45 protein-coding genes, 1 tRNA gene, 1 pseudogene and 1 other annotated feature are annotated in these 48,466 nt (G+C 42.9%); of the genes and pseudogenes, 26 read left to right on the top strand and 21 right to left on the bottom strand.

Annotation, left to right across the window (positions count from 1 at the left end; genetic code table 11):
* The first annotated feature begins 48 nt into the window (after positions 1-48).
* Genes mlaC through murA form a run of 4 tightly spaced genes read left to right on the top strand, consistent with a single transcriptional unit; the run spans position 49 to position 2,604 of the window.
* Positions 49-687: a phospholipid-binding protein MlaC gene (mlaC, locus tag CVP04_RS08375; RefSeq protein WP_100297062.1), complete on the top strand. Its 639-nt coding sequence runs from the start codon at positions 49-51 to the stop codon at positions 685-687.
* Positions 688-701: 14 nt separating this feature from the next.
* Complete coding sequence (locus CVP04_RS08380) at positions 702-1,040, top strand: STAS domain-containing protein (protein WP_100297063.1); 339 nt, start codon at positions 702-704, stop codon at positions 1,038-1,040.
* Between the two features lie 13 nt (positions 1,041-1,053).
* Positions 1,054-1,311 (top strand): BolA family protein, encoded by a 258-nt coding sequence (locus tag CVP04_RS08385; RefSeq protein ID WP_100297064.1) that lies wholly within the window; start codon positions 1,054-1,056, stop codon positions 1,309-1,311.
* Between the two features lie 18 nt (positions 1,312-1,329).
* On the top strand, positions 1,330-2,604 hold the full coding sequence (gene murA, locus CVP04_RS08390; RefSeq protein WP_100297065.1) for a UDP-N-acetylglucosamine 1-carboxyvinyltransferase: 1,275 nt from the start codon (positions 1,330-1,332) through the stop codon (positions 2,602-2,604).
* A 54-nt stretch (positions 2,605-2,658) separates the two neighbouring features.
* Here the strand turns inward: murA and fbp are convergent, their stop codons facing one another.
* A complete protein-coding gene (fbp, locus tag CVP04_RS08395) occupies positions 2,659-3,660 on the bottom strand; it encodes a class 1 fructose-bisphosphatase (protein WP_100297066.1) in 1,002 nt (333 codons plus the stop codon).
* A gap of 145 nt (positions 3,661-3,805) precedes the next feature.
* Here fbp and mpl point away from each other — a divergent pair, with 145 nt between their 5' ends.
* Entirely contained in the window at positions 3,806-5,173 is a 1,368-nt protein-coding gene (gene mpl, locus CVP04_RS08400) for a UDP-N-acetylmuramate:L-alanyl-gamma-D-glutamyl-meso-diaminopimelate ligase (RefSeq protein WP_100297067.1), read from the top strand.
* A 273-nt stretch (positions 5,174-5,446) separates the two neighbouring features.
* A complete protein-coding gene (locus CVP04_RS08405; protein ID WP_100297068.1) occupies positions 5,447-5,656 on the top strand; it encodes a cold-shock protein in 210 nt (69 codons plus the stop codon).
* 149 nt (positions 5,657-5,805) lie between these two features.
* Here the strand turns inward: CVP04_RS08405 and CVP04_RS08410 are convergent.
* A tRNA-Met gene (locus CVP04_RS08410) sits at positions 5,806-5,882 on the bottom strand.
* A gap of 199 nt (positions 5,883-6,081) precedes the next feature.
* Here CVP04_RS08410 and mltA point away from each other — a divergent pair.
* From mltA to rlmKL, 4 genes are all read left to right on the top strand, one after another.
* Positions 6,082-7,179, top strand: a complete 1,098-nt coding sequence (gene mltA, locus CVP04_RS08415; protein WP_100297069.1) for a murein transglycosylase A — start codon at positions 6,082-6,084, stop codon at positions 7,177-7,179.
* Positions 7,179-7,952 (top strand): tRNA cyclic N6-threonylcarbamoyladenosine(37) synthase TcdA, encoded by a 774-nt coding sequence (gene tcdA, locus CVP04_RS08420; RefSeq protein ID WP_165772788.1) that lies wholly within the window; start codon positions 7,179-7,181, stop codon positions 7,950-7,952. The genes mltA and tcdA overlap by 1 nt, the downstream gene beginning before the upstream one ends.
* Before the next feature lie 95 nt (positions 7,953-8,047).
* Positions 8,048-9,058 (top strand): zinc ABC transporter substrate-binding protein ZnuA, encoded by a 1,011-nt coding sequence (gene znuA, locus CVP04_RS08425; RefSeq protein ID WP_100297071.1) that lies wholly within the window; start codon positions 8,048-8,050, stop codon positions 9,056-9,058.
* A gap of 137 nt (positions 9,059-9,195) precedes the next feature.
* Positions 9,196-11,349, top strand: coding sequence for a bifunctional 23S rRNA (guanine(2069)-N(7))-methyltransferase RlmK/23S rRNA (guanine(2445)-N(2))-methyltransferase RlmL (gene rlmKL, locus CVP04_RS08430; RefSeq protein WP_100297072.1), 2,154 nt, complete (start codon positions 9,196-9,198; stop codon positions 11,347-11,349).
* 89 nt (positions 11,350-11,438) lie between these two features.
* On the opposite strand, the gene frdD is transcribed toward rlmKL, so the two are convergent.
* Genes frdD through frdA form a run of 4 tightly spaced genes read right to left on the bottom strand, consistent with a single transcriptional unit; the run spans position 11,439 to position 14,763 of the window.
* Positions 11,439-11,783 (bottom strand): fumarate reductase subunit FrdD, encoded by a 345-nt coding sequence (gene frdD / locus CVP04_RS08435; RefSeq protein ID WP_100297073.1) that lies wholly within the window; start codon positions 11,781-11,783, stop codon positions 11,439-11,441.
* Positions 11,784-11,795: 12 nt separating this feature from the next.
* Positions 11,796-12,188 (bottom strand): fumarate reductase subunit FrdC, encoded by a 393-nt coding sequence (gene frdC, locus CVP04_RS08440; protein WP_100297074.1) that lies wholly within the window; start codon positions 12,186-12,188, stop codon positions 11,796-11,798.
* Between the two features lie 12 nt (positions 12,189-12,200).
* Positions 12,201-12,971, bottom strand: coding sequence for a succinate dehydrogenase/fumarate reductase iron-sulfur subunit (locus CVP04_RS08445; protein ID WP_100297075.1), 771 nt, complete (start codon positions 12,969-12,971; stop codon positions 12,201-12,203).
* Positions 12,964-14,763 (bottom strand): fumarate reductase (quinol) flavoprotein subunit, encoded by a 1,800-nt coding sequence (gene frdA / locus CVP04_RS08450; protein ID WP_100297076.1) that lies wholly within the window; start codon positions 14,761-14,763, stop codon positions 12,964-12,966. The genes CVP04_RS08445 and frdA overlap by 8 nt, the downstream gene beginning before the upstream one ends.
* Positions 14,764-15,077: 314 nt before the next feature.
* Here frdA and epmA point away from each other — a divergent pair, with 314 nt between their 5' ends.
* The 3 genes from epmA (at position 15,078) to CVP04_RS08465 (ending at position 19,050) form a co-directional block, all read left to right on the top strand.
* On the top strand, positions 15,078-16,049 hold the full coding sequence (gene epmA / locus CVP04_RS08455; protein ID WP_100297077.1) for an elongation factor P--(R)-beta-lysine ligase: 972 nt from the start codon (positions 15,078-15,080) through the stop codon (positions 16,047-16,049).
* A 503-nt stretch (positions 16,050-16,552) separates the two neighbouring features.
* Entirely contained in the window at positions 16,553-17,614 is a 1,062-nt protein-coding gene (locus CVP04_RS08460) for a porin (RefSeq protein ID WP_100297078.1), read from the top strand.
* Between the two features lie 395 nt (positions 17,615-18,009).
* On the top strand, positions 18,010-19,050 hold the full coding sequence (locus CVP04_RS08465) for a porin (RefSeq protein WP_100297079.1): 1,041 nt from the start codon (positions 18,010-18,012) through the stop codon (positions 19,048-19,050).
* Positions 19,051-19,199: 149 nt separating this feature from the next.
* Here CVP04_RS08465 and CVP04_RS08470 read toward each other — a convergent pair whose 3' ends face one another.
* Positions 19,200-19,898, bottom strand: coding sequence for a YggS family pyridoxal phosphate-dependent enzyme (locus CVP04_RS08470; RefSeq protein ID WP_100297105.1), 699 nt, complete (start codon positions 19,896-19,898; stop codon positions 19,200-19,202).
* 166 nt (positions 19,899-20,064) lie between these two features.
* Positions 20,065-20,179, top strand: a sequence feature (Thr leader region).
* Between the two features lie 37 nt (positions 20,180-20,216).
* Here CVP04_RS08470 and thrA point away from each other — a divergent pair.
* The 6 genes and pseudogenes from thrA (at position 20,217) to CVP04_RS08500 (ending at position 27,802) form a co-directional block, all read left to right on the top strand.
* Entirely contained in the window at positions 20,217-22,664 is a 2,448-nt protein-coding gene (gene thrA, locus CVP04_RS08475) for a bifunctional aspartate kinase/homoserine dehydrogenase I (protein WP_100297080.1), read from the top strand.
* A 12-nt stretch (positions 22,665-22,676) separates the two neighbouring features.
* On the top strand, positions 22,677-23,624 hold the full coding sequence (gene thrB, locus CVP04_RS08480; protein ID WP_100297081.1) for a homoserine kinase: 948 nt from the start codon (positions 22,677-22,679) through the stop codon (positions 23,622-23,624).
* Complete coding sequence (locus CVP04_RS08485; RefSeq protein WP_100297082.1) at positions 23,621-24,118, top strand: hypothetical protein; 498 nt, start codon at positions 23,621-23,623, stop codon at positions 24,116-24,118. Before thrB ends, CVP04_RS08485 begins: the two co-directional genes overlap by 4 nt.
* Before the next feature lie 2 nt (positions 24,119-24,120).
* The gene (gene thrC, locus CVP04_RS08490) at positions 24,121-25,398 is read left to right on the top strand and encodes a threonine synthase (protein WP_100297083.1); all 1,278 of its coding nucleotides are present in this window, start codon (positions 24,121-24,123) and stop codon (positions 25,396-25,398) included.
* A 151-nt stretch (positions 25,399-25,549) separates the two neighbouring features.
* Positions 25,550-27,442 (top strand): bifunctional glutathionylspermidine amidase/synthase, encoded by a 1,893-nt coding sequence (gene gss, locus CVP04_RS08495; protein WP_100297084.1) that lies wholly within the window; start codon positions 25,550-25,552, stop codon positions 27,440-27,442.
* A gap of 1 nt (position 27,443) precedes the next feature.
* A pseudogene (locus CVP04_RS08500) lies at positions 27,444-27,802 on the top strand (Spx/MgsR family RNA polymerase-binding regulatory protein).
* A 72-nt stretch (positions 27,803-27,874) separates the two neighbouring features.
* Here the strand turns inward: CVP04_RS08500 and dhaM are convergent.
* Genes dhaM through dhaK form a run of 3 tightly spaced genes read right to left on the bottom strand, consistent with a single transcriptional unit; the run spans position 27,875 to position 30,004 of the window.
* Entirely contained in the window at positions 27,875-28,282 is a 408-nt protein-coding gene (gene dhaM / locus CVP04_RS08505) for a dihydroxyacetone kinase phosphoryl donor subunit DhaM (protein ID WP_100297085.1), read from the bottom strand.
* Positions 28,283-28,290: 8 nt separating this feature from the next.
* Positions 28,291-28,917, bottom strand: a complete 627-nt coding sequence (dhaL, locus tag CVP04_RS08510; RefSeq protein ID WP_100297086.1) for a dihydroxyacetone kinase subunit DhaL — start codon at positions 28,915-28,917, stop codon at positions 28,291-28,293.
* A gap of 16 nt (positions 28,918-28,933) precedes the next feature.
* A complete protein-coding gene (gene dhaK, locus CVP04_RS08515) occupies positions 28,934-30,004 on the bottom strand; it encodes a dihydroxyacetone kinase subunit DhaK (protein ID WP_100297087.1) in 1,071 nt (356 codons plus the stop codon).
* Between the two features lie 235 nt (positions 30,005-30,239).
* Here dhaK and dapE point away from each other — a divergent pair, with 235 nt between their 5' ends.
* From dapE to cpdA, 5 genes are all read left to right on the top strand, one after another.
* A complete protein-coding gene (dapE, locus tag CVP04_RS08520) occupies positions 30,240-31,373 on the top strand; it encodes a succinyl-diaminopimelate desuccinylase (RefSeq protein WP_100297088.1) in 1,134 nt (377 codons plus the stop codon).
* An 11-nt stretch (positions 31,374-31,384) separates the two neighbouring features.
* Positions 31,385-32,065: a M15 family metallopeptidase gene (locus tag CVP04_RS08525; RefSeq protein ID WP_100297089.1), complete on the top strand. Its 681-nt coding sequence runs from the start codon at positions 31,385-31,387 to the stop codon at positions 32,063-32,065.
* A gap of 6 nt (positions 32,066-32,071) precedes the next feature.
* Positions 32,072-32,497, top strand: a complete 426-nt coding sequence (gene psiE, locus CVP04_RS08530; RefSeq protein WP_100297090.1) for a phosphate-starvation-inducible protein PsiE — start codon at positions 32,072-32,074, stop codon at positions 32,495-32,497.
* A gap of 195 nt (positions 32,498-32,692) precedes the next feature.
* Entirely contained in the window at positions 32,693-33,316 is a 624-nt protein-coding gene (nudF, locus tag CVP04_RS08535; RefSeq protein ID WP_100297091.1) for an ADP-ribose diphosphatase, read from the top strand.
* A gap of 138 nt (positions 33,317-33,454) precedes the next feature.
* On the top strand, positions 33,455-34,285 hold the full coding sequence (gene cpdA / locus CVP04_RS08540) for a 3',5'-cyclic-AMP phosphodiesterase (protein WP_100297092.1): 831 nt from the start codon (positions 33,455-33,457) through the stop codon (positions 34,283-34,285).
* 44 nt (positions 34,286-34,329) lie between these two features.
* On the opposite strand, the gene CVP04_RS08545 is transcribed toward cpdA, so the two are convergent.
* The 5 genes from CVP04_RS08545 to CVP04_RS08565 all read right to left on the bottom strand — a co-directional run bounded on the left by CVP04_RS08545 (position 34,330) and on the right by CVP04_RS08565 (position 40,713).
* Entirely contained in the window at positions 34,330-35,505 is a 1,176-nt protein-coding gene (locus CVP04_RS08545; RefSeq protein ID WP_100297093.1) for an FAD-dependent monooxygenase, read from the bottom strand.
* A gap of 265 nt (positions 35,506-35,770) precedes the next feature.
* Positions 35,771-37,069 (bottom strand): adenylosuccinate synthase, encoded by a 1,299-nt coding sequence (gene purA / locus CVP04_RS08550; RefSeq protein ID WP_100297094.1) that lies wholly within the window; start codon positions 37,067-37,069, stop codon positions 35,771-35,773.
* A gap of 158 nt (positions 37,070-37,227) precedes the next feature.
* Positions 37,228-38,580: a lysine-sensitive aspartokinase 3 gene (gene lysC, locus CVP04_RS08555; RefSeq protein ID WP_100297095.1), complete on the bottom strand. Its 1,353-nt coding sequence runs from the start codon at positions 38,578-38,580 to the stop codon at positions 37,228-37,230.
* Between the two features lie 196 nt (positions 38,581-38,776).
* Complete coding sequence (gene proA, locus CVP04_RS08560; protein WP_100297096.1) at positions 38,777-40,033, bottom strand: glutamate-5-semialdehyde dehydrogenase; 1,257 nt, start codon at positions 40,031-40,033, stop codon at positions 38,777-38,779.
* Positions 40,034-40,041: 8 nt separating this feature from the next.
* A complete protein-coding gene (locus CVP04_RS08565) occupies positions 40,042-40,713 on the bottom strand; it encodes a trimeric intracellular cation channel family protein (RefSeq protein ID WP_100297097.1) in 672 nt (223 codons plus the stop codon).
* 177 nt (positions 40,714-40,890) lie between these two features.
* Here CVP04_RS08565 and CVP04_RS08570 point away from each other — a divergent pair, with 177 nt between their 5' ends.
* The gene (locus CVP04_RS08570; protein WP_100297098.1) at positions 40,891-41,691 is read left to right on the top strand and encodes a hypothetical protein; all 801 of its coding nucleotides are present in this window, start codon (positions 40,891-40,893) and stop codon (positions 41,689-41,691) included.
* Positions 41,692-41,744: 53 nt separating this feature from the next.
* On the opposite strand, the gene CVP04_RS08575 is transcribed toward CVP04_RS08570, so the two are convergent.
* Positions 41,745-42,308: a hypothetical protein gene (locus tag CVP04_RS08575; RefSeq protein ID WP_100297099.1), complete on the bottom strand. Its 564-nt coding sequence runs from the start codon at positions 42,306-42,308 to the stop codon at positions 41,745-41,747.
* 743 nt (positions 42,309-43,051) lie between these two features.
* On the opposite strand from CVP04_RS08575, the gene CVP04_RS08580 reads away from it, so the two are divergent.
* The gene (locus CVP04_RS08580) at positions 43,052-43,537 is read left to right on the top strand and encodes a hypothetical protein (protein ID WP_100297100.1); all 486 of its coding nucleotides are present in this window, start codon (positions 43,052-43,054) and stop codon (positions 43,535-43,537) included.
* A gap of 244 nt (positions 43,538-43,781) precedes the next feature.
* Here CVP04_RS08580 and CVP04_RS08585 read toward each other — a convergent pair whose 3' ends face one another.
* From CVP04_RS08585 to CVP04_RS08605, 5 genes are all read right to left on the bottom strand, one after another.
* Complete coding sequence (locus CVP04_RS08585; protein ID WP_100297106.1) at positions 43,782-44,546, bottom strand: tyrosine-type recombinase/integrase; 765 nt, start codon at positions 44,544-44,546, stop codon at positions 43,782-43,784.
* Positions 44,547-44,701: 155 nt separating this feature from the next.
* Positions 44,702-46,630, bottom strand: a complete 1,929-nt coding sequence (mobH, locus tag CVP04_RS08590) for a MobH family relaxase (RefSeq protein ID WP_100297101.1) — start codon at positions 46,628-46,630, stop codon at positions 44,702-44,704.
* A gap of 96 nt (positions 46,631-46,726) precedes the next feature.
* Positions 46,727-47,329, bottom strand: a complete 603-nt coding sequence (locus CVP04_RS08595; RefSeq protein ID WP_100297102.1) for a recombinase family protein — start codon at positions 47,327-47,329, stop codon at positions 46,727-46,729.
* On the bottom strand, positions 47,329-47,619 hold the full coding sequence (locus CVP04_RS08600; RefSeq protein WP_100297103.1) for a hypothetical protein: 291 nt from the start codon (positions 47,617-47,619) through the stop codon (positions 47,329-47,331). Before CVP04_RS08600 ends, CVP04_RS08595 begins: the two co-directional genes overlap by 1 nt.
* Before the next feature lie 42 nt (positions 47,620-47,661).
* Positions 47,662-48,036, bottom strand: a complete 375-nt coding sequence (locus tag CVP04_RS08605) for a hypothetical protein (RefSeq protein ID WP_100297104.1) — start codon at positions 48,034-48,036, stop codon at positions 47,662-47,664.
* Between the last annotated feature and the right edge of the window lie 430 nt (positions 48,037-48,466).

Genomic DNA, 48,466 nt, shown 5'->3' on the forward strand with positions numbered 1-48,466 from the left:
GCTAATCTAATACAGCCCCAATATTTTTTATTTATATCGGAGAACATAATGTTAAAAATGAAATTAAACCGTTGGTTATCAAAAATCGTCGTAATTGCGACCGCACTTTTTGCCGTGCAAGCCTTTGCCGACGATAATCCTTATGTGTTGATGCAGCAAGCGTCGGATAAATTATTCGGTGATATTTCCGCCAACCAAAGCAAAATCAAACAAGATCCGAACTATTTAAAAACGATCGTTCGTCAAGATTTAATGCCGTATGTACACGTTAACTATGCGGGTTCGTTGGTATTAGGGCAATATTTTAAATCCACCACGCCGGAACAACGGGAAAAATTCTTTGCGGCATTTGATAAATTTATCGAACAATCTTATGCGCAAGCTTTAACCCTTTATACCAACCAAAAAATTCAGATTGAAAATCCGAAAGACGTGGCGGAAAACCAAGTCAGCATTCGAGTGAAAGTGCTACAAGGCGGAAATGCCGCGCCGGTGAATTTGAATTTCTTCTGGCGTAAAAACAGCAAAACCGGCAAATGGCAGGTTTATGATATGGCTGCCGAAGGCGTGAGTATGGTGGATACCAAAAAACAAGAGTGGAGCGGTATTTTACGCAAAGACGGTATTGATGCATTGACGGCGCAAGTTCAAAAAGCTGCAAGCGTACCCGTTAAATTAAGTAAATAATCGGACGATTTCTAATGCAAAACCGGAAAAGTTTAGATTGGGCATTAGTGCAAAATGATGATAAGATAACTCTCCGTTTGAGCGGGGAGTTGTCAAGAGATACGTTGTTGCCTTTATGGCGACAGCGTTCTTCTTTTTTGTCGGCTGAAAAAATTGAAAATCGGGACGTTATTTGGGATCTTGCCGAAATAAGTCGCATCGATAGTGCGGGATTCGCATTATTATGCGATTTTATTCATTATTGCCAAACCTTAAACGTCCGTTCTCAGCGGATGAAAGACGTTCCCGTTCAACTGGAAACCTTAGCGGATCTTTTCGGTTTGACCGATTGGGTTAAGTCGTTTTATCTTTAATGGAAAAGAGTGAATGGAAATTCAAGAAATCGAACGAATTTTAAAAGAAAATCTGAATCTTGACGAAGTGTATGTGCAAGGCGAAAACGCACATTTCGGAGTGATTGTAGTGAGTGATGAAATTGCTCGACTTTCCAGATTAAAACAACAACAAACTATTTATGCGCCGTTAATGGACTATTTTTCCACAGGTGAAATTCACGCCTTGACGATCAAAACTTTTAGCGTTGAAAAGTGGAAACGCGAACGTTTATTGAATCCTTTAAATTAAATCGTAGGAAAACTGATTATGCAAAAATTTCGTGTTTACGGGCAATCCCGTTTAAGCGGTACCGTAAATATTTCCGGTGCGAAAAATGCGGCGTTGCCGATTCTGTTCGCAGCTATTTTGGCGGAAGAACCCGTTACTTTAACTAATGTTCCCGAATTAAAGGACATTGATACAACGTTAAAAATTTTACGTCAGCTAGGCGTAACCGTTGAACGTGACGAGCAGGGTGCGGTGCGTTTGGATGCATCGAAAATCGATCATTTTATTGCGCCTTACGAATTGGTGAAAACAATGCGCGCCTCTATTTGGGCGTTGGCGCCGTTGGTGGCGCGGTTTAATCAAGGACAAGTTTCCTTACCCGGCGGTTGTTCGATCGGCGCCAGACCGGTGGATTTGCATATTAGCGGATTAGAGCGTTTAGGCGCCAAAATCGTGTTAGAAGACGGTTATGTCAAAGCTTATGTGGATAGTCGTTTAGTAGGTACGCGCATTGTAATGGAAAAAGTCAGTGTGGGTGCAACCTTATCCATTATGATCGCGGCGACCTTGGCGAAAGGTACGACCGTAATTGAAAATGCGGCGCGTGAACCGGAAATTACCGATACCGCACTTTTCTTAAATAAAATGGGCGCAAAAATTTCGGGTGCCGGCTCCGATACTATTACGATTGAAGGCGTGGCGCGCTTAGGCGGTTGCGAACACAGCGTGGTTGCCGATCGTATCGAAACCGGTACGTTCTTGGTGGCGGGCGCGATTTCCGGCGGACGTATCGTTTGTAAAAACACCAAAGCGGATACTTTGGATGCGGTGATTGATAAATTACGCGAAGCCGGTGCACAAGTTGATGTGACGGATGACAGCATTACCTTGGATATGTTGGGCAACCGTCCGAAAGCGGTAAATATTCGCACCGCACCTTATCCGGGTTTCCCGACTGATATGCAAGCGCAATTCACTTTATTGAATATGGTCGCCAACGGAACTAGCATTATAACCGAAACCATTTTCGAAAACCGTTTTATGCACATTCCGGAATTAATTCGTATGGGCGGTAAAGCGGAAATCGAAGGCAATACCGCGATTTGTCACGGTGTGGAACATCTTTCCGGTGCGGAAGTAATGGCGACGGATTTACGCGCTTCCATCAGTTTGGTGCTAGCGGGTTGTATCGCAACCGGCGAAACCATCGTGGATCGTATTTATCATATTGATCGCGGCTATGAGCATATCGAAGAAAAACTTCGCGGTTTAGGTGCGCGAATCGAACGTTTTTCCCAAAATGATGGTGAATAACGGATAAAAAAACGGCAACTTCGGTTGCCGTTTTGCTATGTAAAAATGGCGGAATTAACCGAATTCCCGCATAAAATCTTGCGCTTTTTTCACCATTTCTTTTGAACCGATAAATAACGGAATTCGTTGATGCAATTCGCTCGGTTGAATATCCAAAATGCGTTGATAGCCGTCGCTGGCGATACCGCCCGCTTGTTCGGCTAAAAATGCCATTGGGTTGCCTTCATAAAGCAAACGTAATTTACCTTTCGGGTAATTTGTTGCGCTCGGATAAATATAAATACCGCCTTTTAGCATATTGCGATGAAAATCAGATACTAAAGAACCGATATAGCGCGAAGTATAAGGGCGATTGGTTTGTTTATCTTCTTCTTGGCAATATTTAATATATTTTTTCACCCCCATTGGGAATTTCAAATATTGTCCTTCGTTAATCGAATAAATTTTGCCGTCGGTCGGAATTTGGATATTTTCGTGCGATAAGCAGAATACGCCCAAAGACGGATCATAAGTAAAACCGTTTACGCCGTTGCCGGTGGTGTACACCAACATTGTTGAAGAACCATAGACAATATAGCCTGCGGCGACTTGACGATTACCCGGTTGCAAGAAATCTTCCAATGTCACCGGTGTACCGATAGGCGAAACGCGACGATAAATGGAGAAAATCGTTCCTACCGCCACATTCACGTCGATATTGGAAGAACCGTCCAAAGGATCAGTTAAAATGACATATTTCGCATTGCGTCCGCGCTCCGTATCAAAAGCGACGAAATGTTCTTCTTCCTCGGAGGCGAATCCCGCCACTTCTTCACGAGCAATCAAGGCTTGTTTCATCGTATTATGGGCGAATAAATCCAGTTTCATTTGCGCTTCGCCTTGCACGTTTTCCACACCTGAATTGCCGATAATATTATTAGTGAGTCCGGCTTTATTTATGTCGCGGTGGATCACTTTGGCGACCAATCGAATAGAGGATAAAATACCCGACAATTCGCCTTTGGCGTTCGGGTATTCCGCTTGTTTTTCTATTATAAACTGTCCTAATGTCTTCATATTTTTATCCTATTTGATTAATAAATTTACTCGAAGAACGAGTTGATTTATTATAACAATCCTATTTTTTATGCATAAAAACAGATTTTCAACTATGTGATCTCTGACACATTTTTATTGCAATTTTTTAACAAAGAGATAAACAATGACAACAAAACATATTCACATATTAGGCATTTGCGGAACCTTTATGGGCGGCGTCGCCATCATCGCGAAACAACTGGGTTATAAAGTGACGGGATCGGATACGAACGTTTATCCGCCGATGAGCACTTTTCTACAAGAGAGCGGCATTGAAATTATTCCGCATTATGAAGTCTCCCAGTTGCAACCGGCGCCGGATTTGGTGGTGATCGGCAATGCGATGAAACGCGGAAATCCTTGCGTGGAATATGTGTTGGAAAATAATTTACCTTATACCTCCGGCCCGCAATGGTTGCACGATCATTTATTGCGTGATCGTTGGGTGCTGGCGGTGTCGGGCACGCACGGCAAAACCACGACGACCGGAATGTTAAGCTGGATTTTAGAACAAAACGGTTTGGAGCCGGGTTTTTTAATCGGTGGTATCGCGGGCAATTTCGGTACATCGGCGCGTTTGGGCAACAGCCGTTATTTCGTGATTGAAGCGGACGAATACGACACGGCATTTTTTGATAAACGCTCGAAATTCGTGCATTACAACCCGAAAACTTTAATTATTAATAACATCGGATTCGATCACGCCGATATTTTTGATGATTTGAAAGCGATTCAACGCCAATTCCATCATATGATTCGAACCATTCCGGCAAGCGGACGCATTCTTTCCGTGGCGTCCGAGCAAAGTGCAAAAGAGACGTTAGAAATGGGTTGTTGGTCGGAAAAACAATTTATCGGTCAAGATCAAGAATGGTTTGCACAGCGTCTCACCAATGATTGCACGCATTTCGAAGTTTATCACCAAGGTCAAAAAGCCGGCGAAGTGAAATGGAACATTGTTGGTCAGCACAATATGCATAACGCTTTAATGGCGATTGCCGCTGCACACCACGCCGGCGTGAGTATTGAAAACGCTTGCGCGGCGCTTGGCGGATTCGTTAATGCGAAGCGTCGTTTAGAAGTGAAAGGAAAGGTTAACGATATTACGGTTTATGACGATTTTGCGCATCATCCGGCAGAAATTTTGGCAACTTTGACCGCACTTCGCGATAGTGTGGGCGGTGGTGTGCGCATTTTAGCCGTACTCGAACCGCGCTCCAACACAATGAAAATGGGCGTACATAAAGATGAAATCGCACCGGCGTTAGCGCGCGCGGATCACGTCTTTTTATTACAACCGGAAAGTATTCCTTGGGATGTAGTGGAAATCGCGAATCAATGCGTTCAACCGGCGAGTTGGTCGGGAAATTTGGATAAATTGGTGGATATGATTGCGGCGGAAGCAAAACCGACGGATCACATTCTTGTAATGTCAAACGGCAGTTTCGGCGGTATTCACCGCAAATTATTGGATAAATTGGCGCAAGGTTAGGTTTTAAGCATAGAAAGCGTTTTCTGTCTCTGAGTCGGGCTAGGCTTGACTCAGGATAAGCGCTTTAAGGCGGAACCGATCCTGAGGTCGGATCGCTATCGGAAAAGCCGAAATAAAACGTGCTATTTGTAATGGATACTGTTAGTATAGATTCCGCGTTTTCAAGCGCAAACGGATAAATCGATAATTGACTGGCTATATTTAAACTTGTATTTTCATATCATCACAATGTTATTGAATTATCTCAGTATTTTTACAAATTAGGATTATTTAATGTCTCAAAATAAAGGAACCGTAAAGTGGTTCAATGAAACAAAAGGTTTTGGTTTTTTACAAGTTGAAGGCGGAGAAGATGTATTCGTACATTTTTCTGCAATCCAGTCGAACGGATTCCGCACTTTAAAAGAAGGTCAAGCCGTTGCCTTTGATATTGTTGATGATAAACGCGGAAAAAAAGCGGAAAACGTCACTGTTTTAGCTTAATTTCATAGCCAAGAGAAAAGCCATTACATTTTCGATGTAGTGGCTTTTTTGCATTATCGGGTTGAAAAACGTTGACTATCGAGTGCAATAATTCGGTGAGATATTACAAAAAAAGAAAAAGCCGCTGAAAAATCAACGGCTTGAGAAACTGGTTGCGGGGGCCGGATTTGAACCGACGGCCTTCGGGTTATGAGCCCGACGAGCTACCAAGCTGCTCCACCCCGCGTCTTAGACTGCGTAATATACGCTTTTAAAAATTTTATGCAAGTAAAAAAATCTTTACATTTATTCGTTTGATATAAAAATAAACGATTAGCCGGTTTTTTCTGCGAATAAAGCTAATTAAATCTATATATTTTGCGGATTTTTTGATACTTTATGCAATCTTAATTTGCTCGGTTTTTTTTCATTAACTAGGAATCAATATGTCTTTACCAAAAAAATTTACGGCGACAGCCGCTGTGGCGTTATGCGCATTATTACTAGCCGCTTGCGGCTCCAAAGCGCCGACGACCAAAAATCAAACGGCGACCAATCTTGAATTATTCGGCGCGAAATATCAAGGCAGAACCTATCAACAAGCCTTATTATCACCTGTCGCCGGCATAGAAAACAAAAGTGCGGTAGTAAATCAAGGCGATTTTTTAACGCAACTTTCTAACGTGCGCTCTTATTCCGCGCGCTTAACCAATAATTTTTCCGCCACTTACGGCAAATTGACCAACTGGGTACTCGCGGGTGCGAATGTCAACGAATTGAGCAATTACGGCATTCAACCGATGATTATGAAAGGACAGGACGGCTATCAAAACGTCTTAATGACCGGTTATTATTCACCGGTTATTCACGCTCGTCGCACGCCGCAAGGCAAATACAATCAACCGATTTACGCTTTGCCGGCTCAAAAACGTTTTAGCCGCGCGCAAATTTATGCGGGCGCATTAAAAGGAAAAGGTTTGGAATTGGCGTACAGCGACTCAATGATCGATAATTTCTTATTGGGAGTGCAAGGCAGCGGCTATGTGGATTTCGGCAACGGCGATTTGAATTATTTCGCTTATGCGGGACAAAACGGGTTCGAATATACGGCGGTAGGGCGCTTGTTAGTGGAAGACGGTGAAATCCCGAAAGAAAAAATGTCGATTCAAGCCATTCGTGACTGGGCGAACGCCAATCCTTCGCGCTTGCAAGGATTATTGGAACGCAATCCGTCTTATGTCTTCTTTAAAAATGATCCGACCGGTAAAGTGAAAGGTTCCGCCGGCGTACCTTTGGTGCCGATGGCATCGGTGGCTTCCGATCGCAATTTAATTCCGTCCGGCTCGGTATTGTTGGTGGAAGTGCCGCAAATCGACAACAACGGAAATTGGACGGGCGAACACAAATTACATTTAATGGTAGCACTTGATGTTGGCGGTGCGGTGAAAGGTCATCACTTCGATTTATATCGCGGTATCGGCGATCAGGCGGGGCATATCGCCGGCTTATCGAAACACTACGGTCGAGTTTGGTTGTTACAATAATGACGGAACGCATTGATAATTACGCACAACGTTTTGGCGGCATCGGCCGCCTTTACGGCGCGGCGGCGTTAGAACGTTTGCAGCGCGCGCATATTTGCGTGATCGGCATCGGCGGTGTCGGTTCGTGGGTTGCAGAAGCTTTGGCGCGCAGTGGAATCGGCAAGATCACGATGATCGATATGGATGATATTTGCGTGACGAATATCAATCGCCAGCTTCACGCATTAAGCGGCAATATCGGCAAATTAAAAACGGAAGTAATGGCGGAGCGCATTCTGCTGATTAATCCGGATTGTCAGGTGAACGTGATTGACGATTTTATCAGTGCGGACAATTTATCCGATTACATCACGACGGATTACGATTACGTCATTGACGCTATTGATAATGTGAAAACCAAAGCGGCGCTAATTGCCTATTGTAAGCGCCGAAAAATCAAAATTATTACCGTCGGCGGCGCCGGCGGGCAAACGGATCCGACACAAATTCAAATCGGTGATTTAAGCAAAACCATTCAAGATCCGCTATTGGCAAAAGTGCGGTCGCTTTTACGCAAAGAATATCACTTCAGCCAAAACCCGAAGCGGAAATTCGGCATTGACGCCGTGTTTTCCACTCAGCCGTTAATTTTTCCGCAAGCGGAAGGAAATTGTGAGGTCTCGGCAACGATGAACTGTGCCAACGGTTTCGGCGCGGCAACAATGATTACCGCCACATTCGGCTTCTTTGCCGTGGCAAAAATGATTGATAAACTCACGGCGTTAAAATCGTAAACTTATTTTTTTTAATAAAAAAAGATAGCAATTTCGGTTAAAAAGGTATAACCTTATCCGACTATTTGATAATTATTATTAACTAGAGGATTATTATGACTATTTTTAACCGCACTTTTAAACAAGCGGCGTTAGCTGCCGCCGTTATCTCGTTTTCCGCTGCAGCAAGCGCGAGCGTGTTAACCTCCATTAAACCTTTAGGTTTTATCGCATCTTCCATCGCCGAAGGCGTGACCGACACCGATGTGATCGTGCCTGCCGGTGCCTCACCGCACGCTTACAATCTGAAACCTTCCGACGTACAGAAAATTAAGTCGGCGGATTTAATTGTCTGGATCGGTGAAGATGTGGATATGTTTTTAGATACATCCGTATTACGCGATATTGATCGTAAAAAAGTCGTCACTGTGGCAGAAATTTCTTCAATCGGAGATGATATGTTGGTAAAAGGTGAGCATCATCACCACGACCACGACCACGACCACGATGCGCATAAACAGGATAAAACCGCCGATCATCAAGATCATAAACACGCGGATCATCACGAACACAATGAAGCCGCGTCAGCGCACGAACATCATCACGATAAATTAAGTACGAACTGGCATATTTGGTATTCGCCTGAAATCAGTCAAATCGTGGCGGGCAAAATTGCGCAGAAATTAAGCGAGCAATATCCGGATAAAAAAGCGCTTATCGAACAAAACTTAGCGGAATTTAACCGCACTTTAAGCGAACAAAACGAAAAAATCCAGCAACAGCTAATGCCGTTGCACGAAAAAGGGTTTTATGTTTTCCACGATGCTTATACTTATTTCAATCAAGCTTATCATTTGAACCAAGTGGGCTATTTCACCATTAACCCGCAAGTTGCGCCGGGCGCGAAAACCCTTGCCACAATCAAAGAGGAAATCGAAGAGCATAAAGTAGCGTGTTTATTCGCCGAACCGCAATTTACTCCGAAAGTCATCGAAACCTTACATAAAGGCACCGGTGTAAAAGTCGGACGTCTTGACCCGATGGGCGACGCGGTAAAATTAGGGAAAAATTCTTACGCGAACTTTTTGCAATATACCGCGGACAGCTATGCCGAATGTTTAAAATAAGCCGTTGAATGACGAACCGAAAGCCGCAAGTAATCGCCTGCGGCTTTTTTGTTGCGCGGTGCGGCGGTTTAATTTTGTTAAGCATAAGGCGCAGATCTGCTATAATCCGCTAAATTTGATTTAAAACGAGAAACAGAATGAAACAACTTTTTGCGACAACCGCTCGCGGTTTTGAAGAATTACTCAAGGTCGAACTAACCGAGCTCGGCGCAACGGAATGTCGCGTCGTGCAAGGCGGCGTGCATTTTTCGGCAGACGACGAAACCCAATACCGCACTTTGCTTTGGTCAAGATTAGCGTCACGAATTTTATTGCCCATTGTCAGCAGTAAAATTTACAGCGATTTGGATCTTTATTCTACGGTCGTCGGACAAAATTGGTCGGCATATTTTGATGAAAGAACTAGCTTTTTAGTGGACTTTAACGGCACAAACCGCGAAATTCGCCACAGTCAATTCGGCGCAATGCGTGTGAAAGACGGTATCGTCGATTATTTCGAACGCCAAGGCAAAGCGCGTCCGACGGTGGATAAAGATAATCCGGATATTCGAATTCACGTGTATTTGAATCGGGAAGAATTGATTTTATCGCTGGATCTTAGCGGAGAAGCCTTGCATTTACGCGGTTATCGCGAGGATACCGGCAAGGCGCCTTTGCGTGAAACTTTAGCCGCCGCGATTATTTTACGTTCCGGCTGGGTGCAAGGTACGCCGTTGGTGGATCCGATGTGCGGTTCCGGTACATTATTGATCGAAGCGGCGCAGCAAGAAGCGAAGATCGCACCGCAGCTGCACCGTTTACATTGGGGCTTTGATTTTTGGCTCGGACATAATCAAGTCGCGTGGGAAAAGGTGAAAGGCGAGGCGATTGCCGCGGCGGAAACAGAATTTCAGCGCAATAATCCACCGCACTTTTATGGTTTTGACTTGGATCATCGCGTTTTACAGAAAGCGCAAAAGAACGCTAAAAATGCCGGCGTGGCGCATTTAATTCAGTGGAAACAAGGCGATGTTGCGGCGTTACAAAATCCTTGCCAAGAAAAAGGTACGGTGGTGTGTAACCCGCCTTACGGCGAACGTTTAGGCACGACGCCGGCGTTAATCGCCTTGTATTCCGTGTTCGGGCAACGATTAAAATCCCAATTTGTCGGTTGGAATGCGTCGATTTTTAGCGGCGAACCCGCTTTGTTGGATTGTTTACGTTTACGTTCTCATCGTCAATTCAAAGCCAAAAACGGCCCGTTGGATTGCGTGCAGAAAAATTATCTTATCAGCGAAAAACCTGCGGTAATCGCGGAAAGTGCGGTGGAAAATTCCTTAGAATTTCAGCCGAATTCCACGGCGCAAGTGGCGCAAGATTTTGCCAATCGGCTGCAAAAAAATATCAAAAAAATTGAAAAATGGGCAAAACAGCAAGGTTTGGATGCTTATCGTTTATATGATGCGGATTTGCCCGAATACAATTTAGCGGTCGATCGTTATGCCGATCATATCGTGGTGCAAGAATATGCCGCGCCGAAAAATATTGATGAAAACAAAGCGCGCCAACGTTTGTTGGATGCCGTCACTGCCACTTTAGCCGTTACCGGTGTGGAAACCAATAAACTGGTTTTAAAAGTTCGCCAAAAGCAAAAAGGCACGAATCAATATGAAAAATTGGCGAACAAAGGCGATTATTTTTATGTGAACGAATACGGCGTGAAATTATGGGTCAATTTGACCGATTATTTGGATACGGGATTATTTTTAGATCATCGTTTAACGCGCAAAATGATCGGCGAAAAAGCGCAAGGCAAAGATTTCTTAAATCTATTCGCTTACACGGGTTCCGCCACAGTACACGCGGCAAAAGGCAAGGCAAAATCAACCACCACCGTGGATATGTCGAATACCTATTTAAACTGGGCGGAGCAAAATTTATTGCTAAACGACATCGAAGGCAAACAGCATAAATTAATTCAAGCAGATTGCTTGCAATGGCTGGAAAAATGCGATCGACAGTTTGATTTGATTTTTGTGGATCCGCCGACATTTTCCAATTCCAAACGAATGGAAGACAGCTGGGACGTTCAGCGCGATCACATTAAATTAATGACGCAGTTAAAACGCATTTTACGCCGCGACGGAACCATTGTGTTCTCGAACAATAAACGCGGATTTAAAATGGATTTCGACGGTTTGGCGCAATTAGGCTTAAGTGCGGTGGAAATTTCCGCGAAAACGTTGCCGTTGGATTTTGAACGCAACAAACAAATTCATAATTGTTGGGTGATTACCGCGGTGGAAAGTTAAGCGCGCAAATCGCTCTTAAAGGCAAGACGGTAAATAACAAAAAACCCTTTCAAGATGCTTGAAAGGGTTTTTAACTTGAATGAATCGGATTAAATATTCACTATCGCAAAGATGGTCAAAAGACTATAAAGTGCGGCTAATCCGTAGAAAATTACACCGCCGGCAGGAACGTGCACTTTAAAATCGTGCAAGCCTAAGTGAATACGGTGAATCGCACACCAAGCCGGAAAAATCAACAATGCAAGAATTGCAAGTTTGCCGATCCAAGTGTGGGCGAAGGCGATAATGTTATCCGGTGTGACTAATCCGAAAGGAAGTAGAAAACCGAGAATTAACACTAATACGGGAAAAAATACCGCACTTACCGCACCGCCGGCACCGAACAATAACCAAACGGCAGGTTCGTTTGAACGTTTTGGATTAAGTTTGTCCATTGTTTTTTCTCCCTATACTAAAATTAACGCAATGATACTCACTAATGCGGTAATGCCCCAGAATACACGGGAAACTAATTTCGCATCAATGCGTTCGTTTTTCACAATCACATTCATCATTTGCGGTGCCATATTAAAGAATGTGAATGAGTGCAATAGCGCTGCGCCTAAGGTGATGATATTTAGGATCACCACGATCGGATTTTGCAAGAAATCGACGAATTTATCCGCAAAAGTACCGTTACCTAAGCAAATTAATCCGTAGAATAATTCTAAGCAGAACCAAACGGTCGGCACGGAAGTGCTTTCACGCAAAACGTAGAATTTGTAAAAATCTAACTTTTTCCACCAAGTCGGTTTGATTTCACGCACATATTTTCTGCGTTTGCTTGTTGTTGTCGTCATTTTACTCTCTCCTTACTTTTGCGGTTTTAACATTGCAAAAACATAGTCTTTGGCACTTTCGATTTTACCTTGGTTCACCGCTGAAGCCGGGCCGACGTGTTTCGGACAAACTTCGGAACAATAACCGACGAAAGTACAACTCCACACCCCGTTTTTACCGTTTAGGATTTTCATCCGTTCCGCTTTACCGTGGTCACGGTTATCAAGGTTATAACGGTGCGCAAGGGTTAATGCGGCAGGACCGACGAATTCCGGATTGAGACCGAATTGCGGACAAGCGGCATAACACAAACCGCAGTTAATACACATTGAGAACTGACGATATTTTTCCAATTCGGCAGGCGTTTGTTTGGTACGGCTTTTCGCCAACTCCGCCGAAGGATGCGGTTTACCGTCTAATGCCGGCGCTTGGTTACCGATGATGTAAGGCTTGATGCTTTCCAAACTTTCGATAAAGTGGCTCAAATCCACCACCAAGTCGCGCTCGATAGGGAAGTTGGCAAGCGGTTCGATACGCATATGACCGCTGTAGTCGCGTAAGAAGGTTTTACACGCCAATTTCGGTTTGCCGTTCACCATCATCCCGCAAGAACCGCAGATCGCCATACGGCAAGACCAACGATAAGATAATTCCGGCTCTAATTTATCTTTAATATAACCCAACGCATCCAATAAAGAGGTTTGGCTGTCGTAAGGGACTTGGTAAGTGCGTAAGTATGGCTCTTTATCCGCTTCCGGATTGTAACGCAATACTTCGACATTCATTATTGCTTGATTAGCCATTTGCTTGCTCCTTAGCTTTCGCAGCAGCTTCTTGCGCTTCCGCTTCCGCACCGTAAACACGTTTTGCAGGTTGGGATTTAGTGATTTTCACGTCACTGTATTCGATACGCGGCGCACCGTCGGCATTGTAGAACGCCAAGGTGTGTTTTAGATAATTTACGTCGTCGCGTTCGGTGTAGTCTAAACGTTGATGCGCACCGCGCGATTCTTTACGTTCGATCGCAGAATTCGCGATAGATTGCGCAACGTCAAGAATATAGCCCAATTCGACGGTGTATAACACGTTAGTGTTGAACACGCTGGAACGGTCTGCAATACGAATACGTTTGTAACGTTCTTTCAACTCGGCAATTTTATCCACGGTTTGTTGCATACTTTCTTGGGTACGATAAATACCGCAGCCTTCTTCCATTGAATCGCCCATTTCGTCACGAATTTGCGACCAAGATTCCGTACCTTCTTGATTGTAAAGATCTTCTAAACGACGTACTACGTCTTTCGCTTGTGCATCGACGGCGTCTTGATTCGCTGCAGTCGCTTCGGTTGCTCGTTGTGCCGCATATTCGCCGGCAACGCGACCTAATACCACTAATTCCGCCAAAGAGTTGGAACCTAAACGGTTCGCACCGTGCAAGCCGGAAGAAGCACATTCGCCCACGGCAAACAAGCCTTTAATGCGGGTTTCGCTGTTGAAGTCCACTTCGATACCGCCCATTGTGTAGTGAACCACAGGACGAACCGGAATCGGCGCTTTCGCCGGATCCACGCCTTCATAAGCGCTGGCTAATTCGCAGATAAACGGTAAACGTTCGTGTAAATATTTTTCACCCAAGTGACGTAAATCAAGATGAACCACGTCCACGCCTTTCTCGGTTTTCAAGGTGTTACCTTTGCGCCATTCTTGCCAGAACGCCTGAGAAACTTTATCGCGCGGACCTAATTCCATATATTTGTTTTCCGGTTTACCGACAGGTGTTTCAGGTCCCAAACCGTAATCTTGTAAATAGCGGTAACCGTCTTTATTGACCAAAATACCGCCTTCACCGCGACAACCTTCGGTCATCAAAATACCGGTATTCGGCAGACCCGTCGGGTGATATTGAACGAATTCCATATCGCGAAGCGGCACGCCGTGGCGATAAGCCATTGATAAACCGTCGCCGGTAACGATACCGCCGTTGGTGTTGAAACGGAATGCACGACAACCGCCACCGGTCGCGATAACCACTGCATTGGCGTTAATTTGCACCAATGTGCCTTCCATCATATTCATCGCAACCATACCGCGCGCGTGACCGTCATCGACCAAAATGTCTAATACGAAATGTTCGTCGAAACGTTGAATTTGCGGATATTGGATAGAAGTTTGGAATAACGTGTGTAATAAGTGGAAACCGGTTTTATCGGCAGCGAACCAAGTCCGCTCGATTTTCATTCCGCCGAAACGACGCACATTGACGTCACCGTTCGGTTGACGGCTCCAAGGACAGCCCCAGCGCTCTAATTGAGTCATTTCCACCGGTGAATGTTCAACAAAGTATTCCACCACGTCTTGTTCGCATAACCAGTCACCGCCGGCAACCGTGTCGTGGAAGTGTTTGTCGTAAGAGTCTTCTTCTTTAAACACAGCCGCCGCACCGCCTTCCGCCGCAACGGTATGGCTACGCATCGGGTAAACTTTTGAAACAAGTGCAATTTTTAAATTAGGATTTGCTTCCGCTGCCGCAATCGCCGCACGCAAGCCGCCGCCGCCGGCCCCAACTATTGCAATATCGACATTAACAGTTTGCACGATATTCCTCCAATAAATAGAAATAAAAGTAAAACATTGCGATTTCAATCGAATTGAAATCAATAACGGGTGTGAATATTCTGCCACGCTTTTGAGAGATTCATAACTTTTTTTTATGAAATTACGGAAGAAAAGTTCAGTTTCGTGATCTAACTCAAAAAAGTTAGAAAATTGTTAATAAACATTCGTTTCAGATGATAATTGCTATCATTTTTCTGCATAAAAAGGCAACAAAATGAAAAATTTATTGCTTGTTTAAGCAAAAATCAGCGTAAAATAGACCGCACTTTTTCTTCGAATAACGAGACCCCATTATGTTTTTAGAACCCAAATGGCAACCTTCCGCACCGATTAAAAATTTATTGGCGCGGGCGAAAATCATCGCCGAAATCCGTCGTTTTTTCACCGATCGCGGTTTATTGGAAGTGGAAACGCCGGTATTAAGCGAATTCGGCGTAACGGATTTGCATTTAGCCACCTTCAACACGGAATTTACCTCGCCTTTTGCCGAGCAATCGAAAACTCTGTGGCTTTCCACCAGTCCGGAATATCATATGAAACGCTTGTTGGCAGCGGGAAGCGGTGCGATTTTTCAGCTTTGTCACGTTTTTCGCAACGAAGAAGCGGGACGCAAACATAACCCCGAATTTACAATGCTGGAATGGTATCGCCCGTATTTCGATATGTATCGCTTGATTGATGAAGTGGACGATTTGTTACAACAAATTTTAGATTGCGAACCGGCGGAGCGGGCAAGTTATCAGTTTGTGTTTCAAGAATACGTCGGCTTGGATCCGCTTTCGGCGGAGCAGGCGGAATTGGTGGAAAAAGCCAAGGAATATCATTTCAACGACGCGGAAAACGAAAGCCGAGATACTTTGTTGCAGTTTTTATTCAGCGCCGTGGTTGAGCCGAAAATTGGTTTGCATCGCCCGATCGCGGTGTATCATTTTCCCGCAACACAAGCCGCGTTGGCGCAAATCAGCTCGGAAGATCATCGCGTGGCGGAGCGTTTTGAGTTTTATTACAAAGGCGTGGAATTGGCGAACGGTTTTAACGAATTAACCGACGCCAGAGAACAACTCAGCCGGTTCGAACAAGATAATCGCTTGCGTGAAAAAGCCGGTTTGGCGCAACGAAAAATCGACGAACGCTTTCTCGCCGCATTGCAAGCGGGCGTGCCGAATTGTTCCGGCGTCGCCTTGGGCGTCGATCGCTTAATTATGCTTGCGCTGGGTGCCGAAAATATTAGCGAAGTGATGGCGTTCGGCATTGATAACGCTTAATAATTTTTCCGAGCAATAAAAAACGTCGCGTAATATGCGGCGTTTTTTTATGGTATTTCACTTCAAATTATTGAAAAACGATGAAATGGCTGAAGTTTTAATTCAATAAAATGTGATCTTTCTCACAAAAATGAACTAAAGTTTCCTTTGTTAAGTATTTTTTGAAATTTTTTTTCAAAACTCCATTTGAAGATTTAATTATTCTAATTAAATCAAATAGATATATCTATTGCCTAACTTTTCGAATCACGAAAAAAAGTGTGAAAATGTGATCTACATAACATTTTAAGTGCGGTGTTTTTTCTAAAAATTTTTGTAACTAATTGTTTTTATTTGTGTTTTTGGAAATTGAAAAAAGTTCCGGTTTTTTGACAGAAAAAATGAACTTGCATATATTTATCGCCGACAGAAATTATTCTGACTACTGATGATTTTCTATAGGTCGATTGAGTAAGCAATTATTCAATCAAAATAATAAAGCTCCTCAACATAAGGAAGTAATTATGAAAAAGACACTTATCGCATTAGCAATCGCAGCAGTTGCGGCAACTTCAGCAAACGCAACAGTTATTTATCAAAAAGACGGTACCAAAATTGATTTGGACGGTCGTGTAAATCTTGAAGTGCAAAACATCAAAGGTCAACGTACCGACTTACGTGATGAAGGTTCTCGTGTTCGCGTTCGCGCATTCCAAGAAATCGGCGGTGGTTTCTCTGCAATCGCAGCGACTGAATTACGTTTCTCAAACGCGGATCAAATCGGCGGTAATATGAGAGCGCACCGTTTATTCGCAGGTTTCACACATCCTGAAATCGGTACTTTAACATTCGGTCGTCAATTACATTTAGGTGACCATATTCCTAAAGCGAACTACACCTATGAATGGGGCGGTAACGTATTCTTCGATGCGCACAAAAAATCCGCAAGCTTTATGTCTGCAAAATTCGGCGGTGTACGTTTAGCGGCTGACTACTATTTCGGTAACTCTAAAAAATCCGATGACACTTCAAGCGGTACAAGCGCGTGGGATGAAGGTCAAGGTTACGGTGTAGGTTTCTTCTACGACGGTAAATGGGATGACTTAGCGGTTCGCTTCGGTTCAGGTTTCACTGAAGTGACTCAATCAACAGACGGTACTAAAGCGAATGAATTCAAATTAAAACGTGCCGGTATCGGTTTCGATGTGAAATATAACATCGTGACTGTCGGTTTAGACTGGGCGCACGGTAAAGCAGCAAAAGGTTACGAATCCGGTAACATCGGTTTCCAAAAAATTGCTAACGCCGGCGGTCCGTTCAACGAAAACAACCGTTTCTTAGTAGGCTTAAAAGTTGATGTAACTCCGCAAAACGCAGTTTACTCACAATACTACTTCGGTACTGCGAAAAAAGCGGATCGCGACTTAGACGATATCAAAATGCGCGGTTGGATGCTTGGTGTTGACCATCGTTTCAACAAAAACGTTGCAGTTTACTTAGAAGGCGGTAAAGGTAAAGTTAAACAAAGCGGCGAAACCTTGTTGAACAACCATCGCGTTATCGTTGGTACCCGTATCTTATTCTAATCTAAATACTAATGTCTGATTTTAACCCGCAATGAAAATTGCGGGTTTTTTTCTCTTGATTCATCAAAATAAGCAAAAAGACGTATTAAAGCGTTTAAAGTGCGGTTGTTTTTATCGCTTTTCTTTATTAAAACCTAGATTTTTTCTTAAAAATGGTCTATGAGAATAAAATTTAATCAATAAAAACGAAAAAATAATCTAAAAAATGTGATCTTGATCACCAATTTAAGGGAACTTTTCGGATTTTTCGTTGACACTGAAAAATTTCTTTGCCAATATACCAACGACTTCATACGAAGTCGGTTTCGACGTTTCATAGAGTTTAGCTCTTGTAAGGTTCTGATGTTGAAACGGCTTAATTGTTATAACAACTTGATTCTGAAAGGAATTTTATTATGAAAAAGACATTAGTAGCATTGGCAGTAGCAGCGGTTGCAGCAAGCGCAGCAAACGCAGAAGTAATTTATAATCAAGACGGTACCAAATTAGAAGTAACCGGTTCCGTTCGTTTAGCTTTAGGTAAATTCGGTAACGATCAACGCGGTGATTTACGCAATGACGGTTCTCGTTTATGGGTTAAAGCGCAACACGATTTACAAAATGGCTTAAAAGCATTAGGCGGTTTGGAATTACGTTTTGATGAAGGCGTTGATGATAAAACTAAAAACTCCTTCGGTAATCCACGTGCTCGTCAATTATTTGCTGGTTTCGCACACGATGATGTCGGTACAGTAACTTTCGGTCGTCAAGAAACCACTTTAGATACCGTTCAGTTGTCTGACTTCGCTTATGTTTGGGGCGGAAACAATAACTTAACCGACTATGCGAATAAATCAATCAAATTCAAATCTGCAAAATGGAATGGCTTCAGCTTTGGTGCAGACTATCTATTCGGTGATTCAAACAAAAACGTAGATACCAAAAAAGGCGGTGAAAAATACGGTTACGGTGCATCCGTATTCTATAGCACTGACTTAGCGCAAGATCTTGCATTAAACTTAGCGGCAGGTTATGGCGTGAATCGTTATGATGATGTGAAAACCACTTCAACAACCGAAAAAGATACTTCTTGGAGAACTTCCGCACAAATCGTTTACGGTCCTGCGGCATTGGGTGTTGAATACGGTCAAACCGTGACTAAAGTCGGCGGTGAAAAAACCGAAACCGGTCGTAACCTTTTAGTAGGTGCGCAATATCAAGTGATCGAACCGGCTTCAATCTACTTGCAATGGCAACGTAACCAAGCTAAAGATGAAACCGTTGTTGCTGATAACAAAACAACAGAAAACGTTTACATCGTTGGTGCAGACTATAAATTCAGCAAAAATGTAATCACATTCGTTGAATATGCTCGTGCAAGCGAAAAAACCAATACTTATCCGGTAGAAAAATCTAAAGAAAACAGATACGCAGCCGGTTTACGCGTATTCTTCTAATCTAACGCGTAACTATATCGCATATAAAAGCCGCTCGATTGAGCGGCTTTTTGTTTGTTGTAAAAGGGATTTGTGTATTTCGGACGCACGCAGTGCGCCCCTACAAACTTTTGTTATCTTATTAAAAAATAAGAAATAATGTTCAATGATTAGGCATAATCTCGTTTGCCGAAAATCGCTGTGCCGATTCTCACCATTGTGGAACCGCACTTGACGGCGCTCTCCATATCATCGCTCATTCCCATTGATAACGTATCGATCGGAGACTGAGGAAATTGTTGCTGTAATGCGATGAATAATTCTTGCATTTGACGAAACGCACATTCTTGTTCGGCGATATTTTCCGTCGGTGCAGGGATTGCCATTAAACCGCGCAAACATAAGTGCGGTAAGTTTTGCAAATGTTTTGCTAACGCTACAAGTTCGTCGGGGCGAATGCCGGATTTACTTTCTTCGTCGCTGATATTGATTTGAATTAATACATTTAGCGGCGCTTTATAATGCGGACGCTGGGCATTTAAACGATCGGCGATTTTTGCACGATCCAAGGTTTGCATCCAATCGAAATGTTCCGCAACAAGACGGGTTTTATTGGATTGCAACGGCCCGATAAAATGCCACTCCAAACCAATTTGTTGCTGCTCGAAAAACTGAATTTTTTCCACGCCTTCCTGCACATAATTTTCACCGAATGCTTGTTGACCGGCGTGATATGCCGCCAAAATCGCCTCGACCGGTTTGGTTTTGCTGACGGCTAATAAACGCACCGCCGTATCCGGTCGATTTGCCGCTTGGCAAGATTGGCGAATTTTTTGTTGAATGTGATTTAAGTTTTGTTGAATATCCATAATAAACATTTGCCGATTGATAATAAAAACTGCGTTATTTTACAAGATTTCACGTCGATAAGGGAAATTTATCGACTTTATTCATTTTCCGTTTGACAAAAGGTCAAATTTTCGGTATTTCTAATGCATTCGTGATTAATGATAACGCAATACAATGAAAACCCGTACAATGACTATCACCACCATTATTATGATGACCATTACGATGACTAATGGGGCGGGTTAGTGCGTTAAAAACAAGATTCATAAAACCCGCATTGCAAAGTGCGGGTTTTTTTATAGAAATTTTAAATATTCACAACATCTTAGGAGATTATTATGCGCGTACTAAAATTCGGCGGCACATCTTTAGCCAATCCGGAACGATTTTCACAGGCAGCCCGATTGATCGAAAAGGCTCATTTGGAAGAACAAGCGGCGGGCGTGTTGTCCGCGCCGGCAAAAATAACCAATCATCTTGTCGCCTTATCCGAAAAAGCCAGCCTAAACCAGCCTACCGATTCCCATTTTAATGAAGCCGTTGAAATTTTTTACAATATCATCCAAGGTTTACACGCAGAAAATAATCAGTTTGATCTTGCCGGAATTAAATCGGTGATTGACGCGGAATTTGCGCAAATTCAAGGTTTATTGGCGGAAATTCGTCAAAACGGTCGTGTCGATGACGCGGTGAAAGCGACGATCGATTCGCGCGGTGAAAAATTATCTATTGTGATGATGAAAGCGTGGTTCGAAGCACGCGGTTATAACGTGACCTTAATCAATCCGGTGGAAAAATTATTGGCAAGCGGCGGTTATTTAGAATCTTCCGTAGATATCGAAGTTTCGACAAAACGCGTGGATGCCGGTTCCATTCCGAAAGAAAACGTTGTGTTAATGGCAGGGTTCACTGCAGGAAATGACAAGGGCGAATTAGTGCTGTTAGGTCGTAACGGTTCCGATTATTCCGCTGCTTGTTTAGCCGCCTGTTTAAACGCTTCCGTGTGCGAAATTTGGACGGACGTGGACGGTGTATTCACTTGCGATCCGCGCTTAGTGCCAGATGCGCGTTTATTGCCGAGCCTGTCTTATCGCGAAGCGATGGAGCTGTCTTATTTCGGTGCGAAAGTGATTCACCCGCGCACAATCGGGCCTTTAGTGCAGGCTAATATTCCTTGTTTAATTAAAAATACCGGTAATCCGGACGCACCGGGTTCTATCATTGACGGCAATGTGAAATCCGAAGGACTGCAAGTAAAAGGCATTACCAATTTAGATAATTTAGCAATGTTTAACGTGTCCGGCCCGGGTATGCAAGGAATGGTCGGAATGGCGTCGCGCGTCTTTTCCGCAATGTCAAAAGCAAGCATCTCGGTGATTTTGATTACTCAATCTTCTTCCGAATATAGTATTAGCTTCTGCGTACCGGTGAAAGCAGTGGATGCGGCGAAAGCGGTATTGGAAGCGGAATTCGCGCAAGAATTAAAAGCGCAAGCTTTAGAACCGATCGACGTGATTAAAGATTTATCTATTATTTCCGTTGTGGGCGACGGTATGCGCCAAGCGAAAGGCATTGCGGCGCGTTTCTTCTCGGCGTTATCGCAAGCCAATATCAGCATTGTGGCGATCGCGCAAGGTTCTTCCGAACGTTCGATTTCTGCGGTAGTGGCGCAAAATAAAGCCATCGAAGCGGTGAAAGCGACGCACCAAGCGCTATTTAACAATAAAAAAGTCGTGGATATGTTTTTGGTCGGCGTCGGCGGTGTCGGCGGCGAATTGATCGAACAGGTCAAAAGCCAAAAAGAGTATTTAGCAAAGAAGGACATTGAAATCCGTGTTTGCGCTTTAGCGAATTCGAATAAAATGCTATTGAACGAAAACGGATTAAGCTTGGAAAATTGGCAAGAACAACTAGAAAACGCCACGCAGCCGTCGGATTTTGACGTATTGCTTTCCTTTATTAAATTACACCACGTTGTGAATCCGGTATTTGTGGATTGTACCACGGCGGAAAGCGTTGCCGGTTTATACGCGCGTGCTCTAGGCGAAGGTTTCCACGTTGTGACACCGAACAAAAAAGCCAACACGCGCGAAATTGCTTATTACAACGCCGTGCGTGAAAATGCGCGTAAAAATCAACGTAAATTCTTATACGATACCAATGTGGGCGCGGGTTTACCGGTGATCGAAAATTTACAGAATCTATTGGCGGCGGGCGATGAAGTGATTCGTTTTAACGGTATTCTTTCCGGATCGCTTTCCTTTATTTTCGGTAAATTGGAAGAAGGATTATCTTTGTCGGAAGCGACCGCACTTGCGCGTGAAAAAGGCTTTACCGAGCCGGATCCGCGCGATGATTTATCCGGACAGGACGTAGCGCGTAAGTTATTGATCTTAGCGCGCGAAACCGGTTTACAGCTTGAATTGTCCGATGTAGAAGTGGAAGGCGTATTGCCGCAAGGTTTTTCCGCCGGAAAATCCGCCGACGAATTTATGGCGATGTTGCCGCAGTTGGATGCGGAATTTGCCGAACGCGTCACACAAGCCAAAGCGCAAGGTAAAGTGCTGCGTTATGTAGGACAAATCGAAAATCAACATTGCAAAGTGTCTATTTTAGAAGTGGATGCGGATGATCCGCTGTATAAAGTGAAAAACGGCGAAAACGCCCTTGCATTTTATACTCGCTACTATCAGCCGATTCCGTTATTATTACGCGGATACGGTGCGGGTAACGCGGTGACTGCCGCAGGTATCTTCGCCGATATTTTAAGAACATTACAAAATTAACGGAGAACGCAAATGCTAAGAATTTATGCGCCGGCGTCGAGCGCGAATATTAGTGTAGGTTTTGATACATTGGGGGCGGCGGTGTCCCCGATTGACGGTTCGTTATTGGGCGATGTGGTGCAAATCGAAGATATCGCAAGCGGTTTCGAACTGGAAAGTGCGGGTTATTTTGTGCGTAAATTGCCGAAAGAACCGCAAAAAAATATCGTTTATCAAGCTTATGTCTTGTTCAGCGAACGCTTGAAATTACGCGGCGTGAAAGTCAAACCTTTGCGTTTAACCTTGGAAAAAAATATGCCGATCGGTTCGGGCTTGGGTTCAAGCGCCTGTTCTATCGTGGCGGCATTGGTGGCGTTGAATAATTTCCACGCCGAGCCGTTTTCCAAAATGGAATTGTTGGAAATGATGGGCGAATTGGAAGGACGCATTTCCGGTTCCATTCACTATGATAACGTCGCGCCTTGCTATTTGGGCGGCGTGCAATTAATGGTGCAATCTTTGGGCAATATTTGCCAACGCTTGCCGTTTTTCGATAATTGGTATTGGGTGTTGGCGTACCCGGGTATTGAAGTTTCCACTTCCGAAGCGCGCGCAATTTTGCCGAAAAGCTATACGCGTCAAGATGTGATTACCCACGGGCGTCACCTCGGCAGTTTTGTACACGCTTGCCATACCGGACAAGAGGCCCTCGCCGCTTATATGATGAAAGACGTGGTGGCGGAACCTTATCGCGAAGCCTTATTGCCGAATTTCGCCGAAGTGAAACAAGCGGTGCGCGATTTGGGCGCGCTGGCTTCCGGCATTTCTGGTTCCGGCCCGACAATGTTCGCCATTGCGCCGGATTTAATCACCGCCACTAAACTTTCCGCCTATTTGGAAAATCATTATTTGCAAAATAACGAAGGTTTCGTACATATTTGTAAAGTGGACAATCAAGGAGCAAGGGAACTCAGCCTATGAAAAAACGACTAAGTGCGGTAATTTTTTCTACGATTTTTGCCTTGATCGCGGCATTACCCGCTGCGGCAAAAGTTGAAAAATCCGATGCGGGCGTCTATGCGGCGGTTAATGCGTCAGGACAAGTTCAATCGCTGTTTCGATTTAACAAAGTCGGCAATCGTTATTGGGTAGTCGATATGGTGAAAGAAGGCGCGTGGTCGAAATTAATCTGCGCCAAAAACACCCAGTGTATGCTGACGGATACCTCAAGAGCCACAATGCGCCGCTTTTTTTCGCGTTATGACGAGTTGATCGCCGTAGTGGATCGAAAATTGCCGAAGGTTTCCGTTTCCTGTATCGATGTGAAAGAATTCGCCTTTTGTCGTTTGGACGATGTGGAAAAAACTTCCTATTTCCTGATCAGCCAAGAAGGAAATATCTCCGTATTACAAAAACAACCCGACCCGCAAGTGGCAGAACAACCTGCCGCTCAAAATAATAAGGAACAAGAGTAAAAATGAATTTATATAATATTAAACATCCGGAAGAACAAGTAAATTTCGCCCAAGCGGTGCGTCAAGGCTTAGGCAAAAATCAAGGCTTATTTTTCCCTGAAAACATACCGCACTTAGGCAATATCGACGAATTATTGGCGTTGCCTTTGGTCGAACGCTCGCAAAAAATCTTGGCGGCGTTAATCGGTGATGAAATTCCGACCGAACAATTAAACCGAATGGTACAAAATGCCTTTACTTTTCCGGCGCCGGTGGTGAAAGCGGAAGAGGGCGTTTATGCCTTGGAATTATTCCACGGCCCGACTTTGGCATTTAAAGATTTCGGTGGTCGATTTATGGCGCAAGCGCTTGCAACCGTGCGTGGCGACGGCAAAATCACTATTTTAACCGCCACTTCCGGCGACACAGGTGCAGCGGTCGCACACGCCTTTTACGGGTTGGAAAATATCGATGTGGTGATTTTATATCCGCAAGGTAAAATCAGCCCGCTACAAGAAAAATTATTCTGCACTCTCGGCGGCAATATTCGCACCGTGGCAATTAAAGCGGATTTCGATGCTTGCCAAGCATTGGTTAAACAAGCCTTTGACGATGAAGAATTACGTCAAGCCATCGGATTAAATTCGGCAAACTCCATTAATATCAGCCGATTATTGGCGCAAGTGTGCTATTACTTCGAAGCGGCGGCGCAATTATCTGCGGCGGAACGCGAAAGTTTAGTGGTTTCCGTGCCAAGCGGTAATTTCGGTAACTTAACCGCCGGTTTAATCGCAAAAACCTTAGGTTTACCGATTAAACGTTTCATCGCGTCCACCAATGCTAACGACACTGTTCCGCGCTATTTGGCGAGCGGCGAATGGCAACCGCACGATACCGTCGCCACACTTTCCAACGCAATGGACGTAAGCCGTCCAAACAACTGGCCGCGCGTAGAAGAATTGTTTAAACGCAACGGCTGGGCGTTATCCGAATTGGGTTCCGGTGCATTAACCGACGCGCAAACGGAAGAAGCCTTGAAAGAACAATATGCCGCCGGTTATTTATGCGAACCGCACGGCGCTATTGCTTATCGCGTATTGAAAGATCAACTTCAAGCGGGCGAAACGGGCTTATTCCTTTGCACCGCACATCCGGCGAAATTCAAAGAAAGCGTCGAACGTATTTTGAATATCGATTTGCCGTTGCCGGAGGCTTTGGACAAACACAATAAATTACCGCTGTTGTCCGACGTGATGGAAAATGATTTTGCCGCTTTACGCGCCTATTTATTGAAAAAATAGATCGTCATTTTATTTCAATAAAGTGCGGTGGATTTTTACCGAGTTTTAAAACTTGCGCAAAATCCACCGCACTTTTGTTTACGGCTCTTTTTGTTTTCGGCTGAAATTAGGTCTATACTAACTTCCTATTATTTTTTACTCGGAGTTTGTTATGTCGGAAATCTCGCCGAATATTTCCACGCACGATCCTTTCGGTAGTTTACTAGGTTACGCGCCGGGCGGCGTGGCGATTTATTCATCGGATTATGAAACCGCCGATAAACGGGAATATCCTGATGACGCCGCATTTCGCAGCTATTTGGATCGCGAATATATGGGGTATAAATGGCAGTGTGTGGAATTTGCCCGCCGTTATTTATATTTAAATTACGGAATGGTTTTCACCGATGTGGGAATGGCGTATGAAATTTTTTCATTACGTTTTTTGCGTCAAGTAGTGAACGATGCTTTAGTGCCGTTGCAAGCTTTTGCCAACGGCAGCCGGAAAAAGCCGGAATCCGGCGCGTTATTGATTTGGCAAGAAGGCGGGGAATTTCAGGAAACCGGTCACGTCGCCGTTATCACCGAAGTATTCGAAGATAAAATTCGTATTGCCGAACAAAATGTGATCCATTATCGCTTGCCAAGCGGTCAACAATGGACGCGCGAATTACCGATGACGCGCGAAAACGGCGGTTATCGCTTGCACGATACTTTTGACGACACCGAAATTCTCGGTTGGATGATTCAAACGGAAGATACTCGTTACAGTTTGTCGCAGCCGATGCCAAGTGGCGATCTGCTGCAAATTCGCACCGAACAACTGGAAAATCACGGTCAATTTAACGGAAACTGGTTGAACGAAGCGGATCCTTTCGAACAACTTTATGTGCGTGCAATGGGCGGACATCGGATTCATCGCGGCGATCCTTATCGCTATTTCACGATTTCGGAAAGTGCGCAACACGAATTGATTCGCGCCACTAATGAATTGCATTTAATGTATTTACACGCCACCGATAAAGTGCTGAAAGATGATAACTTATTGGCATATTTCAATATTCCAAAATTATTATGGCCGCGCTTACGCTTGTCTTGGCAAAATCGGCGTTATCAAACGGTATCGGGTCGGTTGGATTTTTGCTTAAACGAGCGCGGCTTAAAAGTGTATGAATATAACGCAGATTCCGCTTCCTGCCACGCGGAAGCCGGCGCGATTTTGGGGCGCTGGGCGCAAACGGGCGGTAACGTGCAAGGCGAAGATCCGAGTAGTGGCTTGCGCGATGCGCTGGCGGATTGCTGGAAACATCGAGATAACACATCGCTTGTACATATTATGCAGGATCACGATAGCGAAGAAGATTATCACGCAATGTTTATGCGTTCCGCCTTGTTGCAAGCGGGTTATCGAACCAAGATTATTCGCAATACGGAGGGCTTGCATTGGGATAAACGCGGGCGCTTGTTGGATGATGAAAATAATCCGGTGCTAAGCGTGTGGAAAACTTGGGCGTGGGAAACAATGTTGGAGCAGCTGCGCGAAGAAACCGGCGGGAAAGCGGTAGCACCGCCGATTCGCACCGGCTATCCGGAAGATAAAGTACGCTTAATCGATGTGCTATTGCGTCCCGAAGTGCTGGTTTATGAACCGCTTTGGACGGCAATTCCGAGCAATAAAGCCATTTTGCCAGTGTTGTGGTCATTATTTCCGCAACATCGTTATTTATTGGAAGCGAGCTTTGAATTAACGGACGAATTGATTCGTAACGGTTATGCGAAAAAGCCGATCGCCGGACGTTGCGGTAATAACGTTACCTTAGTCGGCGAAGAGAAACAGGTTTTAGGTGAAACCGACGGGCGTTTTGATCGTCAGGAATATATTTATCAACAACTTTGGTGTTTGCCGAAAGTGGCGGATCAATATGTTCAAGTTTGCACTTTTACGGTCGGCGGACATTACGGCGGCAGTTGTTTACGTTCGGACACTTCACGTGTAATAGTGGGCAACAGTGATATGCAGCCATTGCGTGTCGTGGCGGATAAATTATATTTAAAAGGAGAATAATATGTTGAAAGTTTATGGTATTAAACAATGCGACACGGTGAAAAAGCCTTGAATTGGTTGAAGGAAAACGGCATTGAAGCGAGCTTGTGGGATTTTCGCACCGACGGCATTACGGCGGACTGGCTGGCGGCGGCCGAGCAGCAATTCGGTTGGGAACAGTTGACGAATAAACGTAGCACGACGTGGCGCAATTTGGATCCGTCGTTGAAAGAAAATTGGTCAAAAACCACCGCACTTGAGACCTTATTGGCACAACCGACCTTAATCAAACGCCCGATTATTCTGCAAGAGGGCATTGCATTAATCGGCTTTGATGTGAAAAGTTATGCCCAAACTTTGGGACAATTAGGCGGAAAATAACGCTTTTTATGATTTGGTTAGGTAAAAGCATAAGCCTATTTCGCTTATGCTTTTAAGATAAACCGCGGCAAATTAATTTTCGCCTTGTTGCAGTTTCAATGCGGCAGCGTTTGCCGCTTCTGCAAGTACGGTAGCGAGGTTATCTCCGCCGGATGCCGCAACAACCGCTGCCATTGCGCCTTCAACTAAAGGTGCGTAGCTTATTACCACATTTTCCGCCATTTCGGGATCGAGCAGATCTAATGCGGTTTCTGCGCTTAATACGGCGCTGCCTAAATCCACAAAAATTACCACGCCGTCTTTATCATAAACCGATTCAATGGCTTGCATAATTTTTACTGCGTCCGTGCCGATAGGATTGTCGGGATCGTCGATACCTGCGGCAACGGCGATTCGGCAATTTTGCGCCATCTGCTGCAATAATTCGGCGACACCTTCCGCCAATTTCAAGCTGTGCGATACTAACACTAAGTTAACCATAACAGCTCCTATTTCACTGCGTCATATAAGGCTTGCAGAATATAGCAAGTGGAGGTTGCGCCCGGATCTTGGTGACCTGCGCTACGTTCCGCCAAATAGCTGGCACGCCCTTTTCTTGCCACAAGCGGAATCGTCGCGGCTAAATATTCTTGCGATTTTTTCACCGCACTTTCCAGCAGATCCGAAATGGCGGTTTGTTCGTCGGCATCGGCTAAATCTTGCAATAACGGCAACCAAACATCGCACATCGTTTTATCGCCGATTTCCGCTTTGCCGCGCGACACAATACCTTCCACGCCGCTTTTAATGCATTGATAAAGTTCCGCAGCGGAAAGGTTTTCTTTTCCCGCCGCACTTTGCGCGCCCTTGATGAAAAACGTGCCATAAAGCGGGCCGCTTGCGCCGCCCACTTGAGAAAGTAACGTCATTCCGACGGTTTTCAAAATTGTGCCGATATCTTTATCCTCTACGGTCGGTAATTTTTCGATTACCTTGCTGAACCCCCGCTGCATATTTAAACCGTGATCGCCGTCGCCGATGTCCGTATCCAGCTGAGTGAGATAATCACGTTGTTCGGTTAACACGAGGTGGCAATTTTCAAACCATTGCAAAATCTGTTGTTTTGTAATGCTCATAATTTTTCCTTACTACTTATTTGCCCCAACGTAATGCCGGTGTGTTGACCGGTGCATCCCACAATTCAAGAAGATCATCATCGACTTTTAACAAAGTGACGGAGATGCCTTGCATATCAAGAGACGTGCAATAGGAGCCGATTAATTGACGTTCTATAGTTAACCCGAACGCTTCGCAACATTCGCTGAATTTGTTGTACACGCCGTAAAGCTCGGAAAGCGGCACCGCGCCTAAATTATTGACTAATGCAATTACGCGATCGCCTTTTTGTAATGCGGCTTTAGCGACTTGATTTTCTTGCCATTGATTATTTTCGTGATCCCAGCGGCGAATAGTGCGTTCATATGCGCCGTTTTCAATTAAGGTATTAAACATTTGTTCGATGGTTTGATCCAAGTTCACGAATTCCCGCCGTTCAATACCCGGTTCGCCGTGAATGCCCACGCCGAATTCCATTTCGTTTTCTGCTAAGGTGAAAGAGGGTTTGCCGGCGGCGGGAACGGTACAAGCGCCCAAGGCAATACCGATAGAATGTCCTTGGTTATTCAATTTTTCACCCAATGCGGCGAGTTGATCCAAGTGATAGCCTTTATCTGCCGCTGCACCTAAGATTTTTTCAATCAACACCGTATTCGCAACACCACGGCGTCCGGCGGTATATAAGCTGTCTTTCACCGCCACATCGTCGTCAACCAATACGGTGGCGACTTTAACGCCTGCGTCGGCTAATAATTCGGCGGCAGTTTCGAAGTTCAATACGTCACCGGTGTAATTTTTAATCAATAATAGGACGCCTTCGCCGCTATCGACGGCAAGTCCGCATTCGAATATTTGATCCGGCGTCGGCGAGGTAAAAATCGCGCCCGGACAAGCGGCGTCCAACATTCCTTCACCGACGAACCCTGCGTGCATCGGTTCGTGACCGCTACCGCCGCCGGAAATAACGGCGACTTTTCCGCTGACCGGCGAATCGGCGCGGCGCACAAAAACAGGTTCTTCATTTAATACGAGGTTGGAATGGGCTTTGGCAAGTCCTTTAAGTTGTTCGGATAAAACGGTTTCAACGGAGTTAATGAGCTTTTTCATACAATCGTCCTCTGCTTTATGGTTGAAAATTGAAATTATTTTAGCGTAAAGGAAAAAATATTTTTGTTATCACAGTCACAAAAACCAAAATGAGCGAAAAGGAAAATAATTTTCTCAATACTGTGAAGCTCTGTAAGCGCAAAGTGCGGTGAAAAAATTTTTCTTTTTAAAGATTAAGGCGGGCTGTTATATAATGAAGCCGATTTAAGAAAAAACCGATTAAATAGAGTAAAAAATGAAACAAAGCATAATTGATCTTGCACAACAACTTATTCGACGACCTTCAATCAGTCCGGATGATCAAGGCTGTCAGCAACTTATCGCCGAACGTTTGGCAAAATTAGGTTTCCGCATTGAATGGATGCCTTTTAACGATACCTTGAATTTATGGGCAACGCACGGCAGCAGCGCACCGGTGACGGCATTTGCCGGACATACGGATGTAGTGCCGGTCGGCGATGAAAATTTGTGGCAATATCCGCCGTTCGACGCACAAATTATTGATGATATGTTATACGGGCGCGGCGCAGCGGATATGAAAGGATCCTTGGCGTCGATGATTGTCGCGGCGGAAGAATATGTGAAAACTAATCCGAATCATTCGGGCACGATTGCCTTTTTGATCACCTCCGACGAAGAAGCCGCGGCAAAAGACGGCACAGTGCGCGTGGTAGAAAGCCTAATGGCGCGCGGTGAAAAAATCGATTATTGTATGGTGGGCGAGCCTTCAAGTGCGGTTAAATTGGGCGATGTTGTGAAAAACGGACGACGCGGTTCCATTACCGGTAATTTGTTTATTCAAGGCGTGCAAGGACACGTCGCTTATCCGCATTTGGCGGATAATCCGGTACATAAAGCCTTGGGATTTTTGACGGAATTGACCGCTTATCAATGGGATAACGGAAATGCGTTTTTTCCGCCGACCAGTTTACAAATCGCCAATATTCAAGCGGGAACCGGCAGTAATAACGTAATTCCGGGCGAACTTTATGTTCAATTCAATTTACGTTATTGCACGGAAGTCACGGATGAAATCATTAAACAAAAAGTAGCGGAAATGCTGGAAAAACACGGGTTGACTTATCGTATCGAATGGAATTTATCCGGCAAACCGTTTTTAACTCAACCGGGCAAATTGGTTAATGCGGTGGTGGATAGCGTGGCGCAATTTACCGGCATTACACCGAATTTGGAAACCGGCGGCGGCACCTCCGACGGGCGTTTTATCGCTTTAATGGGCGCGGAAGTGGTGGAGCTCGGACCGTTAAACGCCACTATTCATAAAGTAAACGAATGCGTTTCTTGCGAAGATTTGGCGACTTTAGGCGAAATTTATCGCCAAATGCTTGTTAACTTGCTTGATGCCTAAGCGAGGAAGAAATGATTTTGACGGAACAAATGTTGACGGGCAAATCGCGCGATCATTTACAACCCTTGCCTTGTCCGTTTTCATCGAATCACTTTTTGCAAGCCGACGCGGTGAAAGCTTTTCAGGCGTTGCAAAAAAGTGCGGTGAAAAATGGCTTTGATTTACAACCGGCGAGCAGTTTTCGCGATTTCCAACGCCAGCAAGTCATTTGGAACGCAAAATTTCAAGGCGAACGAAAAGTGCACGATGATCAAGGAAATGCGCTGGATTTGACCGCACTTTCCGATTGGGAAAAATGCCGAATGATTTTACGTTGGTCGGCATTACCGGGCGCTAGTCGTCATCATTGGGGAACGGAAATCGATATTTTTGATCCGAATTTATTGCCGTCGCAACAAAGCTTACAACTGGAACCTTGGGAATACGAACAAGGCGGTTATTTTTTCGAACTTAGCCAATGGCTACAGGAAAATCTTGCGCGGTTTGATTTCGTCTTGCCGTTTTTAAACGTGCCGGAAAACGTCACAATCGGACGCGAACCTTGGCACATCAGCTATCTTCCTTTGGCGCAACAAGCGGCGCAACAATTCGGCAGCGAGGTGTTGCTACGCGCGTGGCAAGATGAAGAAATTGCGGGAAAACCCGTTTTAGTCGCGCATTTAGCGGACATTTTCGAACATTTTTTTATTTAGGAAAGTATGGAAAAACGAAACACGGAAGAAAATCTGAGTTATTTCAGTAAAGGCATTTCAACCTTATTACAGTGGGTTTTGAATATTTCACTATCGGTTTTGGCGGTGATTTTGGTGATCTTTCTCGCCAAAGAAACTTACGGCTTGGTGTCGGTGCTATTTGATCATTCCAAAGAAGCGTCGTATTTATTGGTGGAGAAAATCGTCGTGTATTTTCTTTATTTTGAATTTTTAGCGCTCATTGTTAAATATTTCAAGACCAATTATCACTTCCCGCTGCGTTATTTTATCTATATCGGCATTACCGCAATGGTACGTTTAATCATTGTGGATCACTCCAGCCCGATCAACGCACTTTTATTTTCCGGAGCGATTTTATTAATGGTAATCGCATTATTTTTAGTCAGCTCCGATCGTTTAAGAAAAAGTTAAGATTTGTATCATAGAATGTGTCTCCTTTAGGATTTTTGACGGTAAAACCGGTTAAAACAAAATGGAGGAGGCACACTTTCATTTATTTTTTGTGATTCATATCAAAATTTCAAAATTAATTATAATAATTACATTTTTTTTGTAAAAATTCCAGTATGCTAATCAACGTGTCACGTTTTAGCTAAGGAGCGAGGTATGTCCGAACGTAATGAATTTTCACAGCAAGATATTGAAATACTCGATGAAGAAACCTTGTATAAAGGTTTTTTTGAACTGAAACGAATCCGCTTTAAACATAAACTTTTTGCCGGCGGAACTAGCGGAGTCGTGACCAGAGAATTGCTCGTGAAAGGTGCGGCATCGGCGGTGGTAGCTTACGATCCGCAAGCGGATAGCGTTGTGCTGGTGGAACAAGTACGCATCGGCGCTTATGATCCGCAATCGTCGCAATCTCCTTGGTTGCTTGAATTGATCGCTGGAATGGTGGAAAAAGGCGAAATGCCGGAAGAAGTGGCGTTGCGCGAAAGCGAGGAAGAAGCAGGCGTGAAAATCGAACATTTACGTCACGCGATAAGTTTTTGGGACAGTCCGGGCGGCGTATTGGAGCGAATTCATATTTTTGCCGGCAAAGTGGACAGCACAACGGCAAAAGGCTTGCACGGTTTAGCGGAAGAACACGAAGATATTCGCGTGCGTGTGGTGAAACGCGAAACTGCTTACCAATGGGTTTGCGAAGGTAAAATTGATAACGGCATTGCCGTCACCGGGTTATTGTGGTTGGAATTAAATTATCGAAAACTGCAAAATGATTGGCGTTAAAAATGTGAGCCGTATTGGATTTTTATAAGAAAATCAACAAAAAATATGACATAGGTAGCATTTTTTATATTTGGATAATGACATTTTTTTTGAAATTCGTAACTTATAGTGAGTTTGTAATATTAGGGAGAGGCTATCTTGGTAAATACTTATACATACCACACCTCTGAAAACGTTATTCGATTGGTGCAAATTACTGATCCGCATCTATTTAAGGATGAAAAAGGCGAGCTATTAGGGATTAATACGCAAGCTAGTTTTAATCAAGTGTTAACGGAAATCGGGCAAAGCGATTTTAATTACGACATCGTATTGGCAACGGGCGATTTGGTACAAGACAGTAGCGACGAGGGTTACTTACGTTTTTGCGAAAATGTAAAATCCTTGCAAAAAACCGTGTTTTGGATTCCGGGCAACCACGATTTTCAACCGAAAATGTTTGATATTTTGAATCAACATCACGGTAATATTAGCCCGATTAAACATATTTTATTAGGCGAACATTGGCAAATTCTATTGTTAGACAGCCAAGTGTTCGGCGTACCGCACGGACAACTGGGGCAGTATCAAATCGATTGGTTGGAAGCGAAATTAAAAGAACATCCGCAGCGTTATTCCTTGGTGGTGCTACATCACCATATTTTACCGACGAATTCCGCGTGGTTGGATCAACATAACTTGCGTAATTCCCTTGATTTGGCTTATACGCTTGCACCTTTTGCCAAGGTTCGCGGCATTTTATGCGGGCATATTCACCAACAAATCGACGGTGAATGGAACGGTTATAAAATAATGGCAACACCGTCCACTTGTATTCAATTCAAACCGGACAGCAACAGTTTTGCGTTAGATACCTTACAACCCGGTTGGCGGGAAATCGAATTACATCACGACGGTCGTATCGAAACCCGTGTGAAACGTATTCAGCACGCCGAATTTCTGCCGAATATGTTGGGGGATGGCTATTAAACCGCAGAAACCATTACTTAACCGCCTGTTATCAGGCGGTTTTTTTATAATCCTAAGGCGTATTTTAACGCTTGTTTCTTGAGTGGCGTCGCTTTATCAGCGGCGAAAAACGCTAAATTGCGCGCGATTTTTAGCGGCAATAAGGGTTCTTTGAACGATTTATAGAACAGATCCATTCCGCTTTGCATTAGTAAATTATCTGGTTTGCGCATTCGTTGATAGCGTATAAACAAATTTTCATCCGTAAAATCTTGTCCTTTTTGCACCGCACTTTCCAGTATATCCAACAAAGTTTTCACGTCTTTAAAGCCGAGATTCACGCCTTGTCCGGCAAGCGGATTGATGGTATGCGCGGCATCGCCAACTAAAATTACACCTCGGTTAAAATAACGTTGTGCGTGCCGACGAACCAGCTCAAAACTGCCGGCGCATTGCACGCGAATATCACCTAAGCGCGGTGGAAAAGCTTGACGGATTTCTTCACCCAATTTTTCGGCGGATAAACTTTGTAATTGACGAATTTTTTGCGGGCTGTCATACCATACTAAACAAGCTTGTTGACCGAGCAACGGCAAAAAGGCGCGCGGGCCGGAAGGGTAGAATTGTTGCCAAGTGATATCTTGTTGCGGCAAGTCGGTATCCACCACAATCAGCATACAATTTTGTCGATATTGCCAACCGGTCAAACCGATACCGGCAAGTTGACGGAGTTGAGAGTTCGCACCGTCGGCGGCAATAACCAGCGGCGCGCAATAGGTTTCTTGATTATTTAAAAAAATGTGCCAATTTTCACCGTACTTTTCCGTCTGTGTAATTTCCACGTTTAGTGAAGCGGTGATATTGTCCTGTCCGGCGAAAGATTGCCATAACCCCAGTTGAATCAGGTTATTTTCAATCATATAACCGAGCTCGCTCAGCTGCAATTCATCGCTATGAAAACGAGTGGAAAACCCCTCGATTTCCCAAGTTTCCAACGCACGATAAGGACACACGCGCATTTTTTCGATATATTGCCACGCACCAAGGCGTTTTAATAAATTCACCGAAGCAACACTCACGGCAGAAATACGCAGATCATAAGGCGCATCCGGCTGATATTGCGGCAACCCCGCGCGTTCGATAATATGAACCTGTAAACCTAATTTCCCCAAACCCGCCGCACAAGCAGCTCCAACCATACCACCGCCGACAATAATAATATCTTTTTGTTTCACTGCCATTTGCTTCTCCGTTTGTTTTTCGGACGTCTTATTTTTACCAAAGTATGCGGAAAAAATCATCACCCGCGAGTGATTTTTGATATTTTACCCTGTAAAAGAAATATCAAAAATAAAAAATCTTTTAATCATAAACTTTATTAAGAAATTAAGTGGAAAAGGCAATATCTTTGTCCTTTGAGGTTTAAAAATCTTCTGTCGCAGTTTTGAAATTACAGAATAAAAAACCTCCGAGCATTTCGGAGGTTTTGTTTATTGTAGTGACGATTTATGCGGCGAAAGGATCGCGTAAAATCATTGTTTCGACACGATCCGGGCCGGTTGATAGGATATCTACCGGTACGCCGGTGACTTCTTCAATACGTTTGATGTAATTGCGTGTATTTTGCGGAAGTTGATTAATGTCGGTGACGCCGAAGGTGTTTTCTTTCCAGCCCGGCATTGTTTCGTAAACCGGTTCGACGCCTTCCCAGTCTTTTGCAGCGAGCGGGGCGTATTCGACGATTTCACCGTTCGGCATTTTGTAGCCTACGCAAATTTTGACTTCGTCGAAACCGTCTAAAACGTCTAGTTTGGTCATACAGAAACCGGAAATGGAGTTGACTTGAATCGCGCGGCGAATCGCTACGGCATCAAACCAGCCGCAGCGACGCGGACGACCGGTTACCGCACCGAATTCGTTACCTTTGCGTGCGATTTCTGCGCCGACGTCATCGAATAATTCGGTAGTGAACGGGCCGCCGCCGACACGGGTACAATAAGCTTTCACGATACCTAATACATAATTAATATGACGCGGGCCGAAACCGGAGCCGGTGGATACGCCGCCTGCCGTGGTGTTGGAGCTGGTCACATAAGGATAAGTACCTTGGTCGATGTCTAACATTGTGCCTTGTGCGCCTTCGAATAAAATGTTATCGCCGTTTTTACGCGCGGTATCCAAAATTGTGGTGACGTCCGCGACCATACCGGTAATCACATCGGCAACGGCAAAAACTTCGTCTAAGGTTTTTTGATAATCTACCGGTTCGACTGTGTAGTAGTGAACTAATTGGAAATTGTAATATTCTAAAATATTTTTCAATTTTTCGGCAAAAGCGGCGCGATCAAATAAATCGCCGACACGCAATCCGCGGCGTGCAACTTTGTCCTCATAAGCCGGGCCGATACCGCGACCGGTCGTACCGATGGCTTTTTTGCCGAGTGCCGCTTCGCGAGCGTGATCCATTGCAACGTGATAAGGTAAGATTAACGGGCAAGCTTCGGAAATTAATAAACGCTCGCGCACTTTGATGCCGCGGCTTTCCAATTCGCCCATTTCTTGCATTAATGCGGAAGGTGAAAGCACTACGCCGTTACCGATTAAGCAGGTGACGTTATCGCGTAAAATACCGGAAGGAATTAAACGCAACACGGTTTTTTCGCCATTGATAATCAACGTATGACCGGCGTTATGTCCGCCTTGATAACGCACGACATATTTTACTCGATCGGTCAGTAAGTCAACGATTTTACCTTTACCTTCATCGCCCCATTGAGCGCCTAAGATAACAACACTTTTTCCCATATATTCCGCCTTTTAAGCTTAAGTTTTAAATAAACGAACAAACAATTACTTTACTATTTTATCCGTTCAATCTCAATGCAAATTATGTATTTCTTTGATAAATTCGCGTAAATAAAAAAGAGCGGTCGTTTTTCCACCGCTCTTTTTTGTTAATAAAATTATTCGAATAATTTTTTGTGTAAAACACGCACAATGTCGTCGGCTTGCGCGCTTTGTACCAACATACAAATATTGTTTGTGCTGGCGCCGTAGCTGATCATTCGGACATTGTAAGGTTCTAAGGTGTCGAAAATTTGTTTTGCGACGCCGGCGGTGATGTGTAAATCATTGCCGACTAACGCGACTAAGGATAATCCGGTATCGACTTTCACGCTGGAGACTTCGCTTAATTCCGCTAATAATTCTGCGGACAGCATATTGGCGCCGGATGATGCGGAACCAGTTTTATCCAAGGTTAAGGCTACGCTCACTTCGGATGTAGTGATGGTATCGACCGAAATTTTATGTTTTGCCAAAATGCCGAATACATTGGCTAAAAAGCCTTGTGCGTGCAGCATACTGAGGCTGGATAAGGTGACTAAGGTTTGGTCGCGACGTAACGCGATAGCACGGAATGTTGGACGCGGTTGCGGATCGCGCGTGACCCAAGTGCCACCGTCTTGAGGTGCTTTACTGGAGCCTACATAAACCGGAATATTGCTGCGCACGGCAGGAAGTAAGGTTGCCGGATGTAAAACTTTCGCTCCGAAAGTCGCCATTTCGGCAGCTTCGGCGAAGCTCATCGTGTCGATGCGTTTTGCTGCCGGCACGATACGCGGATCGGTAGTGTAGATACCGGCGACGTCCGTCCAAATTAATACGTCTTTCGCGTGTAGCACTTCCGCCAATAATGCGGCGGAGTAGTCGCTACCGCCGCGACCTAAAGTGGTGGTTTTTCCTTGCGGATCGCGACCGATAAAGCCTTGCGTGATGACTAATTCGCCGCGATCGATCAACGGTTTTAATACGTTATCGCTGTTTTTCTGTGTTTGTTCATCGTTTGGCGCCGCTTTACCGAAATTGCTGTTGGTGGCGACCACGGTGCGCACGTCAACCCAAGTGGCGTTCTTGTTTAATTCTTTCAAAACTTGAACGAAAATTAAAGTGGACATCATTTCGCCTTGGCAAATTAATTCGTCCGTTAATGCGGTTGAAGTGGCAAGACTTGCGGCTTCGGCTAAGGCTTCGATGGTTTTTAAAATCGCTTCGATTTTTTCCCGCACTTGAGAAGCATCTTGCAATTCGTTTAAGATATTTTCTTGAATTTGACGCACTTCTGCGATTAATTTTGCGCGTTCAGCGGCATCACAGCCGTTGGCTAAGGCGACTAATAAATTGGTTACGCCGGCGGAGGCGGAAAGCACGACAACGCGGGTATTTGGATCGGCGATAACGATTTTCGCACAAGCGGTCATCGCTGCGTGATTGGCGACGCTGGTACCGCCGAATTTTGCTACGGAAAGATTGGACATAGATAACTTCCTTCTTTGTTAATTTGTTAATTATGAAAATGTTGTGTTTGATATAGAAATAACGACTTCGTAGAAAATTGTCAAATGAAATTTTGCAAAAAATAAATCTAAATCTAATTAGTTCGATTAGATTTAGATTTTTTATAAAATTACCACAGCTTTTTTTCGTTAATTCTTGTGAAAGGGCGTCACTTGTTTATCGGGAAACATAGTCGCCGCTACACACCCATTTATAAGAGGTTAAGGCTTCTAATCCCATTGGGCCGCGCGCGTGTAATTTTTGCGTGCTGACCGCCACTTCCGCGCCTAAACCGAATTGTCCGCCGTCGGTAAAACGCGTGCTGGCGTTGACATACACTGCCGCGGCATCCGTTTGATTGATAAATTGTTGTGCCAAACGCGGCGATTCGGTCAAAATCGCTTCCGAATGTTGAGTGCCGTATTCGGCGATATGTGCAATGGCTTGTTCGATATTTTCTACGATGACTACGTTTAAATCCGGCGAACCCCATTCTTGGCGCAGTTCCTCTTCGCGAACGGGAGACGCATCGGCGCCGGCGGATTGAAGAATGGAAAGTGCGGTGGAATCTGCGTGATATTTTACGTTTTTCGGTTTTAAATAATCGACCAATTTCGGTAAAAAGGTTGGTGCGATAGAGGCTTGCACCAATAACGTTTCCAACGTGTTGCAAGTGCTCGGGCGTTGGGTTTTTGCATTGGCGATCACCGACAAGGCACGCTCTTGATCGGCGGATTGTTCGACAAACGTATGACAAACACCCACGCCGCCGATAATAATCGGAATGGTGGAATGTTGTTTGCAAAGCTCGTGCAATTTGGCGCCGCCGCGCGGAATAATCATATCCACATAACGATCTAATTTTAGCAGCTGCATTACCAACTCGCGATCCGGATCGGTAATGGCTTGTACGGCGAATTTCGGCAAGCCGGATCGTTCCAACGCTTGTTGTACCACTTCGACCAAAATTCGGTTCGAATGACAGGTTTCTTTTCCGCCGCGTAAAATTACTGCGTTGCCGGTTTTTAAGCAAAGTGCGGCGACGTCGATCGTAACATTTGGACGCGCTTCGTAAATGGTGCCGATCACGCCGAGCGGCACGCGCACGCGTTCGACTTTCAAACCACTGTCTAACGTGCCGCCGTCGATAATTTTTCCCACCGGATCTGCCAAGGAAACAATGTGACGAACATCATCGGCAATGGCTTGTAGGCGCTCTTGGGTGAGCAATAAACGGTCGATTAACGCGGCGGAAAGCCCTTGCTGTTCGGCAGCTTGAATATCTTTCGCGTTTGCCGCTAAAATCGCCGGCGCGTGAGTTTCCAACTGTTCGGCGATGATCATTAATGCGTTATTTTTCTGCTTTTCTGATAATTGCGCTAAGGCAAAAGCGGCTTGTTTAGCCTGTTTGCCAAGAGTGATTAATGCTGTCATTCGTTATCCTATTTTATTTTTTTCGGTAGTTTATCATCATTCTTTTTGTCGGCGATTTCCTGTTCTTGATAGTCGAAAACAGGCAAGCCCCATTCGAAATAAATCGCCGCCAATCGAATGATAAATCCGCTGATTAAGGTGATAATCACCACGAGATTTTGATTGAGTTGAAGTTGTTGTAAGCCAATATAAATGCTTGTCGCCAGTAATGCAACACTGGCATAGAGTTCTTTTTGAAACACGAGCGGAATACGGTTGCACAGTAAATCGCGCAAAACGCCGCCGAATGCGCCGGTGATGATTGCGGCGATTATCGCGACGGTGAATCCGTGTCCCATATCCAAGGCGATTTGTGCGCCGATAATGGAAAAAACGATCAATCCGACGGCATCCAATACTAAGAAGATCGTTCGAAAATAACGCATAAAATGCCGGATAAAAGGCGCAACGACTACGGTTAATACCGCCGCACCGGCTACGATTAAAAAATAATGCGGATTTTTCACCCAGCCTAGCGGATAATGTCCGAGCAATACATCGCGCACCGAACCGCCGCCGATCGCCGTCATCGAGGCGATGATGATTACGCCGAAAATATCCATTTTTTCCCGACCGGCGGCCAGTGCGCCGGTAATGGCTTCGGCGGTAATTCCGATGATATATAACACGCTTAACAGCATAAATTTCCTTATAAAAGTGCGGTGATTTTCGGCAATATTTTAGAGGCGAACGCGAAAAAATGCCAGCGACAAAACGGCGCTTTCATATCGATCATAAAGGAAAATTTTGCTTATTTTTGACCGCACTTTTAATTTTTTGCATAATAGCGCTTTTATTTCATTCGATTAGGATTCGTTATGTCAGAACAGCCGAAATACGGTTTATTGCTTTCCTTGTTGCCGATAATGTTGTTGGCTGCGGTGGATATTTTCGCATTGTATTTACAACCTTACGCCAAAGCCTTGCCGCATTTAAGCGTTGCAGTGCTTATCGCACAATTATTGTGCATTGTGGTGTTTGTTAAAGGCGAAATTTGTAACGGGCAGCGCGCGAGATTAATTAAAGCGAATTTATATTGTCTGGCGTATTGGATTGTTTGGCTGATTCTCAGCTTATTTTCGACGTACCATTATATTTTGACGGATATTGTGTGTTTGTGCGGCATAATGTTGACGATCGCAATTTGGCAACAGCCGCAAGACGAACTAATGCGTCGCTCGATATTAATCTTGGGCGCTTTATTGGGCGGATTAGGCATTGTGACTTATTTCTTCTTATTTATGGATATACCGCCGTTAAACTTTTTACAATATAACTTCTTTGCTCAACTTATTAGCGGAATTTTGCTTGCGCATTTATTATTGCTTATCGCGCGCAATCGCCTGCAAGGATTTATCGCTTTGTTACCTTTGGCGGCAGCGGCGACCTTGTTTATTAATGCCTTAGTCGTGTTAGGATTATTAGTTTATGCGCAGTCAAGTGCGGTGATTTTTAGTAATGAATTGGCAGTAAGTTTATATTTTCTTTTGCATTTAGTTTGCGCGGCGATTCTTGCTATATTTATTTTCCGAAAATGGACATTCGATTATTATTCTTTGTTCCTTCTATTATTTATTAGCGCAAGTTTTCCCCTTTGGATGACATTCGCTTATTTATAACGAAAGAAAAAGCGCGGAAATCGATTTACCGCGCTTTTAGTTTTTACATCAAATTATTTTGCGATTTTTTTCAAATATTCGACTAAATCTTCTTGTGATGTTACGAGAATTTCGCTACCGTCGGCAAACACTAATTTACCGGCAAGGGTTTTCATTTCAATATTGCTTTTCGGATCTAAAAAGATCGGGCGGCTGGTTTCTGACACCATATCGATATTTTTAGTTAAAAAGACGTTTTCGGTTTTTTTCGGCTCTAAAGGTTTTTCAAAAATGACCGGAATATTGGAAATATCGATAATCGCCATATCCACACCGGCAAGACTGAACCATTGGATTTCTTTGATCGGTTTGTCACCTAAGTTTTCTACGCGATAAGTGAAAGAAACGACGTCTTTACCGTCTTTATCTTTGCCGATATTTCTTTCCGTCGGCACGATACGGACAGCGCTGTTAAAGCGGTTTAAGCTTTCTTGTTGCGCTTTATCGGTCGGTGCGTTTTGTTGCTGCTGTTGTGCCGCCGGTGCTTGTGGTTTGCTTTGTTTATCGTTACAAGCAGTTAAAAACAACGCGGAGCTGACGGCAACAGTGGTAAGAATGAGAGATTTTTTGAATTTCATTTTGATTTCCATTGGTTAATTTAAAAACATATTGATTTAAAAAACGTGATTTTATCACGTTTTTGTTAAATAAGACTGATTCGGCAAGATTGTTTTGCCGCAAATCTTCTTAATAAGTGCGAGCTTAGACAGACAAAAAGACAATTAGTGCGATTTTTTTGTTTTTTAATGCAAAAAAGAAAGAAGAAATAGGGAAGCGGATAAGGTTGAGTTAAAAGCGCGGTGAATTTCAGGCATAAAAAAAGCCGCATTTAGCGACTGTCTTTCAAAATTTCTTACTGTTTTAATGGTGCCCGAGGCCAGACTTGAACTGGCACGACTCGAAAGTCGAGGGATTTTAAATCCCTTGGGTTTGTGGTCTAAGTAAGAAAAATCATCGAAACAACACTCTATTTATGTACCTAGCCAATACATTCCAAGATTTGTCTCAAATTCTTGACGGATCCTATACTACGCTATTTTAAAAGTTTGTAAAGCCTGAAAGATCCAAAATCTGTTATTTTTTTGCTTATTTTGTGATCGTTATAGCAAGATTAATGGGGCAAAGTCATCACTTGCAAGTCAAAATATGATGGGCAGGGTTAAAATGAGCATAACAGAAAGAAATTGAAAAATGTTCTTACGCCCCATATAATTGAATTACCTATCAAAGATAGGGCGTAAAATGGGTGTCTCGCTACCTTAAAGGTAAATAATAAAATGGGAGTCCGAACATAACATTATTTCAAAAAGGTTTTTGCATAATGATATATGCTCATTATAGAACAAATGGCAGTTTGCTAGATCTTCCTATTGAAGAATACTTAAAGCGAGTAACGAACCCTAAAACACCTATTTATATAGTGGGGAAATTTCCACCGACCAATGAAACATTGGTTGCCGGTGATATTTGGCTCTACAGAGGTAAGCATACTTGGAAATTTGGTTTAGATCATATTTGGGAGGGGCGAAAATTAGAACTCAAGAAAAGAGGGGTCTATACTGTTAAAGAATTAGTTAATTTTTTAATTCTGCTCATTAATAAGCGTACTCCAATTTATCCAGAGCCAAAACATACGAAAGCTGCAATCATCAAAAGTTCGAAAGGTGCGGTTATCGTTGAAAACATAGCTGATGATTATAGTGCTGTAACGCTCTTACTTGCGACACCAGCAAGCCCACTGCCTGTACAAAGACGATGGGGTAATAAACCACTTAACACGATTAAAACTGATTGCAAAATTATTTAGATAGGTATATGATAAAGTTACTGTAAGAGATAGGAGTTCTTGCAAGCGACTTGAAAGGCAATGAGCTCTTTACTAAGCAGGGCGTTCTCGCTTAACGCTGGAGCCAGTGTTCGAATGAACCAACATAAGGCAACATATCTGCGGTTTCTGCGGATCTTATGGAAAACTGTCTCGGCTGGTAATTATTTTAATTTGTGTAATAGCAGAGTAAAAACCCGGATATTTTCGGGTTTTTTGTTATCAATTATAGCATATCTACATATTCTCTAATCATATCAACATTATGTTCAATATAACCTAAAGTTGTTTTTATATCCTTATGTCCCAATAATTTCTGAGCAACATAAACATTATTTGGATCTTTCATCAGCAGAGTTGCTGCAGTATGCCGAAAACGATGTGGAGATACTGTAAACCCAACGCATTTAGAAAGAACTTTGAATATATGAGTAAGCTGTTCTTGATTCATCTCGAAACCTCGTCTTTTAATTGCGTGAGAAAATAAATTAAAATTAAATAATTGTTCTTTATCTGATTGTTTATGCTTTTTTAATTCAAAAATTAATCGTTCAAGATGTGGATATAGTTTTTCTGATATAGGGATTATATGAAAATCGTGGTTTTTATTAATTGATGGCTCAATAAAAATTGTTCTATTATCTAAATTTACATTATAAATCCTTAATTTCAATAATTGACTTCTTCGCATTGCTGTATATCTCAGAGTCATTATTAACGCTATTATAAACCAACGAGGTTCTAGAATCTCGGGCAAAATACTATTTTTATCTAAGATATAAGATATTTTATTTAATTGATTTTTAGTCAATGTTTTCTTTTTATTTTTTCCTTGTTTAATAAAAAGTCCATCAAATGGATTTTGTTCGATACTAATTAAATTATGCTTAATAGCAAAAGAAAATATAGCTTTTAAGTGCCGATTATAACTATTCCAAGTTATTGGTTTTATTGTGGTATCAACAATTTTCTTTCTCCAATTTAAAATCATTATTTGAGTGATATCGTTAGGGGTAACCTCTGGATATTCGGCAGTTAAAAGTCGAATAACTTTTTCATAAGTTTGTATAGTGGTTGGTCTTAAATGGCGATAGAAAAAAAAATGTATCCAACATTTTTTCAAATGAAATTGTATTTTTCATAGAGTTATCCTTCAATTAAAGTCAGACGTTGATTAGGTAACAACACCTTGCTACCCAAAAATAGTTCTGTGTTCGGTATCAAGTAACCGGTTAAGCGTGAGCTTTTTCTCGGTCCAATAACTGAACAACACCAGAAGTTTACGCTATCTTGCTTATTCTTGTCAGATATAATGCGCTTTTTATGTAAGCCTAGTGCTTGAAAAGCATACTGTAAGGCAATGACATCTTTCTGTTCATAGACTTCACCTGATTGCTGGAAATATAGTTCAAATATAGACGGGCTAACCAAAAACAAATTAATATGCCCAACTTCATCTTTAACGAGATGAATTTTGGCAGTAGTTTTATTGATAGGGAACCTATCTTCAAATATTCCTTTTTTAAGCCAATTTATAAACCTATCTCCTGTGCTTTCGTGAATCTCAGCTGAAATTTTACAACTTTTATCTGAATCAGTCTTTTTAATTATTGGCTGAGGCTGTTTTTCTAGAATAGTTGTTTCCATCACAATCGCATCATCAACAGTATTAATTAATTCTTGGGGACTTTTTTCAAATAAATTCAATAAGTATTTAGTAGAGTCTTCTTCAATATTATTTGTTGAATCTGTACTATTATTGGTAATAGGTATACTAATATTTTCTTGAGAGTTATTTTCTATGTTTTCCTGTGATTGGATTTGAATTTTTTCTTCACCAGAAAAATTTATTGACGTTTTTTTAACTGGCTTCTCATTTGAAATTTCCTTATCGTCATTGTTTACAATGATAATATTGCCGGCAAAATATTTTGGATGATCATCTATATTATCCCACGCTATTTCAGGTTTAATTCTAAGCAGACTGAATGTATTTGGTGGGGACCAACCTGAATCTGCTTTTATTCGACAATGCCAAATTGCAGTATTTTCCATAGTACTTTCAACAATACCGTAAGACTGCATTTCATCAAATAATTTTCTATTATCGTGTGGTACGGAAATGCCTTGCTCCATTAAATAAGCTCGAATTTGATCGGCAGTAGTTTTACTCATTAACCATAAGCCATCTTGTGTAAACCAACCATCTGCCGGGCCTTGGGGGGTATTGATTTTCAATTTTTGTTGCAGTAAATGGCGTAACGCTAAAAGTAATTGTTTTGATAATGACTGTATAGGTCGCTGAACCACTTTATTAATATCGCCACCGAGAGCTAATGTAGTGCTGTATTGATCCGCTTTTTGTACAATTTCAGACAACAAACCACCTTTATCATAATGCCCGGACATCACATACATTAAGGTTGAAAACACAGCTGGATATTGAGCTAACCAATCAAATGCTTCTTTAGGTATTAAATAATTACCTAAAAAACTACCTAAAACAGGGTGTAACTCGTAGTCTCTACCTTTGATGTACTTGAACTTATAAGGTTGAGAGGGAAGACCATTCCAAGCAAACCACTGTTGTCCGTTTTGTAACTGTATTTCAATATCGACAACAATTTTTCCTATATCGTGAACCAGAGCTGCATAAATAGCAGCTGCAGTCCACGCATCTCGTTGCTTTGATTGTTCTTCTGGAGCAGCATTTTGAGGTAAGACGTAATTCTGCCGTAATTTGGCTGCAAATGTGATAACTTCCAAGCCGTGATCTAACATTCCACCTAAGTGAGCGTGATGATGATTTTCTGAGGCTGGTAATAATTGCACCATTTCGGCATAACGTTCAATAGGTTGTTGATATATTGAATTGAACATTTCTTTAGTCATTGAAACTTGCTGCCAAATTAAGCCTAAATATTTTTGTCTCAGTTCGGTATTCAATAAAGTTGTCGCAGGATAAGGATAAATCCAGCCATCTGCATTTTGATGTGGGAAAAGTGCGGCGGAATTCTTGGGAATTTCCACATTAGATTTAGTAGTATGAAACAGATTTTTGAGTAATTTTAGCATAGTAAAACCTATATGAATGTGTACGCCATAAAGCTCTTTGGCCTTTTGGCCCTTTCGAGTAAGACCTTTCCCCTTGGAAAGGTTTACCCTTAGCCGTCAGGCTCCCTTACCTTTTGCCATTTCTGTTTTTAACCGACGTTTCACATTGGTTACTGTTGCTTCAGAAATTTGATATTTTTTTGCTGCTTCAGCTAAAGATATACCGTTTTGAAAATCCAACATCATTTTCTGCTTTATTTCCGGGGTTATTTTTGATGGGCGACCACCTTTGGCTTTTATATTACCAGCTGCAATTTTAGCTCGTTTCCCCTCTTGAGTACGTTCAACAATAAAGCTACGTTCTAATTCGGCAAGTAAACCTAACAGATGGATGAGAGCCATTGATACTGGGTCAGATTTTTGGTTAGTATCAATACTCTTATCTAAAGCAATAAAACCGATATTATTTCGTTTAAAATATTCGAGAGCATTTAAACATTGGGATAAGCTACGTCCTAGTCGGTCAAATTTTGTAACGACTACGGTATCCCCCTCTCGGATATAATTAAATAACTCATCCAGTTGTTTCTGATTATTTAGAGCTTTACCAGAGTGCTTTCCAGTAAATATTTTTTTGCAACCAAACGCCTTTAATGCGTCCAGTTGTTCATTTAAATCTTGTCTTTGTGTGCTTACTCTTGCGTAACCGATTAAAGACATTAAATAAACTCCTTCTGTTTACAAAAAAGTAAAGCGTCGGTTAAGGCTATTTCTGGGCTACCGTATTGAGCATTAAAGCTATCAATAATCACTTTATTTATATCAACAATACGCCATTCAAATACACCGCGCCAAAAATAAACCTCGACATATCCAGAAAAATCTAACGGTAAAGAATAAATAATTGAGCCGTTTTCATCTCCCTCAAATTCAGGCTTTCTTAGCATTAAATAGCTGTTTTCCCACGTTCTAGGTTGTAGTATGCTTCTTGTAATTGATAGGTATTCCATTTTTTTTCCTTTCTTTTTTATATTTTGTTTGGATGTAAAAATTTATCTATTTTGCTTGTTTTTCTGATTTAAGATTTTATCTTGCTCAATTTCGCTCTTATAACGTTCAATTTCTTCGAATGATAATAAACCTTTTATTGCTATTTTACAGATATTTTTATTTAGTTCTTCTATGGCAAATACCTCATCTTTTAATTCGGGATAAATATTAAGTAAAGTATTAGAGATTCCTTTTATCCCTTTTGATGATAAACAATGTAATCCTATTATTTCTGCTGGTTTCATATGAAAATATATACTTTCATATATTATGTATCTATGGGTGTTATCAATATATTCTTTAGAAAAGTTTTTCCCAAATACAAAAAATGGGAGTGTTAACAAAATTATTGTTAATGCTTTTTTTTCTTTTTTCATATTTATTCCTTATGTTAAAAACTTTTAATTAATACAGATTTATACATTTTTAAGTTTAAAATAAGATCTGTGTTTTGTGGTTATAATAATTTCTCTATCCTAACAATGGCTAAGTTTTCACGATCAAAATATCAAATTTCAGATCTAGTGATATTATATTTAAGTTTGTGATTTGTTATAAATATAAATAACTCCATATTTTAGTATATTGAATTTTATAAATTATTACTTTCTTGAGCTTTCTTATAAAGTTTTTTAAAAACTTAATTTCTAAATATATTTGGGGGATGACGTAAATACGGATTTAACAATAATAAAATAAAACAAGAAAATACGGATAATGGAGCGATGGGGTTTCTTATGATTAAAATAATTTCATTAGGATTTATCGACTTTACTGGTTCAGTGGTTATAAATGCAAAAAATATCA

Origin of the sequence: Caviibacterium pharyngocola, assembly GCF_002795405.1 — a bacterium.
Lineage (GTDB): Bacteria > Pseudomonadota > Gammaproteobacteria > Enterobacterales > Pasteurellaceae > Caviibacterium > Caviibacterium pharyngocola.

Bases quoted from the DNA above. Each gene is read 5' to 3' on its own strand.
- mlaC (WP_100297062.1), top strand. From the start codon at position 49: ATGTTAAAAATGAAATTAAACCGTTGGTTATCAAAAATCGTCGTAATT.
- CVP04_RS08380 (WP_100297063.1), top strand. From the start codon at position 702: ATGCAAAACCGGAAAAGTTTAGATTGGGCATTAGTGCAAAATGATGAT.
- CVP04_RS08385 (WP_100297064.1), top strand. From the start codon at position 1,054: ATGGAAATTCAAGAAATCGAACGAATTTTAAAAGAAAATCTGAATCTT.
- murA (WP_100297065.1), top strand. From the start codon at position 1,330: ATGCAAAAATTTCGTGTTTACGGGCAATCCCGTTTAAGCGGTACCGTA.
- fbp (WP_100297066.1), bottom strand. From the start codon at position 3,660: ATGAAGACATTAGGACAGTTTATAATAGAAAAACAAGCGGAATACCCG.
- mpl (WP_100297067.1), top strand. From the start codon at position 3,806: ATGACAACAAAACATATTCACATATTAGGCATTTGCGGAACCTTTATG.
- CVP04_RS08405 (WP_100297068.1), top strand. From the start codon at position 5,447: ATGTCTCAAAATAAAGGAACCGTAAAGTGGTTCAATGAAACAAAAGGT.
- mltA (WP_100297069.1), top strand. From the start codon at position 6,082: ATGTCTTTACCAAAAAAATTTACGGCGACAGCCGCTGTGGCGTTATGC.
- tcdA (WP_165772788.1), top strand. From the start codon at position 7,179: ATGACGGAACGCATTGATAATTACGCACAACGTTTTGGCGGCATCGGC.
- znuA (WP_100297071.1), top strand. From the start codon at position 8,048: ATGACTATTTTTAACCGCACTTTTAAACAAGCGGCGTTAGCTGCCGCC.
- rlmKL (WP_100297072.1), top strand. From the start codon at position 9,196: ATGAAACAACTTTTTGCGACAACCGCTCGCGGTTTTGAAGAATTACTC.
- frdD (WP_100297073.1), bottom strand. From the start codon at position 11,783: ATGGACAAACTTAATCCAAAACGTTCAAACGAACCTGCCGTTTGGTTA.
- frdC (WP_100297074.1), bottom strand. From the start codon at position 12,188: ATGACGACAACAACAAGCAAACGCAGAAAATATGTGCGTGAAATCAAA.
- CVP04_RS08445 (WP_100297075.1), bottom strand. From the start codon at position 12,971: ATGGCTAATCAAGCAATAATGAATGTCGAAGTATTGCGTTACAATCCG.
- epmA (WP_100297077.1), top strand. From the start codon at position 15,078: ATGTTTTTAGAACCCAAATGGCAACCTTCCGCACCGATTAAAAATTTA.
- CVP04_RS08460 (WP_100297078.1), top strand. From the start codon at position 16,553: ATGAAAAAGACACTTATCGCATTAGCAATCGCAGCAGTTGCGGCAACT.
- CVP04_RS08465 (WP_100297079.1), top strand. From the start codon at position 18,010: ATGAAAAAGACATTAGTAGCATTGGCAGTAGCAGCGGTTGCAGCAAGC.
- CVP04_RS08470 (WP_100297105.1), bottom strand. From the start codon at position 19,898: ATGGATATTCAACAAAACTTAAATCACATTCAACAAAAAATTCGCCAA.
- thrA (WP_100297080.1), top strand. From the start codon at position 20,217: ATGCGCGTACTAAAATTCGGCGGCACATCTTTAGCCAATCCGGAACGA.
- thrB (WP_100297081.1), top strand. From the start codon at position 22,677: ATGCTAAGAATTTATGCGCCGGCGTCGAGCGCGAATATTAGTGTAGGT.
- CVP04_RS08485 (WP_100297082.1), top strand. From the start codon at position 23,621: ATGAAAAAACGACTAAGTGCGGTAATTTTTTCTACGATTTTTGCCTTG.
- thrC (WP_100297083.1), top strand. From the start codon at position 24,121: ATGAATTTATATAATATTAAACATCCGGAAGAACAAGTAAATTTCGCC.
- gss (WP_100297084.1), top strand. From the start codon at position 25,550: ATGTCGGAAATCTCGCCGAATATTTCCACGCACGATCCTTTCGGTAGT.
- dhaM (WP_100297085.1), bottom strand. From the start codon at position 28,282: ATGGTTAACTTAGTGTTAGTATCGCACAGCTTGAAATTGGCGGAAGGT.
- dhaL (WP_100297086.1), bottom strand. From the start codon at position 28,917: ATGAGCATTACAAAACAACAGATTTTGCAATGGTTTGAAAATTGCCAC.
- dhaK (WP_100297087.1), bottom strand. From the start codon at position 30,004: ATGAAAAAGCTCATTAACTCCGTTGAAACCGTTTTATCCGAACAACTT.
- dapE (WP_100297088.1), top strand. From the start codon at position 30,240: ATGAAACAAAGCATAATTGATCTTGCACAACAACTTATTCGACGACCT.
- CVP04_RS08525 (WP_100297089.1), top strand. From the start codon at position 31,385: ATGATTTTGACGGAACAAATGTTGACGGGCAAATCGCGCGATCATTTA.
- psiE (WP_100297090.1), top strand. From the start codon at position 32,072: ATGGAAAAACGAAACACGGAAGAAAATCTGAGTTATTTCAGTAAAGGC.
- nudF (WP_100297091.1), top strand. From the start codon at position 32,693: ATGTCCGAACGTAATGAATTTTCACAGCAAGATATTGAAATACTCGAT.
- CVP04_RS08545 (WP_100297093.1), bottom strand. From the start codon at position 35,505: ATGGCAGTGAAACAAAAAGATATTATTATTGTCGGCGGTGGTATGGTT.
- purA (WP_100297094.1), bottom strand. From the start codon at position 37,069: ATGGGAAAAAGTGTTGTTATCTTAGGCGCTCAATGGGGCGATGAAGGT.
- lysC (WP_100297095.1), bottom strand. From the start codon at position 38,580: ATGTCCAATCTTTCCGTAGCAAAATTCGGCGGTACCAGCGTCGCCAAT.
- proA (WP_100297096.1), bottom strand. From the start codon at position 40,033: ATGACAGCATTAATCACTCTTGGCAAACAGGCTAAACAAGCCGCTTTT.
- CVP04_RS08565 (WP_100297097.1), bottom strand. From the start codon at position 40,713: ATGCTGTTAAGCGTGTTATATATCATCGGAATTACCGCCGAAGCCATT.
- CVP04_RS08570 (WP_100297098.1), top strand. From the start codon at position 40,891: ATGTCAGAACAGCCGAAATACGGTTTATTGCTTTCCTTGTTGCCGATA.
- CVP04_RS08575 (WP_100297099.1), bottom strand. From the start codon at position 42,308: ATGAAATTCAAAAAATCTCTCATTCTTACCACTGTTGCCGTCAGCTCC.
- CVP04_RS08580 (WP_100297100.1), top strand. From the start codon at position 43,052: ATGATATATGCTCATTATAGAACAAATGGCAGTTTGCTAGATCTTCCT.
- CVP04_RS08585 (WP_100297106.1), bottom strand. From the start codon at position 44,546: ATGATTTTAAATTGGAGAAAGAAAATTGTTGATACCACAATAAAACCA.
- mobH (WP_100297101.1), bottom strand. From the start codon at position 46,630: ATGCTAAAATTACTCAAAAATCTGTTTCATACTACTAAATCTAATGTG.
- CVP04_RS08595 (WP_100297102.1), bottom strand. From the start codon at position 47,329: ATGTCTTTAATCGGTTACGCAAGAGTAAGCACACAAAGACAAGATTTA.
- CVP04_RS08600 (WP_100297103.1), bottom strand. From the start codon at position 47,619: ATGGAATACCTATCAATTACAAGAAGCATACTACAACCTAGAACGTGG.
- CVP04_RS08605 (WP_100297104.1), bottom strand. From the start codon at position 48,036: ATGAAAAAAGAAAAAAAAGCATTAACAATAATTTTGTTAACACTCCCA.